The sequence below is a fragment of the Mesobacillus thioparans genome, assembly GCF_965138835.1.
Taxonomy (GTDB): Bacteria; Bacillota; Bacilli; order Bacillales; family Cytobacillaceae; genus Mesobacillus; species Mesobacillus thioparans.
The window spans coordinates 1-56,566 of sequence record NZ_CBCSFH010000012.1; the positions used below are offsets into that span (position 1 = coordinate 1).

General features: G+C 41.9%; 60 protein-coding genes and 1 riboswitch (1 of these 61 cut by a window edge). Of the genes, 19 read left to right on the forward strand and 41 right to left on the reverse strand.

All coding sequences use genetic code 11. The annotated features are described in order from the left end of the window. Positions 1-293: 293 nt before the first annotated feature. From ACNAZ4_RS17595 to ACNAZ4_RS17650, 12 genes are all read right to left on the reverse strand, one after another. The gene (locus ACNAZ4_RS17595; RefSeq protein WP_415816499.1) at positions 294-1,097 is read right to left on the reverse strand and encodes a serine hydrolase; all 804 of its coding nucleotides are present in this window, start codon (positions 1,095-1,097) and stop codon (positions 294-296) included. A 13-nt stretch (positions 1,098-1,110) separates the two neighbouring features. Continuing rightward, complete coding sequence (locus ACNAZ4_RS17600; protein WP_415816501.1) at positions 1,111-2,121, reverse strand: ABC transporter ATP-binding protein; 1,011 nt, start codon at positions 2,119-2,121, stop codon at positions 1,111-1,113. 2 nt (positions 2,122-2,123) lie between these two features. Next, a complete protein-coding gene (locus ACNAZ4_RS17605) occupies positions 2,124-3,053 on the reverse strand; it encodes a C40 family peptidase (RefSeq protein WP_415816503.1) in 930 nt (309 codons plus the stop codon). Next, positions 3,040-4,146, reverse strand: a complete 1,107-nt coding sequence (locus ACNAZ4_RS17610) for a mandelate racemase/muconate lactonizing enzyme family protein (protein WP_415816505.1) — start codon at positions 4,144-4,146, stop codon at positions 3,040-3,042. Before ACNAZ4_RS17610 ends, ACNAZ4_RS17605 begins: the two co-directional genes overlap by 14 nt. Positions 4,147-4,165: 19 nt before the next feature. Beyond that, complete coding sequence (locus tag ACNAZ4_RS17615) at positions 4,166-5,086, reverse strand: S66 peptidase family protein (protein ID WP_415816507.1); 921 nt, start codon at positions 5,084-5,086, stop codon at positions 4,166-4,168. A gap of 190 nt (positions 5,087-5,276) precedes the next feature. After that, positions 5,277-6,878, reverse strand: coding sequence for a peptide ABC transporter substrate-binding protein (locus tag ACNAZ4_RS17620; RefSeq protein ID WP_415816791.1), 1,602 nt, complete (start codon positions 6,876-6,878; stop codon positions 5,277-5,279). Between the two features lie 82 nt (positions 6,879-6,960). Beyond that, a complete protein-coding gene (locus tag ACNAZ4_RS17625; protein WP_415816509.1) occupies positions 6,961-7,956 on the reverse strand; it encodes an ABC transporter ATP-binding protein in 996 nt (331 codons plus the stop codon). A gap of 5 nt (positions 7,957-7,961) precedes the next feature. Then, complete coding sequence (locus tag ACNAZ4_RS17630; RefSeq protein WP_415816511.1) at positions 7,962-8,915, reverse strand: ABC transporter permease; 954 nt, start codon at positions 8,913-8,915, stop codon at positions 7,962-7,964. Continuing rightward, complete coding sequence (locus ACNAZ4_RS17635; RefSeq protein ID WP_415816513.1) at positions 8,915-9,847, reverse strand: ABC transporter permease; 933 nt, start codon at positions 9,845-9,847, stop codon at positions 8,915-8,917. The genes ACNAZ4_RS17630 and ACNAZ4_RS17635 overlap by 1 nt, the downstream gene beginning before the upstream one ends. A 90-nt stretch (positions 9,848-9,937) precedes the next feature. Continuing rightward, positions 9,938-10,762, reverse strand: coding sequence for a M55 family metallopeptidase (locus tag ACNAZ4_RS17640; protein ID WP_415816515.1), 825 nt, complete (start codon positions 10,760-10,762; stop codon positions 9,938-9,940). A 294-nt stretch (positions 10,763-11,056) separates the two neighbouring features. Beyond that, positions 11,057-11,686: an NUDIX hydrolase gene (locus tag ACNAZ4_RS17645; protein ID WP_415816517.1), complete on the reverse strand. Its 630-nt coding sequence runs from the start codon at positions 11,684-11,686 to the stop codon at positions 11,057-11,059. An 835-nt stretch (positions 11,687-12,521) separates the two neighbouring features. After that, the gene (locus ACNAZ4_RS17650; protein WP_415816519.1) at positions 12,522-12,674 is read right to left on the reverse strand and encodes a lmo0937 family membrane protein; all 153 of its coding nucleotides are present in this window, start codon (positions 12,672-12,674) and stop codon (positions 12,522-12,524) included. A 162-nt stretch (positions 12,675-12,836) separates the two neighbouring features. Here ACNAZ4_RS17650 and ACNAZ4_RS17655 point away from each other — a divergent pair, with 162 nt between their 5' ends. Then, positions 12,837-13,625, forward strand: a complete 789-nt coding sequence (locus ACNAZ4_RS17655) for an HAD family hydrolase (protein ID WP_415816520.1) — start codon at positions 12,837-12,839, stop codon at positions 13,623-13,625. A gap of 42 nt (positions 13,626-13,667) precedes the next feature. Here the strand turns inward: ACNAZ4_RS17655 and ACNAZ4_RS17660 are convergent, their stop codons facing one another. Further along, positions 13,668-14,504, reverse strand: coding sequence for a formate/nitrite transporter family protein (locus ACNAZ4_RS17660; protein WP_415816521.1), 837 nt, complete (start codon positions 14,502-14,504; stop codon positions 13,668-13,670). A 180-nt stretch (positions 14,505-14,684) separates the two neighbouring features. Here ACNAZ4_RS17660 and ACNAZ4_RS17665 point away from each other — a divergent pair, with 180 nt between their 5' ends. After that, entirely contained in the window at positions 14,685-15,287 is a 603-nt protein-coding gene (locus ACNAZ4_RS17665; RefSeq protein ID WP_415816522.1) for a PadR family transcriptional regulator, read from the forward strand. 12 nt (positions 15,288-15,299) lie between these two features. Then, positions 15,300-16,541 carry an MFS transporter gene (locus ACNAZ4_RS17670; RefSeq protein WP_415816524.1) on the forward strand — a complete coding sequence of 414 codons (1,242 nt, stop codon included), beginning with the start codon at positions 15,300-15,302 and terminating at the stop codon, positions 16,539-16,541. Between the two features lie 42 nt (positions 16,542-16,583). Here ACNAZ4_RS17670 and aspA read toward each other — a convergent pair whose 3' ends face one another. Beyond that, positions 16,584-18,008, reverse strand: coding sequence for an aspartate ammonia-lyase (aspA, locus tag ACNAZ4_RS17675; protein ID WP_415816526.1), 1,425 nt, complete (start codon positions 18,006-18,008; stop codon positions 16,584-16,586). A 321-nt stretch (positions 18,009-18,329) separates the two neighbouring features. Here aspA and ACNAZ4_RS17680 point away from each other — a divergent pair, with 321 nt between their 5' ends. Together ACNAZ4_RS17680 and ACNAZ4_RS17685 are read left to right on the forward strand one after the other, a co-directional pair. Next, on the forward strand, positions 18,330-19,634 hold the full coding sequence (locus ACNAZ4_RS17680) for a MerR family transcriptional regulator (RefSeq protein WP_415816528.1): 1,305 nt from the start codon (positions 18,330-18,332) through the stop codon (positions 19,632-19,634). A gap of 84 nt (positions 19,635-19,718) precedes the next feature. Then, positions 19,719-20,636 (forward strand): glycerophosphodiester phosphodiesterase, encoded by a 918-nt coding sequence (locus ACNAZ4_RS17685; RefSeq protein WP_415816530.1) that lies wholly within the window; start codon positions 19,719-19,721, stop codon positions 20,634-20,636. Positions 20,637-20,674: 38 nt separating this feature from the next. On the opposite strand, the gene ACNAZ4_RS17690 is transcribed toward ACNAZ4_RS17685, so the two are convergent. Continuing rightward, positions 20,675-21,304: a pyridoxamine 5'-phosphate oxidase family protein gene (locus ACNAZ4_RS17690; RefSeq protein WP_415816532.1), complete on the reverse strand. Its 630-nt coding sequence runs from the start codon at positions 21,302-21,304 to the stop codon at positions 20,675-20,677. A 228-nt stretch (positions 21,305-21,532) separates the two neighbouring features. On the opposite strand from ACNAZ4_RS17690, the gene ACNAZ4_RS17695 reads away from it, so the two are divergent. Then, positions 21,533-21,898: a hypothetical protein gene (locus tag ACNAZ4_RS17695; RefSeq protein WP_415816534.1), complete on the forward strand. Its 366-nt coding sequence runs from the start codon at positions 21,533-21,535 to the stop codon at positions 21,896-21,898. A gap of 70 nt (positions 21,899-21,968) precedes the next feature. Here the strand turns inward: ACNAZ4_RS17695 and ACNAZ4_RS17700 are convergent, their stop codons facing one another. Continuing rightward, a complete protein-coding gene (locus tag ACNAZ4_RS17700) occupies positions 21,969-22,976 on the reverse strand; it encodes a DUF3231 family protein (protein ID WP_415816536.1) in 1,008 nt (335 codons plus the stop codon). A gap of 305 nt (positions 22,977-23,281) precedes the next feature. Here ACNAZ4_RS17700 and ACNAZ4_RS17705 point away from each other — a divergent pair, with 305 nt between their 5' ends. The 3 genes from ACNAZ4_RS17705 (at position 23,282) to ACNAZ4_RS17715 (ending at position 25,921) form a co-directional block, all read left to right on the forward strand. Beyond that, positions 23,282-24,676: a sensor domain-containing diguanylate cyclase gene (locus ACNAZ4_RS17705; protein WP_415816538.1), complete on the forward strand. Its 1,395-nt coding sequence runs from the start codon at positions 23,282-23,284 to the stop codon at positions 24,674-24,676. Next, a complete protein-coding gene (locus ACNAZ4_RS17710) occupies positions 24,669-25,157 on the forward strand; it encodes a hypothetical protein (RefSeq protein ID WP_415816540.1) in 489 nt (162 codons plus the stop codon). The genes ACNAZ4_RS17705 and ACNAZ4_RS17710 overlap by 8 nt, the downstream gene beginning before the upstream one ends. A 569-nt stretch (positions 25,158-25,726) precedes the next feature. Further along, on the forward strand, positions 25,727-25,921 hold the full coding sequence (locus tag ACNAZ4_RS17715; protein ID WP_415816542.1) for a CsbD family protein: 195 nt from the start codon (positions 25,727-25,729) through the stop codon (positions 25,919-25,921). 51 nt (positions 25,922-25,972) lie between these two features. Here ACNAZ4_RS17715 and pssA read toward each other — a convergent pair whose 3' ends face one another. Continuing rightward, a complete protein-coding gene (gene pssA / locus ACNAZ4_RS17720) occupies positions 25,973-26,668 on the reverse strand; it encodes a CDP-diacylglycerol--serine O-phosphatidyltransferase (RefSeq protein WP_415816544.1) in 696 nt (231 codons plus the stop codon). Between the two features lie 255 nt (positions 26,669-26,923). Between pssA and ACNAZ4_RS17725 the strand changes: the two genes are divergently transcribed. Continuing rightward, entirely contained in the window at positions 26,924-27,394 is a 471-nt protein-coding gene (locus ACNAZ4_RS17725; RefSeq protein WP_415816546.1) for a DUF2062 domain-containing protein, read from the forward strand. A gap of 41 nt (positions 27,395-27,435) precedes the next feature. On the opposite strand, the gene ACNAZ4_RS17730 is transcribed toward ACNAZ4_RS17725, so the two are convergent. The 3 genes from ACNAZ4_RS17730 to ACNAZ4_RS17740 all read right to left on the reverse strand — a co-directional run bounded on the left by ACNAZ4_RS17730 (position 27,436) and on the right by ACNAZ4_RS17740 (position 29,621). Further along, positions 27,436-27,789: a VOC family protein gene (locus ACNAZ4_RS17730; RefSeq protein ID WP_415816548.1), complete on the reverse strand. Its 354-nt coding sequence runs from the start codon at positions 27,787-27,789 to the stop codon at positions 27,436-27,438. Between the two features lie 66 nt (positions 27,790-27,855). Next, positions 27,856-28,896, reverse strand: a complete 1,041-nt coding sequence (locus ACNAZ4_RS17735; protein ID WP_415816550.1) for an S-adenosylmethionine:tRNA ribosyltransferase-isomerase — start codon at positions 28,894-28,896, stop codon at positions 27,856-27,858. Continuing rightward, entirely contained in the window at positions 28,896-29,621 is a 726-nt protein-coding gene (locus ACNAZ4_RS17740) for an SDR family NAD(P)-dependent oxidoreductase (RefSeq protein ID WP_415816552.1), read from the reverse strand. Before ACNAZ4_RS17740 ends, ACNAZ4_RS17735 begins: the two co-directional genes overlap by 1 nt. Before the next feature lie 412 nt (positions 29,622-30,033). Here ACNAZ4_RS17740 and ACNAZ4_RS17745 point away from each other — a divergent pair, with 412 nt between their 5' ends. Together ACNAZ4_RS17745 and ACNAZ4_RS17750 are read left to right on the forward strand one after the other, a co-directional pair. Then, positions 30,034-30,576, forward strand: coding sequence for a histidine phosphatase family protein (locus tag ACNAZ4_RS17745; protein WP_415816554.1), 543 nt, complete (start codon positions 30,034-30,036; stop codon positions 30,574-30,576). Positions 30,577-30,660: 84 nt separating this feature from the next. Then, the gene (locus ACNAZ4_RS17750; RefSeq protein WP_415816556.1) at positions 30,661-30,786 is read left to right on the forward strand and encodes a DUF4023 domain-containing protein; all 126 of its coding nucleotides are present in this window, start codon (positions 30,661-30,663) and stop codon (positions 30,784-30,786) included. A gap of 57 nt (positions 30,787-30,843) precedes the next feature. Here the strand turns inward: ACNAZ4_RS17750 and ACNAZ4_RS17755 are convergent, their stop codons facing one another. Next, entirely contained in the window at positions 30,844-32,397 is a 1,554-nt protein-coding gene (locus ACNAZ4_RS17755; protein WP_415816558.1) for a DEAD/DEAH box helicase, read from the reverse strand. A gap of 214 nt (positions 32,398-32,611) precedes the next feature. Between ACNAZ4_RS17755 and ACNAZ4_RS17760 the strand changes: the two genes are divergently transcribed. Further along, on the forward strand, positions 32,612-32,986 hold the full coding sequence (locus ACNAZ4_RS17760) for a nucleotide excision repair endonuclease (RefSeq protein ID WP_023614140.1): 375 nt from the start codon (positions 32,612-32,614) through the stop codon (positions 32,984-32,986). Between the two features lie 179 nt (positions 32,987-33,165). Here ACNAZ4_RS17760 and ACNAZ4_RS17765 read toward each other — a convergent pair whose 3' ends face one another. From ACNAZ4_RS17765 to ACNAZ4_RS17780, 4 genes are all read right to left on the reverse strand, one after another. Next, positions 33,166-33,765: a response regulator gene (locus ACNAZ4_RS17765; RefSeq protein WP_415816560.1), complete on the reverse strand. Its 600-nt coding sequence runs from the start codon at positions 33,763-33,765 to the stop codon at positions 33,166-33,168. Then, entirely contained in the window at positions 33,762-34,901 is a 1,140-nt protein-coding gene (locus tag ACNAZ4_RS17770; protein ID WP_415816562.1) for a sensor histidine kinase, read from the reverse strand. The genes ACNAZ4_RS17765 and ACNAZ4_RS17770 overlap by 4 nt, the downstream gene beginning before the upstream one ends. 122 nt (positions 34,902-35,023) lie before the next feature. Then, positions 35,024-36,058, reverse strand: a complete 1,035-nt coding sequence (desA, locus tag ACNAZ4_RS17775) for a Delta(5) desaturase DesA (protein ID WP_415816564.1) — start codon at positions 36,056-36,058, stop codon at positions 35,024-35,026. Between the two features lie 227 nt (positions 36,059-36,285). Continuing rightward, entirely contained in the window at positions 36,286-36,540 is a 255-nt protein-coding gene (locus ACNAZ4_RS17780) for a hypothetical protein (protein WP_415816566.1), read from the reverse strand. Between the two features lie 124 nt (positions 36,541-36,664). Between ACNAZ4_RS17780 and ACNAZ4_RS17785 the strand changes: the two genes are divergently transcribed. Then, positions 36,665-37,492, forward strand: coding sequence for an SDR family oxidoreductase (locus ACNAZ4_RS17785; protein WP_415816568.1), 828 nt, complete (start codon positions 36,665-36,667; stop codon positions 37,490-37,492). Positions 37,493-37,594: 102 nt separating this feature from the next. Here the strand turns inward: ACNAZ4_RS17785 and ACNAZ4_RS17790 are convergent, their stop codons facing one another. From ACNAZ4_RS17790 to ACNAZ4_RS17810, 5 genes are all read right to left on the reverse strand, one after another. Further along, on the reverse strand, positions 37,595-38,134 hold the full coding sequence (locus ACNAZ4_RS17790; RefSeq protein WP_415816570.1) for a VUT family protein: 540 nt from the start codon (positions 38,132-38,134) through the stop codon (positions 37,595-37,597). Between the two features lie 20 nt (positions 38,135-38,154). Beyond that, complete coding sequence (queE, locus tag ACNAZ4_RS17795) at positions 38,155-38,883, reverse strand: 7-carboxy-7-deazaguanine synthase QueE (RefSeq protein ID WP_415816572.1); 729 nt, start codon at positions 38,881-38,883, stop codon at positions 38,155-38,157. Beyond that, on the reverse strand, positions 38,876-39,352 hold the full coding sequence (gene queD, locus ACNAZ4_RS17800; protein ID WP_415816793.1) for a 6-carboxytetrahydropterin synthase QueD: 477 nt from the start codon (positions 39,350-39,352) through the stop codon (positions 38,876-38,878). Before queD ends, queE begins: the two co-directional genes overlap by 8 nt. Further along, positions 39,352-40,008 (reverse strand): 7-cyano-7-deazaguanine synthase QueC, encoded by a 657-nt coding sequence (queC, locus tag ACNAZ4_RS17805; protein ID WP_415816574.1) that lies wholly within the window; start codon positions 40,006-40,008, stop codon positions 39,352-39,354. The genes queD and queC overlap by 1 nt, the downstream gene beginning before the upstream one ends. Positions 40,009-40,061: 53 nt before the next feature. Continuing rightward, a riboswitch (PreQ1 riboswitch) is annotated at positions 40,062-40,104 on the reverse strand. A 73-nt stretch (positions 40,105-40,177) separates the two neighbouring features. Next, the gene (locus ACNAZ4_RS17810; protein ID WP_415816576.1) at positions 40,178-40,552 is read right to left on the reverse strand and encodes a hypothetical protein; all 375 of its coding nucleotides are present in this window, start codon (positions 40,550-40,552) and stop codon (positions 40,178-40,180) included. A gap of 258 nt (positions 40,553-40,810) precedes the next feature. Between ACNAZ4_RS17810 and ACNAZ4_RS17815 the strand changes: the two genes are divergently transcribed. Beyond that, positions 40,811-41,110 (forward strand): hypothetical protein, encoded by a 300-nt coding sequence (locus ACNAZ4_RS17815; RefSeq protein ID WP_415816578.1) that lies wholly within the window; start codon positions 40,811-40,813, stop codon positions 41,108-41,110. 121 nt (positions 41,111-41,231) lie between these two features. Here the strand turns inward: ACNAZ4_RS17815 and ACNAZ4_RS17820 are convergent, their stop codons facing one another. Next, positions 41,232-41,903, reverse strand: a complete 672-nt coding sequence (locus tag ACNAZ4_RS17820) for a nucleotidyltransferase domain-containing protein (RefSeq protein WP_415816580.1) — start codon at positions 41,901-41,903, stop codon at positions 41,232-41,234. A 184-nt stretch (positions 41,904-42,087) separates the two neighbouring features. Between ACNAZ4_RS17820 and ACNAZ4_RS17825 the strand changes: the two genes are divergently transcribed. After that, positions 42,088-42,597 carry a hypothetical protein gene (locus ACNAZ4_RS17825; protein ID WP_415816582.1) on the forward strand — a complete coding sequence of 170 codons (510 nt, stop codon included), beginning with the start codon at positions 42,088-42,090 and terminating at the stop codon, positions 42,595-42,597. Positions 42,598-42,642: 45 nt separating this feature from the next. On the opposite strand, the gene ACNAZ4_RS17830 is transcribed toward ACNAZ4_RS17825, so the two are convergent. Both ACNAZ4_RS17830 and ACNAZ4_RS17835 read right to left on the reverse strand, forming a co-directional pair. After that, positions 42,643-43,110, reverse strand: coding sequence for a PaaI family thioesterase (locus tag ACNAZ4_RS17830; RefSeq protein WP_415816795.1), 468 nt, complete (start codon positions 43,108-43,110; stop codon positions 42,643-42,645). A 126-nt stretch (positions 43,111-43,236) separates the two neighbouring features. Next, positions 43,237-43,836 (reverse strand): class I SAM-dependent methyltransferase, encoded by a 600-nt coding sequence (locus ACNAZ4_RS17835; RefSeq protein WP_415816584.1) that lies wholly within the window; start codon positions 43,834-43,836, stop codon positions 43,237-43,239. A 1,134-nt stretch (positions 43,837-44,970) separates the two neighbouring features. Here ACNAZ4_RS17835 and ACNAZ4_RS17840 point away from each other — a divergent pair. Next, on the forward strand, positions 44,971-45,303 hold the full coding sequence (locus tag ACNAZ4_RS17840) for a cyclic-phosphate processing receiver domain-containing protein (RefSeq protein WP_415816586.1): 333 nt from the start codon (positions 44,971-44,973) through the stop codon (positions 45,301-45,303). Between the two features lie 533 nt (positions 45,304-45,836). Here ACNAZ4_RS17840 and ACNAZ4_RS17845 read toward each other — a convergent pair. The 3 genes from ACNAZ4_RS17845 to ACNAZ4_RS17855 all read right to left on the reverse strand — a co-directional run bounded on the left by ACNAZ4_RS17845 (position 45,837) and on the right by ACNAZ4_RS17855 (position 47,665). Continuing rightward, positions 45,837-46,205, reverse strand: a complete 369-nt coding sequence (locus ACNAZ4_RS17845; RefSeq protein WP_415816588.1) for a DUF454 family protein — start codon at positions 46,203-46,205, stop codon at positions 45,837-45,839. 231 nt (positions 46,206-46,436) lie between these two features. Then, on the reverse strand, positions 46,437-46,709 hold the full coding sequence (locus ACNAZ4_RS17850) for a hypothetical protein (RefSeq protein WP_415816590.1): 273 nt from the start codon (positions 46,707-46,709) through the stop codon (positions 46,437-46,439). Positions 46,710-46,969: 260 nt separating this feature from the next. Beyond that, entirely contained in the window at positions 46,970-47,665 is a 696-nt protein-coding gene (locus ACNAZ4_RS17855) for a Na-translocating system protein MpsC family protein (protein ID WP_415816592.1), read from the reverse strand. Positions 47,666-47,841: 176 nt separating this feature from the next. Here ACNAZ4_RS17855 and ACNAZ4_RS17860 point away from each other — a divergent pair, with 176 nt between their 5' ends. Next, on the forward strand, positions 47,842-48,858 hold the full coding sequence (locus tag ACNAZ4_RS17860; RefSeq protein ID WP_415816594.1) for a DUF3231 family protein: 1,017 nt from the start codon (positions 47,842-47,844) through the stop codon (positions 48,856-48,858). 141 nt (positions 48,859-48,999) lie between these two features. On the opposite strand, the gene ACNAZ4_RS17865 is transcribed toward ACNAZ4_RS17860, so the two are convergent. The 3 genes from ACNAZ4_RS17865 to ACNAZ4_RS17875 all read right to left on the reverse strand — a co-directional run bounded on the left by ACNAZ4_RS17865 (position 49,000) and on the right by ACNAZ4_RS17875 (position 50,326). Then, positions 49,000-49,320, reverse strand: a complete 321-nt coding sequence (locus ACNAZ4_RS17865; RefSeq protein ID WP_415816596.1) for an MGMT family protein — start codon at positions 49,318-49,320, stop codon at positions 49,000-49,002. 62 nt (positions 49,321-49,382) lie between these two features. Beyond that, positions 49,383-49,988 (reverse strand): CBO0543 family protein, encoded by a 606-nt coding sequence (locus ACNAZ4_RS17870; protein WP_415816598.1) that lies wholly within the window; start codon positions 49,986-49,988, stop codon positions 49,383-49,385. A 56-nt stretch (positions 49,989-50,044) separates the two neighbouring features. Continuing rightward, complete coding sequence (locus ACNAZ4_RS17875; protein ID WP_415816600.1) at positions 50,045-50,326, reverse strand: hypothetical protein; 282 nt, start codon at positions 50,324-50,326, stop codon at positions 50,045-50,047. A 118-nt stretch (positions 50,327-50,444) separates the two neighbouring features. Here ACNAZ4_RS17875 and ACNAZ4_RS17880 point away from each other — a divergent pair, with 118 nt between their 5' ends. Continuing rightward, complete coding sequence (locus tag ACNAZ4_RS17880) at positions 50,445-50,906, forward strand: hypothetical protein (protein WP_415816602.1); 462 nt, start codon at positions 50,445-50,447, stop codon at positions 50,904-50,906. 66 nt (positions 50,907-50,972) lie between these two features. Here the strand turns inward: ACNAZ4_RS17880 and ppc are convergent, their stop codons facing one another. After that, complete coding sequence (gene ppc, locus ACNAZ4_RS17885; protein ID WP_415816604.1) at positions 50,973-53,735, reverse strand: phosphoenolpyruvate carboxylase; 2,763 nt, start codon at positions 53,733-53,735, stop codon at positions 50,973-50,975. Between the two features lie 234 nt (positions 53,736-53,969). Then, a protein-coding gene (locus tag ACNAZ4_RS17890; protein ID WP_415816606.1) for a carboxypeptidase regulatory-like domain-containing protein crosses the window boundary here: on the reverse strand, positions 53,970-56,566 show its final stretch. The gene runs 6,508 nt beyond the window's last position; only the last 2,597 of its 9,105 coding nucleotides appear in the window; its start codon lies beyond the right edge, outside the window; it ends in the stop codon at positions 53,970-53,972.

A 56,566-nucleotide genomic window follows, 5' to 3' on the forward strand; every position in this document is an offset into this window, starting at 1 on the left:
AATGCCTTTATAATCTTAATTTTATCTTGGAGTGGAAAGGCCCTTTTTGACATAATAAAAACTCCCCATTAAGTAAACAGATTTTATTTTTAATCTGTCTACCTAAAGGGGAGCATATCAGTATCCTCGTTCTTTTTTCATCTGGGGAGAACTTTATAAATCTTACTTAAAACGAGTCCGGTACTTCATCTAAACAAATCTTTTTCACTTCATAACTTTTGGACACTTTAAAAGACAATCACCCTATCAAATCAGACTGCTAGCAGTCTCTATCAAGTCTATATCAAAAGCTATCAAACTGCGTAGTTTCCTGTCAAAATGCCTGAAATACTCTCATTAATCAGCTTCCCAACTTGTCGGATCATCGTTTTTCCTGTCTCATTATCCTCCAGGCCATCAATCAAGACTGCGGCAAAAGCTCTTTTATCACCATAAGTAATAACAGCACAATCATGCTCTATTCCAGTCAATTCACCAGTTTTGTTTCCAATTTTCAATAGATTTTGATTCATATAAGCAGGCAGTTTTCCCTTGAATTGCTGGTTAAGCAGCAAAGCACCGAATTGTTTCCTTGATTGTTTTTTCAACAATTTACCTTCCTCGGCTTCTTTCAAGCAAAGAACAATATCCGCAGAAGTAGTGAGATTATCGTTACCGGCTTGAGCGGCTTCGAAATCTAGCATTCTTCGTTTCAGAACCGTGTTTTTCATCCCGATTTTTGAGATTGTCGTATTGATAGTCTCCATTCCAAGCAGATCGATCAACAAATTAGTTGCCGAATTATCAGAAACGATGATCATAAGAGCCAACAGGTCGTGAACGGTTATCTGTTTCGTATCCATTGCCTGCAGAACCCCTGTATCTCCCACTTTGTCTTCTTGACTGACCGTCACCAGCATGTCTGCTTGAAGGAATCCTTCCTCTACCTGCCTAAATGCCTCAAATAAGATTGGCAGTTTAATGAGGCTGGCTGACTGGTAAACCTCGTTGCTGTTAAACTCTATGACCCTGCCTTCAATTTCCAAATACAAACTCGCCCGGCCTTTCCACCGGGCGAGTTCAATTGCCAGTTGATCCTGTAATTTGTCTATATGCATTATATCAAAACCCTTATCTGATATTTACTAGCAATTCCTTATTTCCATTATTGGGTGCATCTTCATTGTATAGATGGCAGGCGACAAAATGGTCTTTATCGATTTCCTGCCACACTGGCTTTTTCTCCGCGCAGATTTCCATTGCATGTTTGCACCTTGTCCTGAAAACACATCCGCTTGGCGGATTCATCGGGCTAGGCAGCTCACCTTCAAGAATGATGCGCTCTCTCTTGTCTTCGACATCCGGGTCGGGAATTGGGATGGCTGATAATAATGCCTGTGTATATGGGTGAAGCGGTTTATTATACAGCTGGCTGCTCGCGGTCAGCTCGACGATGTGTCCTAGATACATGACGCCGATCCTGTTGCTTATTTGTTTCACCATAGAAAGGTCATGGGCGATGAATAAATATGTCAGCCCTTTTTCCTCCTGCAAACGTTTCAGCAGGTTCACCACCTGCGCCTGCACTGATACATCCAGGGCGGAAATCGGCTCATCGGCAATGATGAAATCCGGGTCGAGCGCTAGTGCTCTTGCGATTCCTATTCTTTGACGCTGGCCGCCGCTGAACTCGTGAGGATAACGGTTGGCATGATCCCGATTAAGGCCTACATCCTCGAGTAATTGATAGATGCGTTCAAGGCGTTCCTTCTTCTTTGGAAACAATCCATGGACTTCCATTGGTTCAGCAATGATCTCTTTGACTGTCGATCGCGGGTTCAACGATGCGTAAGGATCCTGAAAGATCATTTGCATTTGCTTATGAAACTGGAATTTCTCTTTTTCAGATAAAGAATGGACATTCTTGCCGTTGAAGATGACTTCTCCGTCTGTAGAATCATACAGACCGATCATGGTCCGTCCTGCAGTGGATTTGCCACAGCCGGATTCTCCGACAAGCCCGAATGTTTCTCCCCTATAAATATCAAATGAAATACCATCCACAGCTTTCAATACTTCATTTTTCCCCATATTGAAATGCTTTTTCAAATCTCTGACACTTAATAGAACTTCATTTTTCATGATTATTCCTCCGTATTCATCCAGTAGCGTCTAGCTGCACAGAGTTCTTTTTCGTAGATTGTTCCTTCTAGCAGAATAATTTCAATGTTCTTCCCTGTATTTGGAGAATGAAGAAGTTTCCCATCTCCATAATAGATGCCTACATGATGGATTTGTCCTTTTCCTTCTTCATAAGCGAAGAAAAGCAAATCGCCTGGCAGCATATCCTTTATTTCGATATTCTTGCCGGCCTTTGCTTGTTCATGCGCATCCCTTGGGATAATGTAGCCATTGGCCCGGCACATATTGTAGCTGAATCCTGAGCAATCATATCCGTAACTGCTCATGCCACCCCACAGGTACGGGAGCCCGAGGAATTGTTCGCCAGCTGCAACGATTGCATCGCCATTTTTTTGCGGAATGTCTTTTTCAGCTGAATGGATTTCAACATCCTCAGCCCGCAAAATCCCGATGCCTGTCGGTGTCTTGACACGGATACGATCGACAATATCCTCAACGACAGGCAGCATTGTCTGATAGCTTAATTCCATCAATTTTTCATTTTTTTCCGAGTAAAGCAAGGCTTTCTTGGAAGTAACGACAGCGACTTGACCCTTCTTAATGTACCAATCAGACTGAGGAATCAGCTGAGCTTTTGGTAACCAGCCCGGATAGCCTCTGTTGTCTTTGCCTGAAGGCTGGTCCGGAATCACGACATGGGCCCAATCATCCCTTTCATCAATAATGAGAACCTCCTGGCCAAATAAAACCTGTGACTGGACCAGATTGTCATCACATAATTGAAGTCTCGGTTCATACGTAAGCTTTTTAAGCCATTCTTCCAGTTTAAGAGTAACGGATACTGCCTCTTTATCGATTTCCCTAGCAGAATCATATGAAGTCCATAGAGTCGCAACCGGGACATTGACAAGCCAAAAGTTATTGCTTTTCATTGATCATTCCTCCTTCAATAAGGACTTTTTCAATCCCGAGACCTGTTCGTTCCGGAAGTGTTATCGTTCGGCCATTGTACTTTATCCCGCCTGAAATCGATTCTTTTGCAAGCATTAATGGTGCATCAAAATCAAATCGGGTGATGTTTTTCTTGCTGGCGGCAAAATGGGCAGCTGCAGTTATTCCCAGTTCGGTTTCGATCATGCTGCCAACCATGCATTCGATCCCGGCTGTTTCAGCCATTTGATTGATGATTTGAGCCTGATAAATTCCGCCAGATTTCATTAACTTTATATTAATCAGGTCTGCACTTCTCCTTCTGATCACTTCAAATGCCTGCTTTGGTGAAAAGACACTTTCGTCGGCCATGATCAATGTATCAACTGAATCGGTGACCTGTTTAAGGCCGTCGAGATCATCCGCTTTCACCGGCTGTTCCACCAGTTCGATGTCCAGGCCTGCATCCTCGATGCTTCGGATCGCCCTGACCGCATCCTTTGGCTTCCAGCCCTGGTTCGCATCCAGACGGATTTTGATGTCTTTGCCGACTTTGTTTCGGATTTCCTTGATTCTCGAAATATCGGTTGATATCTCACCAATACCGACTTTAACCTTAAGGACATTGAATCCATCCTTCACGTATTGAACGGCATCCTCACCCATCTCTTCGGGACTGTTCACACTGACAGTAAAATCCGTCTCTAATTCGTTCCGGAAGCCGCCAAGGAGTTGATAGAGCGGAAGTCCGCAATGTTGGGCTATACAATCGTACAGCGCCATATCTACAGCTGCCTTCGCACTCGTGTTATTGACAAGGATCGCCTTTAACCCCTGAAAGATAGCTTCATAGCCAAGAAGATTCTTATTCAATAAGAATGGACGGATCACTTCATTGATTGCCGCTTCAATGCCAGCAAGGCTGTCTCCAGTAATCACAAGGGTCGGAGGTGCCTCACCCCAGCCAATGACTCCGTTATCACAGGTGATTTTAACATAAATCGCTTCAGCTACAGTAACTGTACGAAGGGCCGTCTTGAACGGCTTGTTCAGGGGGACAGCGGTACGGAATGTCTCAATCTTTTCTATAATCATTGCCTTGTCTCCTTTGTTCCTATTTAATTCCGCTCTCAACATATAAATTTTTGGTTTTGGTATCCATTTTAGCAGCAACTCCAAACGGAACTCCGATATGCGGCGAACAATGGCCCATTTTGAATCCCTTTAGTGCAGGTCTGCCCGCGAGTTTTACATAGTGTCCGATTACTTCCTCCAAGGATAAAGACAAATCCCTTTCCGGCACACAATTATTGAAGTCACCCATAAGAATTCCTGATGCCTCCTGGAGTTTCCCTGCCATATACAACTGATTTAACATCCGGTCAACAGCCCGGGGTTCCTCATTTATGTCTTCAATCAACAGTATCTTGCCTTTTGTATCAATTTCAAATGGTGTCCCCATTGAACTTGAAAGGAGTGACAGATTGCCTCCGACTAATGGGCCTTCGGCAGAACCGCCGACCAGCTCTTCAATATGCGAAAGGTCTGGATCATATTTCAAGTCAGTCGGCTGGAACAATTGCCTGAAAGTCTCTTTGGATAATGGATGAGCTCCTTCTTTGCCAATATCCGAGGCAAGCATCGGACCATGGAATGTGATAAGTCCGGTTTGCTGCCTGATGGCTGTATGTAAAAATGTGATATCACTGTAACCCCAGAAGACCTTTGGATTTTTTTTGATTACGTCATAATCTATTGATGCAGCAATTCGTGCCGTGCCATATCCGCCACCTGCACAAATAATGGCTTTAATCCCGTCATCAAGGAACATTTCATGTAAATCCTCGACTCGCGCATCATCTTCACCTGCAAGATAACCGTATTCCTCGTATAATGACTTACCTAATTTATAATTCAAACCCAGCTCGGTAAGAAAAGCCAGTCCACGCTTCAAATTTTCTTTATTGGGCGGACTTGCCGGTGCGATGACAGCAACCGTATCACCTTTTTTTAAACGTTCGGGCTTAATTGCCATGTCGATCAACTCCCTTTGATCATTGAATTATTTTGGATCTGTTCATAAAATATATGTTTCCATGAATATGGTAAAAACACTCTCTGTTTTAGGAAAAACAAAGATTCATATGTTATAGGATATTAATTAATGAGTATGTACTAGTAAAAAAAAGAGGTGTTCCAAGACGAACACCCCTTTCTTAGAATCATTACTTCTTATCGGCCCACTTCAATTCCAGGTATCCTACTGGGTGGCGCACAACATCTGTTACAGCGTCATTTTGAAGATATACCTGATTGTAGAAGTGAACAGTGAAGAATGGTGTTTCTTCAAAAAGAATCTTTTCAGCTTCGTACATTAATTCAAAACGTTTCGTTTCATCAGATTCATTCTTCGCCTTTTGAATCAGTTCATCATACTTCGGATTTCCCCAGCCTGTACGGTTCATGGAGTGGCCAGTCTGGAAGTTTTCCAGGAAGTTGATCGGATCTGCGTAGTCAGCAAGGAATGAGCTTCTTGAAAGCTGATGCTTCAATGCCTTCTGTTCTTCTGCGAATACATTCCATTCCATGTTCGCAAGCTTGACTTCTACGCCAAGGTTTTCTTTGAACATCTGCTGCAATGCTTCAGCAATTTTCTTATGCACATCACTTGTGCTGTAAGTCATGGTAACTTCCGGAAGTTCGGTATATCCTTCTTCCTCCATCCCCTTCTTTAACAGAGCTTTTGCTTCTTCTACATCCGTTTTATTGAAATCTCCATTTACTTCTCGGAAGTCCTTGCCTGATGGATCCTGGAAACCTGGAGATACAAATCCATAAGCAGCTTCTTCTTTGTTCTTTGTTACAAAGTCAACGATCTTTTGCTGGTCAACAGCAAGTGCAAACGCTTTACGGATATTCACGTTTTGGAAAGGCTCTTTCGTGACATTGAAACGGTAGAAATAGTCACCAGCCTGGTCATCAACTTTTACTTTTCCTTCTTTGAACAATTTTTCACTTAATTCAGCTGGTACATCAGAGACATCCAGGTCTCCAGCTTGATACATCTGGTACTCAGTGTTTGTGTCATCTACGATTGCCCATTCAACGCGGTCAAGCTTGACATTTCCTGCATCCCAGTATTGGTCATTCTTTTCCATGACGAATTTTGTGTCATGTTCCCAGCTTGCAAGATTGAAAGGTCCATTGCCGACAAATGAATCGGCTTCAGCGAACCATTCAGGATTTTCCTTTGCCACTTTTTCATTGATCGGGAAGAAAGCCGGATTGGCAATCACACTTAGAAAGTATGCCTGCGGACTTGTCAAAGTGACTTCGAAGGTCTTCTCGTCTACAGCCTTGACTTTTACACCCTCTGCAGAACCCTTGCCACCGTTGAAGTCCTCTCCGCCTTCGATAAAATAACCAAGGAATGCAGCAGATGATCCAGTGTCAGGATTAAGCAGACGTTTCCAGGCAAAGACAAAATCATTTGCAGTTAGATCATCACCATTAGACCACTTGGCGTTTTCACGAATATGGAAGGTATATGTCTTGCCATCCTCAGATACATCCCATTTTTCAGCAGTCGCAGCTTCAGGCTGATGGTCTTTCCCAAGGCGTGTCAAGCCTTCCATCAGGTTGTTCAAAGCATTCCATGATGCAGAATCGAATCCGATTGGCGGGTCAAAAGATGTTGGCTCCTGGCCGTTATTCAGATAAAGTACCTTTTCCCCACCTTTTTCCCCACTGTCTTTTTCATCCTTCTCTTTGCCCGCGTTACTATTCGCGGTACATGCCGCCATTGTGAACACAAGCAATGCTGCCATTAACACCGTTAAAAACTTCTTCACTCTGTTTCCCCCTTAGGTTGATCGTTTTTATATCAAAAGGCAAAAGCCTGTTTGACCATTATTTGTTTGCGAGCAGCTTTTTGGCCCGCTCATCCTGAAGCCAGCAGTCTACACCATGGGTATCCGTAAGACTTGTCTGTTCGGGATAAACCCTGTCACATACTGCCATTGCATATGGACATCTTGCTGTGAACGGGCATCCCACCGGCGGAGAAAACAAATCTGGCGGTGTGCCGCCAATTGGAATCAGTTCCCCTCCATCTGCATCCAGACGCGGGACAGAATTGAGTAACCCTTTTGTGTACGGATGCTGTGGATTATAGAAGATTTCTCTTCTGGTCCCTGTCTCGACGATTTTGCCGGCATACATGACAGCAATCCGGTCAGCCACTTGAGCAACGACACCAAGATCATGAGTAATGAGGATGATCGATACGCCTGTCTTTTTCTGAATATCCCGGAAGAGTTCCAGAATCTGCGCCTGGATGGTCACATCAAGTGCTGTTGTAGGCTCGTCCGCAATTAAAACCTCAGGCTGGCATACTAGAGCCATCGCAATAACGATCCTTTGTCTCATGCCTCCGCTGAACTGATGCGGATATTGTTTAAGCCGAACCTCAGGACTGGGGATCCCGACAAGGGAAAGCATATCAACCGATACTTTTTTTGCCTGTTCCCTAGTCAGCTTCATGTGCTCCAGGATTCCTTCAGTAAGCTGGTCTCCGATTGTCAGTGTAGGATTCAGTGCCGTCATCGGATCCTGAAAGATCATCGAAATATCCGAACCGCGGATTTTTCGCATTTCTTGATCCTTTAATTTTGTCAGGTCTTTCCCTTTGTAAAGAATCGAGCCTCCGTCAAACTTCCCTGGCGGTTCGGGGATCAGCCTCATGATGCTTTGTGAAGTCACACTTTTGCCGCAACCGGATTCTCCAACGATAGCCAGGGTTTCTCCCTTATGTAAATCAAAAGTGACACCGCGGACGGCTTTTACCTCGCCGCCATATGTCTTGAATGAAACATGAAGGTCATTTACTTCAAGTACTTTTTCCATGGTGCTTACCTCCTTAGCTTCGGATCAAGCGCATCCTGAAGCCCATCGCCTAACACATTAAATGAGAACATCGTCAAAGAGATGAAGAAAGCCGGGAAAAACAGCCTCCACCAATCACCCGATAAGATCACCGGCAAAGCATCACTCGCCATTGAACCCCAGCTCGCAAGCGGTGCCTGGATTCCAAGTCCAAGGAAGCTAAGGAATGCTTCGGCAAAAATTGCGGAAGGTACAGAGAGGGTGATTTGTACGATGATCGGTCCCATGGTATTGGGAAGAAGGTTTTTGCGGATGATCCGCCCTGCCTTTGTACCGAATGTCTTAGACGCCAAAACGTATTCATAATTCTTGATCTGCAGGACCTGTCCGCGGACAATCCTCGCCATTCCGATCCACCCTGTTATCGTCAGTGCAAATATGATCGTTGCCAGGCTTGGTCCCATCACGACGCTGATCAGGATCACCACGAGCAAATATGGAAGTCCATAAAGGACCTCAATGACCCTCATCATGTAATGGTCGGTCCTGCCGCCCTTATAGCCAGCAATACCGCCATAGATGACGCCAATGATAAAATCGATCAATGCCGCTGCAATCCCGACGAATAAGGATATCCGTGCTCCGTACCACGTACGCGTGAAAACATCGCGCCCCAGTTCATCCGTTCCAAACCAATGTTCACTCGATGGCGGGAGGTTCTGGTTGATTAAATCCTGATGGTCGACTGTATGTGGTGACATGAGTGGCCCAAAAATAGCCATGAATGTCAAACATGATAAGAAAAATAATCCCATCATTGCCAGTTTATTTTTCAGGAGGCGTCTCCAGGCATCCTGCCAATACGAAAGGCTTGGCCGGACAACAGCTTCTGCTTCTGAGTCACTCTTTTCTATAGGAACAAACCAGTCATCGGGGATCGCCGAATTCGCCTGATTTTCCTGATGTTTTCGCAGAGCCATCATTTCCCCTCCTTTTTATGAAGTTTGATTCTTGGGTCGAGTACTCCGTACGCCAGGTCAACGAGGAAAAGCATCAGAATCAACACTGTACTGTAAAAAATCGTCGTTCCCATAATGACAGGATAATCACGCTGATTGATGCTCTCGACAAAGTACTTGCCCATGCCCGGAATCGCAAAGATTTTTTCGATTACGAATGTTCCTGTCAAAATGCTTGCAGCCAGGGATCCCAGAATCGTCACTACCGGAAGCAAAGCATTCTTCAACGCGTGCTTGAACACGATTTTCACAGGGGAAAGCCCTTTTGCTTTCGCGGTCCTGATATAATCCTGCGTCAATACCTCAAGCATGCTCGCCCTCGTTAAACGGGCGATGATGGCCATTGGGCCAGTCGCAAGTGCCAAGGTAGGCAGGATCATATGCTTCGGGCTGGTCCATGTGGCGACGGGCAAGATCTGCCAGGTCACCGCAAGCTGCTGGATCAAAAGCGTGGCCATGACAAAGTTAGGAACCGAAATCCCAAACACCGCAATGGTCATTGCAAGGTAATCGATAATGCCGTTATGCCGCAGGGCTGCAATGATTCCCAACAGTATTCCTGAGAAGATGGCCACAATGAGGGTGATCATTCCCAATTCAAATGAAACCGGAAAACCTCTGCCAAGCATTTCGTTCACGGTTTGTGAAGATTTTTTAATGGATGGTCCGAAATCGAAAGTCACAACCGATTTTAAATACAAGAAATATTGGACATAAAGCGGTTCATCCAGATGGTAAAAACTTTCAAGGTTTTTTTGTACTGCCTCGCTAGTCGCCCGCTCTTCGTTAAAAGGTGAACCAGGAATGGAGTGCATCAAGAAAAATGTCAATGTAATGATGACCAATAAAGTCAACGCCATTGAGCCCAGCCGTTTGATTATGTATTGCAGCATTAACTCACTTCCTTATCATGTCTTCAAATCAGCAGATGTCCTTGACGGTCTATTTGAAAGCTCAACCATCAGGCATAGCGGAAACACTGCTTACGAAAAAGTTGTTCTCATAGCCAATTCTGTCATCACAAGCATAGCTTGATAGGCTTCTAGAATATCCTTTGCCTGGAAACGGACGATGGTCGTGCCCTCTTCAATCTCTGTTCCCGGCATCAGATTAGCCCACTCTGCCTGTCCATAGTTAGCGAATTCGATTCGCAAGACAGGATGATCCGGCGGGGTAAGCGGTTTCACTTTATCGATATTTTTGATAGCCTGTTCAGTCTTCTCGGCAAGAAGCTCCCCGGCTTTAACTGGTGTTAACGATTTTGCGGCAGATCTTGAAATCGATTCCTTGACGACAGCAGTGGTGATATTCGGAATCAAGGCTTCTGCTTCCCTTGCTGCTCCATCATCGCCAGCCACCATGATCACCGGAACTCCAAAATGACCTGCTACGTACGCATTGAATCCTAGTTCCCCAATTTGAACATCATTGATCCACATATGGCGGACTCCGAAGATCATCGAATGTGACATCACGCCGCTCATCGAAGCTCTGGCATGATAGCCAACAAATACGGCTCCTTTAAAACTGTCGTCAAGACCCTGTACCATCGAGAACGGCTTCACATCACCAGTAATCAACTGGGTTTCAGGGTGAAGATACTCAATCAACAGATTATTCATTTTTGAATGGCTGTCATTGACGATTACTTCCTTGCAACCGGTTTCAAAAGCCTTTGTGATCACATAGTTCGCTTCCTGTGTCATGATCTTCCGGCCGCGTTCGTAATTATGTTTAGATGAATCCACATGGGTATGATCAACCAATCCGGTGATTCCTTCCATGTCCACAGATATGTACAATTTCATTTTCAACCAACTTTCTATGAATAAATAATTATCTTAAAATTATAAATAATAAATCTATCAACCGCAACCTTTTCTCCTATAAATTTCTGTAATTACAAAGAAATAGTAGTTTTGTCACTTCGAGTAAGGACACGCAAAAAACTATTTTTCAATAATAATTTTGGGGCTTCCGATTAGGGAATAAAGATACAAATTGAATAATCGATTAGTATTTTATAAAGCTTTGTGTTCCGAAACAGTTTTTTCAAAATAATGGTATGAAGAAAGAAAAAGGAGCGCCAGAAATTGGCACTCCTACCCTCTAATATTTTCTTGTTCCATCAGTTCAAGGAAATGAGTCAGCACCCGTGCTGTCAATCCCCAGATCACCTTGCCATTCGTCCGATAAAAATATTCATTCATTGACCTGGTCTGCCAGTTGTAATTCTCTCCGCCAATTATCAAATCAAATGGAAAGCCATCCTCAGGTTCGACCTGGAAATTGATCTTATAAGTAGCTGGCTGATTCTTTGTAAAAAAGGCCAGAGGAACAGTGAAAACCTCACCTACTTCAGCTTCATTCGGCTTGATTGCTCCCGGGTTTTTTATCGTTCCCACAAAGGGATAAATGATTGTACCAAAAGCGGACACCATAAAATCCAATGGAATCATGTCCGTAATCTCGCTTTCTTTGATGCCAAGCTCCTCCGAAGTTTCCCTGGCAGCAGCTTTTCCAGGATCCTCCCCCTTTTCAATCCTGCCGCCGGGAAAACAAATCTCACCAGGCTGCCTTCTAAGTGTAAGTGCCCGTACTTCAAACAGGATATGGACCTCATTATTGACCTCCACCAAAGGCAGTAGCACAGCGAATTTCATAAATTGTTCATGTCCCAATATTGAGGGTGTACGCCCCAATAAAACTTCTGATATTTGTTGAATTTTCATTATTGGACATCCACTCTCCCCGAATAAGTATGTACTTTCATTGTATTATGAAAAACCAATGAAAATAAAGGAAACGCTCTTGTTATTTTGCTGAGATGGTGGAAAAATCACGATCCATTAAGTCATATCGGCGACGGCGGCTCCGAAAGCTTCATTGGGGACACGATTTTCCATATAATGGTGAAACATGTCGCCAATAAGCTCCATTGGTGCAACGAATCTCCACATACTGGAAAAATGTGCAACCAATAACCCACATTGGTGATACGAATCCCCACATACTGGTAAATCACGCAACCAATAAGCTCCTTTGGTGACTTGATTCTCCACATACTGGTAAATCATACAACCAATAAGACCCATTGGTAACACGAATCTCCACATACTGGAAAAGAGTGCAACCAATAAGCCCCATTGGTAATACAAATATCCACATACTGGAAAAGAGTGCAACCAATAAGCCCCATTGGTGATACAAATCTCCACATACTGGTAAAACGTGCAACCAATAAGACCCCTTGGTGATACGAATCTCCACCTACTGGTAAAACACGTAACCAATAAGCCCCATTGGTGTCATGAATCTCCACATACTGGTAAAACACGTAACCAATAAGCCCCATTGGTGTCATGAATCTCCACATACTGGTAAAACACGTAACCAACAACCCTCATTGGTAATCTATATCTCCACATATTAGAAAAACACGTCACCAATAACCCCCATTGGTGACCTAAAACTCCTCATATTAGAAATCAGGGCTCCAATAAACCAAATCCCCCACATCCACATACAAATTAAAAGACAGCGGCATTTTGCCGCTGTCCCTCAAGTCTATGGTCTGCCTGTTGCCCGTCCCTTGATTGCCTTGTAAGCAATCAAGATGATTCCAATTACGAGGAGAATGTGAATGATTCCTCCGGCGACCTTGAAAATCAGTCCCAGCACCCAGAGTACAAGTAAAATTCCTGCTAATGTCCATAACATTGGCTAACATCTCCTTTCCTCTTGTTGTCTTGGTTAAAGTTTACCCCACTGCTATTTTTATTAAACAAGTTGCTCTCCAACTGGAGGGGAAGCAAATATTTGATAACTTTGATGTCGTTGTGTAACACTTAAAATATCCCTTTCAAGACAGGAGCAGTTCATATGAATCAATACAAAATCTTATTTTTGGATATAGATGGCACTATTTTAAGACCTGATGATACAATCGAGGATTCCACCAGGACGGCCATCAAGGAAATGAAGACGCAGAATATTGAAGTCGTATTGGCTACCGGACGCCCGCTCCATGAGATAGAGGATCTTGCCGAGGAGCTTCAGATCACTTCTTTTATCGGTTATAACGGGGCACTCGGAATCTATGAAGACGAAACCATTTTTGCTGAATCAATGAAACCTAAGGATGTAAAGTACATCCTTGACGTTGCCAAAGCTAATGGCCATGAGGTTGTCTGCTATACAAATTCAAAAAATTACTTTACCAGCCTGGAACCGGATGCGGTCCAAGCCTTTCAAAAGCAATTTCATTTGAGCCAGAATGAGATTTTTGCTGATGATGTCATCGAAGATATTCTTGGTATGACGATCATCACTTCCGGTGCTAAAGGTGACACCTTCTATCAGTTCAAGGATGGAATCCATTTATCGCAAGTAAACGTCGAAGGTATGCAGCATTGTTTCGATGTTATTCGTGATCATGTCAATAAAGGAGTTGGCGTGAGATTCCTCCTTGAAAAACTGGGTATTATACGTGAAGAATCGATTGCTTTTGGGGATGGAATGAATGATAAGGAAATGCTGGCCTATGCCGGAGAAGGCTTTGCGATGGGAAATGCACATCCTGACCTGTTTCAGCATGCTAAGCATGAAACCACATCAGTCACCAACTCGGGAATATATAATGGTTTAAAATCACTTGGGTTGATCGAATAAGACCAACAAAAAGGAACCTCAAATATCGAGGTTCCTTTTTGTTTACCTAATCGCCCTTTTCTTCGCGCTTGCTTTTGAGAATTGGTCTTCGGGCTGTTCAGCTTGCTTTTTGATCGCGTCTTTATAGCTCATCCAATAAATCAACGCAACAAACACCCCACCGCCTACTGCATTGCCTAAGTATACCGGGACAAAGTTGGTGAAGTATTCACCCCAGCTAAAATGTCCTGCGAAAATCGCTGCAGGGATGACGAACATGTTTGCCACAACGTGCTGGAATCCGATTGCGACGAAGCCCATGATAGGGAACCAGATTGCCAGAACTTTTCCGGTCATGTCAGATGCACCATACGATAGCCAAACTGCCAAACCAACAAGCCAGTTACAGCCAATCCCTGAAAAAAATGCTGCCCAAAAGCCATCGTCGAGTTTTGCCCCTGCTACAGCGACCGTTTTTTCAAGATAAGGACCGGTCTCGGTCAAACCAACGATATGGCCAAAAAAATAGGCTACAAACAGAGCACCTACAAAGTTACTTAAAGTAATCCAGAACCAATTTTTCAATAGCTTATTCACTGTTACTTTTTTCGCGAGACTGGCCATCGAAATGGCTGTCATATTCCCCGTAAGCAGTTCTCCTCCGGCAAGAAGGATCAAGATCAGTCCTAAAGGGAAAACCGAGGCACCCAGGAATGTTCCGAAGGTCCCCCATTCATGCGGCAAGTTCGCGATCACCCTGATGTCCAAAAGATAGCCGATGGCGATAAAAGCTCCACCAAGAAAACCTAGTGCAAGCATATTCTTCATGGGCATGGCAGCCTTGTATGTGCCAGAGTCAATAGTCACTTGTGCGATTTCCTGGGGTTTACGAAATGCCAATTTATTTTCCTCCTGTCCTTAGTTGCATTCATCTCTATGTGAATTGAACATTTCATTAATGGATTAATTCCCTTTTGGCCAGCAAAAAAACAGTGATATATAATTTTTTGACATTTTTCATAAACAAACATATCATATTGATATATCAAATTGATATATATTTAAAAAGGAGAGTTGAACATGTCAATTGAACATTCCATCCTTGCAGTCATCAGTTTCCGTCCAAGTACCGGTTATGATATTAAATCCGAATTTGAGCATAAAGCAGCCGGCCTATTCTGGGGCATGAGTTACGGCAGTCTTTATCCCAAGCTAAAAAAACTTGAAGAACAGGGTTTCATCACTACCATTGAATCGGAGACAGACGGCCGCAGGAAAAAGCTTTATGAGCTTACAGGGAAAGGCTGGACTGAATTGGAAAGCTGGCTTTCCAGAAAGCCTGAACCTCCTGCCATTAAGGATGAGTTATTCATAAAGATGGCTGCCTGGCATGATGAGATGGATCAAAGCATCCTTGCACAGCATCTAAAAGAAAGAGCCAGAGATTCACAGGAAATATTAAATTTCGTTAAAGAATGGAAACAGAATAATACCTCATATATTAACAGTGTGGGAATGCTGGCAATGAGATATGCCGAGTTGAAACTAGAGGCTGAGCTAACTTGGATAAAAGAATCGCTGACCTCCCTGGAGAATGATGAGCTGCCTGCGGGTCAGGATCCAAAGAACTTAGGCGTAAAACAAAGGGAAAGACGAAAAAATGCATTGAAAAACGAACTTTAGGAGGCAGGGAAAATGGATGCTGGCATCTTCAAACCACTGAAGAATAAAGCTTATCGCTCACTTTTTGGGGCACAGGTATTTTCTGATTTGGGAAACTGGCTGGATTTTATCGCAATACAGGTCATTGTTGCCTATCATTGGGGACTTGGTGAAGCAGCTATTGCTTCTGTCATCATTATCATGGGAATTCCATGGGTGATCATCGGTCCGCTTGCCAGCGTTTTTGTTGACAGACTTCCTCAGAAGACGCTGATGATTACATGCTTATTGTTTAGAGTCCTGTTTGTAGCAGGTATGTTTTTCGCGCCAAATCTTTATGTCATGCTGCTGTTTGTATTTCTTAAGGCAACGGTCGCTGCCCTGTATGACCCTGCTAGACAGAGCGCAATCAGGCATACGGTCTCTGAGGAAGAATTGCCCGAGGCTGTGACCTTAAGTCAGCTCTCAGTCAATACAATGAAAATTGTTGGTCCTGCGCTTGGTGGCGGATTGATTGCCCTTTACGGGGTCAGGAGTCCCTTTGTTTTTGAAGCTGTAGGCTTTCTGATCGCGGTTGTGATATTAATGTCCTTGCCAAAAATCGAAACGGAATCTTCTTCCAAAAAACAACAGGGGAATTCTTATCTGGAAGATCTTACAGAAGGAATCAAACACATCTTCTCTGCCAGGATTCTAAAGGCGGCAATCATTCTCTCCTCCATTGCTTTCTTCATTATTTTTCTTTATGATGGTTTGTTTGTCTTTGTTGCACAGAATCTTGGTTTTGGCGAAGAGGAATTCGGTTTGCTCGTCAGTTCTGTTGGCTTTGGCAGCGTAGTCGGAGCACTTCTTCTCGGACGATTTACAAGCTGGAAAACAAAGCCTATTCATCTAATGGCTTCAGCATCTGTAATGAGTGGCATCTTGATCCTTTTTATCGGTTTGGGTGTATATGGGCTATTTGAACTTCCTAAGTTTTTATGGTTGGCAGGTGCTTTCCTATTGGGAATCATGGCGTCTGCAGAGGCGGTTCCTTATGGATATGTTCTTCAGTCGGAAACGCCCAAGAATATCATGGGCAGGGTTTCATCAGCAGCCGCTTCCCTGCAGACATTCTCGATGCTCGTCGCTCCGGCAGCAGGAGCGATGCTGGCTAAATGGATTGGTGTATCAGGGGTGCTTACAGGAGCTGGGATAGCAACCTTTTTCCTTGGCACAATTGCTTTAGCAATCAATTTGAGGAAAAACGTTGAAGCAACAAGTATTGGAGCATAGACATAACGAGCCGTTGTCAGCATGACGACGGCTCGTTATAAATTAATCTTTATTCAGTAATTCTTCTCCGGCTATCCCCGGATTTGTCATTTCATATGGATTGAGGATCAGGTCAAGTTCTTCCTCTGTCAGAACATCGTATGCAAGACATAGCTCCCTAACCGATTTCCCGGTAAGGATGGCTTCTCGGGCGATCCTTGAGACCGCTTCATACCCGAGGTGAGGATTAACAGCGGTGATGATGCCTACGCTTCTTTCCACATCCTTTTCCAGCTTTTCCTTATTTGCTTCAATTCCTACAAGACAATGATCTGTAAATACCTTAAAGCCATTGTTCATAATGCTGATTGACTGGATGAGGTTGAATACGAGAACCGGCTCCATGACATTCAGCTCCAGCTGGCCTGCTTCCGAAGCAAGGCAGATGGTATGGTCATTGCCAATGACCTGGAAAGCCACCTGGTTGATGACCTCAGGCATGACCGGATTCACCTTACCTGGCATGATTGAAGAACCAGGCTGCCTGGATGGCAAGAAGATTTCATTAAAGCCGACTCTTGGTCCTGAAGCCATCAATCTTAAATCATTGGCGATCTTGGACATATTCATCATACAAACCTTCAATGCCGCTGATACTGTTGTATATGCGTCTGTATTTTGAGTGGCATCGACCAGATGATCGGCATTTTGCAATGGATATCCGCTAATCTCAGAAAGATGGCGGACAACATTCTTGATGTACTTCGGATTGGCATTAAGCCCGGTCCCAACCGCAGTTGCCCCCATATTCACCTCGAATAAGTGGCCGCGTGTATGCTTGATTCTCTCAATATCGCGATCCACTACCCTGGTATAGGCTTCGAATTCCTGCCCAAGACGAATTGGCACAGCATCCTGCAAGTGGGTCCTGCCCATCTTGATCACACTATCAAATTCCCTTGCTTTCTGTGAAAAAACATCACGCATGATGTTCATGGTTTCCAGGAGCTTGTCCAGCAGCGACAATACAGATAAGTGGATTGCTGTAGGGAAAGCATCATTCGTTGATTGTGCCATGTTAACATGAGAGTTCGGACTAAGTGTAAAATAGTCACCCTTATTCTCTCCCAGCAATTCCAGCGCACGGTTGGCAATAACCTCATTGGTGTTCATGTTGATGGAGGTCCCTGCACCCCCCTGGATCGGATCGACGATGAATTGGTCATGCCACTGTCCCTGGATGATTTCATCAGCCGCTTTTACGATCACCTCACCAAGTCCGCCATACAGTCTGCCTGTTTCCATATTGGCTAATGCCGCCGCTTTCTTCACCATTGCCATTGCCTTTATTAATTCACTATGTATTCTGTATCCAGTAATCGGGAAATTTTCCACTGCTCTTAATGTCTGGATGCCATAATATGCATCTGCCAATACTTCCTTCGTACCCAGGAAGTCTTTTTCTATCCTGACTTTCACTTCAGTCATTTCCTACCCCTCCAAAAAGCTTCAGTTTTAGATTAAGTATTGAGGGCAACCAACTTCCGACAATTTCTTTAATACTTTTATCCCCCTCAGCCAAAATATTGCGCTTACATGACTATTGTAAATCAAAATCATGAATTCATCACGACAAATCAAACTTTTTTCTTGGGAATACAAATGCAAACTTTGTACCTTTATTGGGTGTTATGCAGAAATCCCACTAGTTTTGATAGCTTTTGTCATCATGCAGGAAAACAGGAATATACTTGCTGAATTGTATTAAGACATCGATATTTCCACAAAACAATACAGAAAGGAATGTGCATGATGACTGACACTCAATTCATGAAGGCATATACGATTAAAGAGGTGTCCAAAAAGATTAATGTACCGTCAGGAACCATCAGACAATGGGAAAAGGACCTGTCCGGCCTAATGATTGTGCCCAGAACAAAGCAGGGAGCAAGATTTTACACGGACATTGAAATAGATCAATTGATGAAAATAAAACAAATGCGAGATAAGAATCTAAGCAAAGATATGATCAGGGATCTTTTGCAGCGTCATTTGGAAACAAACGAGGTTCCAGGCCAGGAATACAGTCCAAACAGCCTTACAGTTAAGTCTGAATCACCTGATACTACTCTATTTGACAGCAAAAATGAATATGAGGCCTTCATGAAGGCAATGGAGCTGTATAAAGATTCGTTGATTGAAGAAGTCAAGATAGAGATCAGGAATGGTATCAGAAAGGAAGTCCTAGAAGAGGTGAAGAAGGAAATCTCCAAAGGGACTCTAACAACGGTAAAATCACTGTCCGATTCGATTTATAAAACAGGAGAAAGGACTAATGAACATATAATGGTGCTTTCGGAAACAGTGAACAAGACTTCGGAAGAGAATTCCGAAGTGCTCGGAACCATCTCGTCAGAGCTTACGAATGTTTCGAAAGGCACTTCCGAAATCAATACCAATCTTGTGAAGGTTTCCAAGGGTACAAACGAAATGTTCAGCAAGTTATCAGAAAGGGTCGCCAAAGCTTCCCAGGGAACTTCCGAAAAAATAACCCAGTTATCTGATACAATCCAGAAGAATTCAAAAGGAACTACTGATAAAATCACCAAACTGACCGAGAGTGTTGCGAAAGTTTCAAAGGGTACTTCCGAGAAAATCACCTTACTTACCGGGAGCATTACGAATGTCTCAAAAGGTACTTCTGAACGAATTGCTTCACTGACATCGAGTATGACTAAAACGTCCAAAGGAACAAATGAGAAAATCACAAAATTGGCAAATACAGTGGATCAACTATCCTCCGGCACAAACAAGGAATTATCAATACTGGCAAAACGCCTGAATGAGACAACGGAAACAGTTTCTGAAGAATTCAAGATTCTTGCTGATTATGTTTCCAACAGCCGGGAGACTACAAATCAGGAATTAGCAAATCTTAATCAAGTCATCAATCAAGAACGTGATTATTTCGTCCGTACCCTTCAAAACGAGCGGGATGAACTAAGGCGGGAAATAAGGCAGCGGGATGAGATGTTCAAGGATATGGTTGACAGTTTCAGGGAAACTGCTGCCTCCAAGCAGGAAAGACGAAATTGGTGGAAAATCTGGAAATAGGATCAGCATATAACCAGCTAGGATGTAAATAATAGGTACACTAGAACAAGATTCAAGCAAAAGAAATTATGGCAGCATATTTGAATGAATCTGGAGGGAATCCTAGTGGTCCGTATAAATCGCTGGCTGGCAATCATTGCTTTTGTCATTTACACACCGTTGGGACTGTCAGCGCAGGCAGCCAGTCCCTCTTTTATGGAAATGAAGTTCATAAATATCTCCCACCGTGGAGCTTCCGGCCATGCCCCTGAACATACCTTCACTTCCTATGAGTTAGGGAAGGCTATGAATGGTGATTACATTGAAATAGATCTACAAATGACTGAGGACGGGGAATTGATTGCCCTGCATGATGAAACGATTGACAGGACTACAGGCAAAAAGGGGCTAGTTAAAGATTTAACTAGGGAGGAAATCAAGCAGCTTGATGCAGGCAGCTGGTTCAATGAGGCTTTTCCCGAAAAAGCGAACCCTGAATATAAGGGGCTTCAGATTCCGACGCTGCGAGAAGTTTTTGATCAGTTCGGCAATGATTCAAAATTCTTTATTGAAACAAAATCTCCAGATGTCTATCCGGAAATGGAAGAAAAGCTGATCAACCTTCTGTATGAGTATAATCTCATCGGTGGCGTTAATGATTCCGGCAATGTGATCATCCAGTCCTTCAGTGCTGAAAGCCTGAGGAAAATCCATGCCATGGAAGAATCGATTCCTTTGATCCAATTACTATCCTATTATGCTCCAGCCAGTATGACGGACAGTGAAATCGAGAAACTGAAAGAGTATGCAGTAGGTGTAGGAATGCATTTCACTGCAGCAAATCCAGCATATGTTAAGAAGGTGAAAGATTCTGGATTACTGATCCTGCCTTATACAGTCAATGAAAAAGAAGATATGGAGATGCTTCTCGATTGGGGGGTGAACGGCATGTTCACGAATTATCCTGACCGGCTTGATGAGGTCATCCGAAAAAGAATCGAAAGAAACATGATCCATCCATGATTTTCAAAAAAAGCTGCCAAATGGCAGCCTTTTTATTACTAGTACAATCTATTTCGATACCCATCTTCCAATCTATCTTTAATATCATCTGCACTCGTGCCGGGCAATTTAGAGTGGACAGCCAGTATTTCAGCCCCTGATGGCAGTGTAGAGGGATCTGACCAACTTTCGGGATTCCATAAGCCAGACCTCATTAATGCTTTTCCGCACTGAATGAAACATTCCTCTACTTCTATGACTATTCCTAACAGTGGATTTTTCCCTCCTGCTTTCATCCGGCCAAGCAATTCCGGATCAAGAGTAAGGCTTGCCTTTCCATTGACTCTTAAAGTTTCCGACATACCCGGGATGAGAAATAATAAGCCTGCTTGAGGATTCGATAAAATATTTTTCAGCGAATCCATCCGTTTGTTTCCAGGACGGTCTGGTATTACGATTCTTTTTTCATCCAGGACAAGGACAAAACCTGGAGAGTCCCCTCTTGGTGACGCATCACTGTACCCGCCTTTGTCAGATGTGGACAGAATTAAAAATGGTGATTTTGCTATGTAGTTTCGACAATGCTCGTCAACAAAAGAAATGACCTTGCGCTTTGCAAGTTCACTTGGTTCCCCAAACCGTTTTCTTAATTCATCGAAGCTTTTTATCGTATAATCCAATCCCCTCATCCTCCGGTTTTCAATTTATGTATATCCTTACATGATAACTAAATCATAACAGATTGTTTTCAACAGAATCATTAGAATGATGCAGATTGTTCCCGCTGAAGACTTACCGTTGCCTATGCATCCATACTCCCTCCCACTTTCTGGTTCAGATTTAAACCAGTATATGGATTCCACATTAAACTCAAGGGTATATTAAATAACATCTTGAATAGAGATGGAGGCACGAAAATGAACAAAACAGTTAACCATTTCCTTGAAAAAGCAAAAAACACTTTGAACCAGGCGTATAGCAATGCAAAGGAAACCTTCTATTCCATCACCTCTACACCATCAGCTTCGGTCCAGGAGATTGCAAATTACGTTATGAATCATCCTGATACTAATGTAATCAGGAAGCATTATTTAGGGCTCACTTTATCATTCCATGAGCTTACGCAGGGACCGATCAAGTATTATTTAGAAACGAATGGTCATAAGCTTTTGCAGCTTGATGTCCGTTCGGACCAACACAGTGTCATCACTTACCGTTCTTACCGGGATCATCTTTCTTTGAATACACCAGTCAGGTTCCCGAATTTGAATGATCCTGAATGAACAAAAATAAAAAGGCTCCTTGCCAATACCTTTGGCAGGAGCCTTTACAATAGATATATAAAATCGAGCCTTATTTCTGGCCGGAAAGCACGTCCCGATCGTCGGCCATCGGGGGTTCCTCCAACCAGGAGTTCTTAATCATGATGTTTGCCCCGTCCTCCGCATACAAGGCAATTTCCGGGATCAAAGAAGCATACTGTATCCCAATATCCTTTCTCGGACTGGCCGCCATTGCTGCACCATAATTGCCGATACCTGCGGCAATCATAGCCGAAACATGGAACATAATCAACTTATCCGAGAAGATTTGTGTGGTCGTATCTGTAACTGCGGAATCCCAGAACATCGGTGCTGGAATATCATTATTTTTCAGGATATCACTGAATAAATCGACATGCTTTTGGGCGATTTTCTTTCCTCGTTGTAAATAGCCCTTTACTTCCTTATCCTGAGCGACTTGGATAAAACCCATAATCAATGCCTTGCCAATTTGATTTGTCTGGATGTTCATGAATAAATGAGTTATTTCCACTGAAGTCAAGGCTCGTCTTCTGTTTTTAAATCCAGAAAGAAATTTTTGTTTTTCGACAAAATCCACTTTATCTGGAACTGATATAAACGGAGGCCTTATGTAGGTACCCTGTTCAAGCATCAACTCCCTGGTCATATCCTGGAGCTGGATTGCCGATTTTAATACGCTTTTATGCAGGACGATGACATCAGGCCGTGTACCGAGACCGATTGCCGCTGCGTTTGCAGCCATGCCAAGAATGGACATATGCCTGATGTACATCATTTCAAATGTATCAGAGAATAGCCTTGGAGAATGGACATTCACATCTTTATCCGTAAAACCGATCGGATAGGGAAATCCTTCCCCTTTGAAAATCTCCTGTGTAAGTGAGATGTTTTTTTGAGAAGCATTTAGGGCAAATTCGACAATTTCATTTACTCTTTTATCGTCTGTATGATTCAAAAAATAGCTTAATACACAGATTGAAACCGTATCGTTCATATACTGTGTCCAAAGACTGGACATCTCTGCAGCTGTTAAGCGGATTTTCGTCTTATCTTCCATCCTTTCACCCCAAAGCTTCGATGATATAATTATTATTTCTGATTCAGTCGATTTTATTAGTTTAACGGCAGAATTTAGTTGAAAACCTTAATGATTGAAAAAACGATGTCGATTTATGAAATAAATAGTAAAATGGACTTATGATGACCTATATAGGAGTGAGCACGCTGATTGAACTTTTTTTTATCATCCTTATTTCCGGAGGATTAGCTGGATTAGCAAATATCATCAGATTTCATGTAAGCGCTTTTCTGAATCGACTTATCCTGATTCTCGCCTCTCTTGTCCTCTTAGAAGTCTCGGGTTTGCTTCTGGGAACACATCATATAGTATGGATGACTCTCTTTTTTATTGTGTTAGCAGGCTACACCTTCAAACTGTCTGGAGGATTAACATCCGCCGCAATCGGCATTTCACTTGTGTTCTTACATACTGAAGTTTTTCCATTGCTAATCATTCCGGTTTACTTTGCAATTGGTGCAGCAGCTGGTTATGTATCTCAGTCCATAGATAATAAGGGGACAAATCATCAACAGTGGACAGAAATGCTCATGAACCAATCAAAGCATTTACAAGTATTCCGGGAAGTAAGTACGACCATGCAGCGTACTCTACAGCAGGAGATGCTATTGAAAGTAATCCTGACTTCGGTCACTGCGGGTCATGGGCTAGGCTTCAACCGGGCAATGATTTTCCTCTCATCGAATGAGACACAATCATTAAAAGGAGTAGTCGGCGTTGGTCCGATGGATGTAAAAAAAGGCTATGAAGTCTGGGAAAAGATTTCCGAGGATAAATTAAGGCTGCGAGATCTGATTGAACATAACTTTGACAGCAACTTCACGGACCCCGAATTGAATGCCATTCTTCGTTCACTGGATATTCCGCTTGATGGCAAAAACGTATTCAGCCGGTCATTAACTCGACAGCAGCCTGTGATTGTTAATGAAATCGATGAATCAGATTTATCGCAAACACTGATTAACAGACTATTTGAAACAGAAGAATTTGCGGTTGTACCTCTGATCAACCAGGGTAAGAACATTGGCATCCTGCTAATAGACAATATTGTCAACAAGCGTGGAATTACACTGATGGATACTGAGAATATCCTGCCGCTTGCCAACCAGGCTGCCATCGCACTGGACCATGCCAGCCTTTATCAACAGATTGAGGAAATGGCTCTGAGAGATGGACTTACGGGACTTTTCAACCAGCGAGCATTCCAGACTATACTTGACGATTACTTCCCTTCTGAAGTAAAAGATCCCGGCCCATTGTCATTGATCATTTTTGACATTGACTTTTTCAAGGTTTTTAATGATAAGAATGGACACTTGCTTGGCAATGAGGTGTTGATGAAACTGGCTAAAGTCATTGAGGGTTCATTAGCACCAGGTGATTTTTCATTCAGGTTCGGTGGTGAAGAATTTGTTGTACTTTTACCAGGGACCTCTCTTCCGAAAGCAGAAGCCATGGCGGAGGTCATCCGGCAAAATGTAGAAGCAGCATCCTTTCCGGGGGAGGAAACACAACCTCATGGCACCTTGACAGTAAGCATTGGCACAGCATGTACAGATCACCCTGCCATCACCAGTAAAAATGAACTGATTGAAGCAGCCGATCAAGCCCTTTATCAAGCAAAAAGATCCGGAAAAAATACGGTGGTCACATTTAAGGAGTTCGTTTGCATTGATTGAACTGACAATTATCATCGCTGCTTTGGTATTCATTTTTACAGCTGTATTGACTAGCAGGCCGATGTACACCTTTTCGATGGAAAATTACTCTAAGCGGGTCACAACCCAATATGGCTTCAGAGTTGCTGATTTGCATTACTCTTATGACCAGATGATCTATTTCATCTCCCTTCCCACAACTCTTCCATATATTAAAGAGGCTGTGAAAGAGGAGTTGATCATTGAGCAGGATTACTCATCCTTTTTATATCCTGAGCTAAAGGGAATAAAAATTACTTTGGAGCATGATGGAGAAAAACTATATCTTGCATATTTGCCAATCGGTAATTTCCGTCTTCCCCATCTGGATAAACTACAGCAGGAAGGAAAAATCGATGAGGCAGCTTATTTAAAAATCAGTACCACAAAGCTGCTCCATCCTGACACCCTGCAGGAGGTCCGGGACGAAGTATTCAAGCAGCTGCAGGTAGGCCGTTACTGATGGGATCATAGACAAAATTCAATTGGAGAAAAAACGAAAGAGCCGGTTTTTTATAAATTGCCGGCTCTTTCCATTTCCTTTGAATTTTTGACTAAGCTTACCTAGTTACTATTAACTACGCTTGAAAGTAATTTTTTCACTCAAAGGCTCTTTTAAAGCCTAATGTTGTTATTGCACCTGTTGATTGTAGTGGAAGGCGCGAAGACTCCTCCGAAAATGCTACCGCATTTCCATCGTGCGTGGGCAGGTTCGAGGAAGCTAATCAATGTCCTGCGGGCGCAGCTGGTCAGGTGAGACCCCGCAGGAGCAACGCGACGAGGAGGCTCAGCGCCAGCAAAGGAGAATTTGGTCTTTGAAAAAGCTGGCACTTGAGCTTTTTCATAATTCTTCCCCCGCGGAAAGCGAAGCGCCTGGAATGAAAATCAACAGCATTGTTTAACATAGCCTACCCAAAATAAAATACGCATACACTTCCTTCCATGCATAACTACTTACAATAAACTGCAAAGTTTGTCCGGTTCTAAATTGGGTATAAATGAATAGACACAATTTCTAAGGAGGCCAAAACCATGAATGACGAACAAACAAAAGGTGCTTTTGATCAGGTAAAAGGTGAAACCAAGAAACAATTTGGCAAAATGACAGACAATGAATCCATGGAAGCGGAAGGCCGTCTTGATAAAGGAAAAGGCAAATTAAAAGAATCCGCGGGGGACTTAAAAGAAAACGTATCTCGTGCCTTTAACGATTCTTCTAGAGATTAATATCCATAAACATGAAAAAGCCTTCGCAACTAGCGAAGGCTTTTTCATGTTCTAATCTACATTGTGCTTATTTTTGCCCCTTACAAACCGGTATGCAAGATACGCAATATATAACGGTGTGGCAATATAAATAAGGTATGGGAATTGTCCATATGTCCCTTTCCAGATGACGAAAAGCAAAGAACCGAGAAAAATGGTTACAATGGTTCCGTATTTTGGAAGCGGGACTTCTTTAAAGCTAGGGATCCTCACCCTGCTGACCATCAGGAAGCTCAGGGCTGTAAAAACAACTGTTGTCACGATATTCGGGATCATGTGACCAAATAACGTTAGGATGGCCATGATTCCCCCTGCAGCAGTTATCGGGACCCCAATAAAGTAATTAAGGGATGATTTATCGGTGCTGATATTGAACCTCGCCAGGCGATAAGCACCGAATAGCGGGAAGAGTCCTGCTACCATCAGCCCCCACAAACCAAACTGGTAGAAGTATGTATAATACACAAGGAAAGACGGTGCGACTCCGAAAGTAACAATATCCGCAAGTGAGTCAAGCTCCTTGCCAAGCTGGCTATCCGCCTTAAGCATCCTCGCAAGTCTTCCATCCATGCTATCAAGCATCATTCCAATCAATATTAGAATGGCCGCATTGTTAAATTGACCATTAGCCGCAAATCCAATCGATAGAAAACCGCAATACAGATTCCCCAGTGTGAACATATTGGGTATCATCTTTGTAAACCGCATCAGTTGTCATCACTCTCCGAACTTATTTTAAAGCTGCCCATGCCTATTATTACCCCTGCAGCCTAGTAAACATGTTTATTTTATCATTATATCGCCGAAAATATAGTATAACTATATCATTAATTCTCATCCTGAGTAGAATATAATCATAAAATTTCATAAAAGATTTGAGGGAGAAGTCCTGGAGGAAATTTGCAAAAAAAATGCTTTAAAAATTTTTCTTCTAATTGTATACTTATCTGGGGTTGGTGAATTATGATCAACAAATATTTGCGTAGAATAAAATTTCTTCTTATTAGATTATTAAGAATTAAGGAAAACGCACACAATGTTTCAATTGGGTTTACTATGGGTTTTTTAATCCATTTCATTCCATCTTTCGGCATGGGGCCCATCCTGTCTACCGTAAGCGCAAAGATGTTCAAAGGTAATGCGGTAGCTGGATTCATTAGCGGTGTGGCACTAATCTGGCTTTTCCCATTTTTATTCTACCTTAACGTTGTTGTCGGTGAGACTGTATATCCGTCAGGAAACTATCATTCTCCAATTGGGATGACAATACATGGCATGGATGCCGGAATGCATTTAGGTGCCGTTTTCTTCATTGGCATGATCATTAATATCATACTCTTCGGTTTGATTGTATATTATGTAGTTTATACCGTTATGAGAAAGTATCGTTTAAGCTTTCTGAATATAGTAAAGAAATGGGATATAAAAAAATAAGGAGTGGGAGTTCTACGATGGTAGTCCCGCTCCTTTTTTCTTCATAAAACTTCAAGAAATTCGATTAATTCCCGGCCCATCCCCTGGTAAAATATAATCCTCCAGTTCTCCAAAATAAACGGACCTTCGACTGGAACAATATTGCGATTACTGAATGCCTCTATGATTGCATCCAAATGTTCCACCTCAAAACAAAAATGGCTACATTCCCCACCACTGTCTGTTTTGGATTTATTCTCGATCAGTTCAATTCTGATGCCGTCCTTTTCCAAAAAACAAATCTCCTCTTCACCAAAATGGAATCTGCCATTTTCTGCAAAACCGAGGATATTCTCATAAAATGTTTTGCAGGCATTTATGTCACTCACTTCAATTCCCACATGATGGAACCTCAATATTCCTGTTCTCCTTTCAGATGGTTTTGTGATTTCCATCCAAATATTCACTTCCTCTGGTATCTGTTAAATAATCAGGTTGATATCCCCAAATTCGTGCCATAAATAGTGCTTTTCAATTGCTGCGGTATATGCCTTAAAGAGTGCTGCTTCATTCACAAATGCTGACAGCATATCCAGATGGCTGGCTTTCGGTTCATGAAATCCAGTTATGATCCCGTCCACAAGCTGCAGTTGATATTCAGATGTTACATATAGATTTGTCCAACCATTCAGCAGTGATGTTGCAGCCGCGGTTTCCAGCGCCCGGACTGCGGTTGTTCCACCAGCGATAATCTTCCCGCCCTCCGCTTTTGCTTTCCATATTTCATCCATTGCTTCCTGGCTTATAGAGTATTCTTCATAAAGTTCTTCCGGCGAATGAGGGTTTTGGTCATCCAGCAAGTAACTAAGTCCGGTGTGGAGTTGAAGGTAGACCAATTTTACCCCTTTTTCCTGAAGCTTCATTAAGATCTCCCAGCTGAACGCCCTGCCTGCTGATGGCATCTCTATTGAACCTGGCTGGCTTGCAAAGACGGTCTGGTAATAATCAAGCTGCCATGGAATTTTTATATATTCATATCTTACTGGATAGCCCACTGTGTAGATGGCATCATAAAATTCCTCACCTTGCAGAGAGAATTGCATAATTACCAATGGGGATTTGAACACTTCCCCTACCACCTTCGCTTCCAATGACTCTGAAATTTTAAAGAAGTCTCCCGGCTTTACATTTGCTTGTGTTGACAGGACTTCCCAAACAGCACCAGTCCTTTTTCTCGCAAGTCGCAATTCTACATCAGTTCCTATCACCTTTCCGCTACGCACCCAATCTGCCTTGAATGCAGCTGGAAGGGTTCTGCTGTTATTCAGTACTAGAACATCCCCAGAGTTTAAGTAGTTTTCCAGTTGGAAAAATATATCATGACTTACATGCCCAGTTTCTCTTTCTAATACCATCATTCGAACCTGATCGCGGCGAAGGCCACGTCTTTCCGGAGGATGGGAAGCATTTAGGTAGTCCGGCAGGAAAAAATCATGTGAATCCCTCGTTCTTTTTGTCTGCATTACAAACCCTCCCGCTCAAATCCCTGCGCTTCAAACCGCTGCCCCTTGATCCCTTTTGAGTCATTTGAAGCAAGGTAGAGAAAAATATCAACGACTTCATCAGGCTGTGCTAATTCATAATCGCACCCTGGAACTGCAAGTGCATGCATCTCGGTATCCATTTCTCCCGGGTCAACCATGTTTATTCTGATGTTTGTGGATTTTAGTTCATCTGCCCACGTCTGTGTCATACCCTCTACGGCAAACTTTGAAATTCCATATGCTCCCCAGCCTGCATACCCAACATGACCTGCTTCTGATGTGACATTTATAATTGTACCGTCATTATTCGCCAGCATGGAAGGCAGGACCCTTCGAGTTACCAGAAAGGGGCTGATGCTGTTAACTTTTAGCACTTCAGTAAAATCCTCCTCAGGAAAATCAAGTAAAAGGGGGATTGGACTTGGCCCAAGAATGGAAGCGTTATTGATCAGCACATCAATCTTTCCAAATGTCTCAAGTGCAAGCGCTACAAATCTTTCTGCTTCCCTCGGAACCGAAACATCAGCCGTAACGGCAAGTACCTCGGCTCCATAAGCCTCCGCTACCTTCCTGACCTTGTTCAACTCTCCTGTCCTTCGAGCACAGACTGCCAGTTTCGCGCCCTCCTTAGCAAACCTTAACGTCAATGCTCTTCCGAGTCCCTGTGTGACACCTGTAATCATCACTACTTTGTTTTTTACCATCTTCAAGTTCCTCCTTGTTTTTCCTTCTTGTCTTTATCATAAGATTTCTAAGAAAAGGAGTCCTCGTAGAGAAGCTTGAAGTTTACTGCGACTTTTGTCTGAACTTTCAAAAGTGTACAGTAATTATTCGTGTTTCTTTAACAAAAAAAGGGTGCACAATGGCAGGCCTTAATATATAGTCGCAGTTGAGACTTTCGCTTGTTTAGCTACATCTTTAAAGAATAACTCATTAACAAACAAAACTTTACGTAAATGTTTACGTTCCCGTATTGATTCCAATATGGTTCCAATACAATTTCAGATACTAATTCCTGCCTGTGGACCATGCCCTTAATTGCTCTCGCTTATTTTTGCAGGTATTCAGAGTTATTTGTTGAATTAATTATCATCATGGAATTAATAGGTGGTTATTATGAAAATCGGGTTATTAAGACATTTTAAAGTGACATTAGGTTATCCAGGCAAGTTTGTGACTTCAAAGGAGCTTCTTACATGGCAAGAAGAGTATAATCAATCAAGCATCGAGGAAGCAGACATTGATCATCAAGGTCAAAAGTGGAGTAAGTGTTACTCAAGTGATTTACCAAGAGCTAAAACTACCGCTTACAAAGCGTTTGATGGAGACATTATTTTTTTAGAGGAACTGAGGGAAATCTCGTTATATCCAGTCATCTCCTCCGGCATGCGTCTCCCGCTTTGGCTTCATGTTTTCTTAATAAGAATAGCTTGGTTATTCGGACACAATTCCCAGAAGGAAAGTAAAAATGAAGTCCTTAAAAGGATTAACAGGGTTCTCGATCAGGCAATTGCCCACGGGGAAGATGTACTGATCGTTGGACACGGCGGGATCATGATGTTTTTGAGGAAGGAAATGTTAAAAAGAGGGTTTAAAGGCCCAAAGTTTAACAGGCCTGAAAACGCCATCGTTTATATTTATGAAAACAAGACGCTCTGATCAGGCGTCTTTTTTATTTTTTGCTTATGAATGAAGTCGAACCTTATTGGAAAAAGTAACGACGAGCCAGTCATTAGAGGAGGTATGGATTTGGAGAACACACACGAGTTTGTGGAAAAACTGCATGATAAGCAACGGAAAGATGAACAGAATAGAAAGCGCCAGGGAAAAGACAACCCTAGTGACAAACTTCCAAACAAACAACATTAATGTGTATAGTAATACCTAAAAATAGACCGCCATTAGGCGGTCTATTCAAGTTTAATGCTATCTTTTCCGACGGTTTCTGATACTGCCCCTGAGTCCCATTCGGTCTTCCGATGAACTGGAATTTGTCCTGCTTCTGCGATCCCTTCGAGGCTGTTCTTCTATATTGTTCTTTGTCCGGTCATTCCGTGAAGGTTTTCCAGCCTGGGCGCCTCTTCTCTCATCGAGACGATTTGCTCTGGTTCCCCGTTCTTCTGGATTCCGTCTTTGTTCACGCCTTGATGAGGGCTGCTCCCTGTCAACGCGGCGTTGGCCTTCTGACCTTGACGGACGATTTCCATTTCGCGTGGTAGGCTTATCTGTGATTTTTTCACCACGATGATCTCTTTCTGGTTTGCCGTCATCCCTTCGCCTTGAGATGGTGCGCTTCCCTTTATAATCACCTGTTCTATGTCTTTTCGAGACTGGCTTACCTTCTGTACTGGTTTCATCTCTTTTGGCGTTCCCTAAATTTTTCTTTTCAATCCTAATGTTGAGTTCTGATTCAATCTGGTCTAATAACGGTCGATCTTTGGCTGAATAAAAGGTTACCGCGAGTCCTTCATTGCCTGCTCTGCCCGTACGTCCAATACGGTGGATATAACTTTCAGTATCCAAAGGGATGTCATAGTTAAAAACATGGGTGACTCCTTCTACATCCAATCCCCTTGCGGCAACATCAGTTGCGATAAGATACTGGATTTTCGCTTCGCGGAACTTCTTCATTACCTGTTCCCTTTTCGCCTGGGAAATGTCACCGTGCAGCTCGTCACAATTGAAATGGTTCGCTTTCAATATATCATTCAGCTTGCTGACCCTTCTTTTCGTCCGGCAAAAAATCACCGCGAGAAAAGGCTGATAGGATCGGAGGGATTCAATCAAATCACCTTGCTTGGACCGGTCTGTGGAACTGATCGCAATTTGTTTGATGTTTTCCAGCGGAGCCTGGGTTTTCTCTACCTGGATATATTCTGGCTTGTACATATGCTGTTTAGCGAGCCTTTTGATTTCATCCGGCATCGTAGCAGAAAACAGCAATGTTTGCCTGGTTTTTGGCGTCTGCTTGATGATTTCTTCAACTTCGTTCAAAAAACCGATATGAAGCATTTGATCCGCTTCATCAAGTACAAGAAACGAAGCTTTGGAAAAGTCGACCGTCTTCCTGCGGATATGGTCAAGCAATCTCCCAGGAGTACCAATGACAATATGGATGTTTTTTTTGAGTTTCTTCAGTTGTGATTCGACATCCTGTCCGCCATAAACAGCAAGAACATTTATTCCTTCAATGTCTTCGGTCAGTTTTTTGATTTCATGGGTGATTTGTAATGCCAGCTCTCTCGTCGGTGTTACAATCAATGCCTGTATATTCGGATTCTGAATATCAATTCTTTCTATTATTGGCAGCACAAAAGCGAAAGTCTTACCAGTACCAGTCTGGGACTGGGCAATCACATCCTTGCCATCGAGCAATAATGGTATTGCTTTCTCCTGAATGGAAGTTGGCTTCGATATTCCATGCTGGTTTAGTGTTTCTGCAAGTGATTCTGATATTCCTAAAGATTTAAATTGATTCAAATTCAATCCCTGCTTTCTTTAATAGGCCGGGTGAACCCAACCATCCTTCTCATTATTGCTGTTTATGTGTATAAATATCAAGGTTATGTTGCAAATCATTTTTCAATATCAACTGACTAGTCAAGGTTCATTTATTGGGTAAAATAATAATATGTGGATTTTAGGTATTGCCTGTGGTACGATTTATTAATTGAAGAATAGGAAGTGATTATAAGTGATTAAAATTGAGCTGCCAGCTCCAGACGTAGTCATTACACGAAGCAAACAATTAGGAGAAAAGGTTGAAGCGGTTATCAGCAGTGAATATGGCTTTACTGATTACCACCGGATCCCAAGGGATAAAGGCGGAATCATCATGTTCTTCGACGCTGACGATGAATTAATGTTTGTCGGAAAAGCACGTAAGCTTAGACCACGCGTAAAAAAACATTTCGAAGATAATGTTTCCCCTATCAAAAACCATCGACATGAAGTAAACAAGATTGCTGTCATTACTGTGGTTGATCCGATCGACAGGGAAATTTACGAAACATATGCAATCAACGTCCTAAAAGCTAAGTACAATATCGATAAGGTATTTTATAAATAAGAAGAGCCTGCCTGCAGGCTCTTCTTATTATTTGGCTATTTTCGTAACGATTCTTGTTAACGTGTTAATAAGCCGTTTTGCAGCTCGAAATTAAGTGTACAGGCTCTTTTCTCTTAATTAGCTTTAATTTTTTCAACCAATTTTGTAGCCAAAACAACAAAGTTTATGAAAAGAGCTTATTACTTAAACCAGCCTTTTTCCTTTGACTGTGTTATGGCTTCTATCCTGTTTGTAACCTGGAGCTTATCCAGGATCGTGGAAATGTAGTTTCTGACCGTTCCTGCTGTAATGCTGAGCTGTCCGGCAATTTCCTTCGTGTTTTTGCCATCGGCAACAAGTTCTAGGACCTCCATCTCGCGCTCTGTAAGCGGATTTTCCTCGCTGTACACATCGTCCATGAGTTCAGGAGCATATACTCGTCTTCCTCCTATCACACTCCTGATTGTGCCTGCTAATTCCTCTGATGGGCTATCCTTCAGTAAATACGCGCTGACACCTGCTTTCAATGCACGCTGAAAATATCCTGAACGGGCAAATGTGGTTAAAATGATCACTTTGCAGCCCAGTCCTTTCAATTCTTCCGCTGCTTCGAGCCCGGTTTTTCCTGGCATCTCAATGTCCATCACACAAACATCTGGCTTCAGCTCCTTTGCAAGAGCGACTGCCTCTTCCCCGTTGCTGGCTTTGCCAACGACTTCCATATCATCTTCAAGACTCAAAAGAGAACCCAGTGCCCCCAATAGCATGCGCTGGTCCTCGGCAATGACAATACGTATCATAACTGGCCCTCCCTGTCGGTTTGCTTTAATACTTTTGGTATTTTAATCATAAGGGTCGTACCGTTTATAGATAAAATATCAAGTGTGCCATTCACGAATTCCAGTCGCTCCCTCATGCCCTGAAGACCGCTGCCCTTGTAGAGATCTTCTTCCGTAATATTGCCTACACCATTATCGCTTACTTCAGCTACAAGTTCACTTTCATTATGCTGGATGGAAACGCTGCATTCTGTTGCTGAACTATGTTTGACAACATTTGTAACTGCTTCCTTGAGGCACATGCTAAGTATATTTTCTGACAGCAAGGATACATTGGTGAGGTTGAAATCCTCTTCATTCCCGACAAACTTGATTTCCGCTGCTTTTAAAATCTGCTTGATGTGGATCAGCTCATCCCTGACTCGGATTCCCCTCATCTCTGCCACCATTTTTCTTACTTCATTCAAAGCAGTCCTTGCTGTCTGTTGGACATCCTTTAATTCTTCTTTTGCCAATTCGGCGTCTTTATTGATCAATTTACGTGCCAGGTCACTTTTTAAGCCAATGAGTGATAATTTTTGGCCAAGAGTATCATGCAAATCGCGGGCGATCCTCTGCCTCTCCTCGAGCTTCACAAGTTCCGAAATCCGCTTATTCGCATCTTCGAGTTTTTCTTCCAGTTCACCACGTTCATTTTTGTTATGGATGCTGAACGGAAGCAGGATCACACTGATCCACACAATCACAATGATGGGAAGCTGTTTTATGAAAAACTCGTCCTTAAGAACGATTTCATAGTTTATGACAATCGAAGTCCCCACAAGATGGATGAAATATAAAACAAGAAAAGGGATACGGTCTTTTATATTCCCGATAAAATAGGCTATGAAAAAAGCGAAGTATACATAACTGAACAAACTTGCCGATGCGATGGAAATACCGATCAGAATAGAAGTCCAGATGTATACTGTCCATCCCCTTGAGACAAAGGCCAGCCAGTATACGAGGAAAAACAGAAGTGTCAGGATGATTCCTGCCGCTTTCCCGCCTATAGTAGGCATCTGCCATATGAAGTAAAAAGGAAGGATCCCGAGAATTGTCCATATGTACGGTGAGATGCCAGTACTTCTGAGTGAATTGAAAAATCTTTTGAACATATAAAAACCTCTGCTTTATGATTGCTGATTCTATTCTAACATAATGGAAATGGATATAATTACAAAAAATTACTCCCCTAACCCCAGATGTTGGTATACATCCAGAATAAGGAGAGCAATCATTAGAGCTCCGGTTTCGTTTGAGCCGTCAATTTATTGGTTCGCTGCATTGCTTTCAATTCCCTGAAACTAATGAATTGCTTTTTCCTTTCGTCCCAAAGACGGAAGCGCAAAGAAGTCAAACTGGTTGAAAGAGTTATGGTTGGCACATTTTGCAGAGGCTTCGTATTATTATGAACTTCCTCCAGCTTATAGTTTGGAACTCTCGGGCTTAAGTGATGAACGTGGTGGTAACCGATGTTCCCAGTAATCCACTGCAGCAGTTTTGGCAACTTGTAATACGAGCTTCCTTCGACAGCAGCTTTTACATATTCCCAGTCTTTATCCTCTTCAAAATAAGAATCTTCGAACGTGTGCTGGACATAGAACAGCCAGATGCCAAACATTCCGGCGATGAAGAAAATCGGGCCTTCTACCATGAAGAATGCTTTCCAGCCAATCATCCATATCAGAAGACCTGAGATCCCAAAAATCAATACATTGGTCAAATAAGTGTTAAGGCGTTCCTTCGTTCTGGCACCTTTGCGGTTGAAACGGTTCTTGAGCAGAACGACGTAAATCGGTCCCAAGACAAACATCACGAGTGGATTGCGGTACAGTCTGTAGGCAAGCTTCTGCCACATAGGAGCAGCCATATATTCATCGACTGTAAGGACCCAGATGTCGCCGGTTCCGCGTTTGTCCAGATTGCTGCTGGTTGCGTGGTGGACAGAATGATCATGTCCCCATTGGCTATAAGGGAACATTGTCAGGACCCCGGTTAAGGTTCCCACCACTTTGTTTGCGGTGCGGTTTTTGAAAAACGAATGATGCGTGCAGTCATGGAAAATAATGAAGATCCTGACCATGAAACCAGCTGCAACAGCAGCAAGTACAAGTGTCAATCCATAGGAAATCGACAAGCTTTGATAGGCAAGGTACCATAATGCCAAAAATGGAATGACGGTGTTGACTATTTGGATGATACTCATTTTCGTGTTTGAATTTTCATAAGGGGCTACCTGTTTTCTAAGTTCTTTTGCGTTGTGATTTGCCATCTTGTTTAATAATTCCCCTTTCGGTTTTCTTAGTTACTCAAATTATAAATAAGGGAAATGATTTTGTGCAGTAGCAGGTGTCATATATTACACATGATAAATGTCATGTTTCCATGAATTTTCCCTATAAATGGTTGATACAACAAGGGTTTGAACAATTGTTACCTGGTCTTAATATTTACTGATATTTTTTTATGTATCATTAAAAATTGAATGGATCGAATTTGCTATTGATTTCTAATCGAATATTCCACCATCCAGTCAAGACTTTTTCTATCATTTCCCGTGCTACCAATGACTTGTGCCAATGTTGGCGGATATGGATTTTGCCTTTTGTGCTTAAACAGGTTCTCAAAAGTAAGATTGAATTCCAGGGAAACACAATGTGACATCCAAATTAAAATAGTCTCGCTGTTCACTGTTACCACAGGATATAAGCGTTCAATCAACGCCAAAATTTTTAATGTCTCTTCTTTCGTCATATTTCTCTCCACCATTCCTGAGTATCACAGTAAATCATTTTTTCCATGCTGGCCGTAAAGATACATAGTAACTTGCCCTTTATCAATGTAGAATGAGATAAAAGATGACTTGGCGGGTGAAGAGATGAAGCATGCAATCATTACAGGATCCTCGAGCGGATTTGGAAAATTGAGCGCAATTGAACTGGCCAAATCAGGCTATCACGTAATTGCCACCATGAGGAACCTTAAAAAGCAGGATCGTTTGGTGGAGCTTGCAGCTGCTGAAAAAGTGAGAGATCATATTCATGTTTTTCAAATGGATGTGACAAACAAAGAATCTATTGAAGAATTAAAGATGTACGTGCAGTCATTGAATTCAGTAGATGTCCTGGTCAATAATGCCGGCTATGCACAGGGAGGCTTTGCGGAAGAACTAGAGGTGGATACATATCGAAAGCAATTTGAAACGAATGTTTTTGGAGTGATCGCTGTCACTCAGGCCGTCCTTCCTTTCATGCGTCAGCAAAGGTATGGAAAAATCATAAATATGAGCAGCATCAGCGGAAGGTTTGGATTCCCGGGCCTGTCTGCCTATTCAGCATCGAAACACGCTCTGGAAGGGTACAGTGAAAGCTTAAGGCTGGAGGTAAAGCCTTTCGGAATTGATGTGGCCCTGATTGAACCAGGTTCCTACAAAACAGATATATGGAAAAGCATTGAAAAAGTATCTATAAGCGACCAATCACCATATGAATCGTCTATGGAAGCGATTATGAATGAATTGAAAAATGCTGAGTCCGGTTATGGGAATCCTCAGGATGTTGCCAGGCTTGTTGCAGGGATTGCATCCGCAAACTCCCCGAAATTGAGATATCCCATTGGTAAAGGCATCAAGAATACCTTACTATTAAAAAATCTTCTTCCGTGGAAAACAATTGAAAAAATCGTAATGAAAAAATTGAAACTATAAAACAAACGCGTGACAGAGTCTTCTCACTGGAGCAAACAAAACCTCTATTGCTTTAGACCAGTACAAAAAAGGTGCTCGATCAAGATCGGGCACCTTTTTTGTCTAGTTAGACATTGCTTTTTTGTTGAAAAAATGATTTATCGGGTTAAGCAGCATGGCACCTATTCCCTGAATGATGGTTTTTACGATGACTTGGCCTAAAATCGCAGCAGGGACGGCTTCCCATGGAAGGAAGTTTGCTCCCAACGGACTCAACCCCAGCACGACGAATATGATCGAATCCAGAAGTCCGCCGACCAATCCGCTGTAGAAGATTCTCCAGCTCATTGGCAGTTTCAGTCTTGTATAAATTTCAGTGTCGGTCGTTTCAGCAACAGCAAAACTCAAAGCCGATGCGAATACAATCCATAGCGTGTCACCAAGAATAGAAGAAACAATTGCGGATAATACAAGAGCCAGAGCAATGAACATGTATGTTTTCGTCCGGCCATGCTTATTTTGGACAAGGTCACGAAAAATGAATGTGGCTCCTATCAATAAAGTCCCCATCGGCACAATGAACATACCAAACTGAAGTGGTGCAAGTGCAGCTGTTATCACGTTGGCCGTTACAATTGAAATCAAATATAGAAAGATTCTCATAGTGATACCCCCCTGTTTTTTTAAACCCCTCTTTTATTTCCCCAAATATACACATGAAGCTGCGGAAGAACTCTTACATTCTTCATTTCGTTATCAATCATCACTTTTTCAACCAGCGATTCATACTTATCAACCAAGGAAACCATGAGCTTCTGACGGTTTTCGGTAACAATATCGTCATTCCCAACCTGTAGAAAAAAAGTCAGTGCAGGATATCGTTTATGGACCATTTTGGCGTATTCATAATCACTATCATCAAAAATAACAATCTTCAGGCTTCCATTCTGTATTGCGCCTGCTTCAGCCAATCGATCGACAATTTTATCCAGGACTTGAAAATCAGTTTCCATCCCTGAACTAGGCGGTTTTGGCGACAGGGTCAGCGCATGAATATCCAGGAACCAATCCTGCCACTTGCTACCCTGGGTTTCCAGGCATATCTTGATATTTTTTTCCTTAAGCAAATGAACAAGACTCGACATGTTTTTCAGTAATGCTGGATTACCTCCTGAAATCGTAATATATGAAAACCCCACTCCTCCTAATGATGTCAGCTCATTCCAAATTTCCGTTGCATCCATTTGCCTGATTAAATCTTTTCCGGACCCATCCCATGTAAATGCTGAATCACACCAGGCACATGAATAGTCACACCCTGCGGTACGAACAAACATTGTCTTTTGGCCAACAACCATTCCCTCACCCTGGATGGTCGGCCCGAAAATTTCCATTACGGGAATCTTACTCAATCTCCATCCACTCCCGTCTTGCTTCTGCATAGCTTGTAGAAGTTTCATAGAGTCTGACGAATTCAACTCTTACTCCGTCATATAAGTGTTTTCTGTTTGCAACGGCTTCAGCCATATGTTCATAAATCCAGACAACCATATTTTCAGCCGTCGTATTCATCGGTGGCAACGTTTCATTCAAATATCTGTGGTCAAGGTATATCTCTATTTCTGACTTCCAAATATCCTTTATATCTCCGAAATCAATCATAAGGCCACGGGCATCAACAAAACCACTCAGACCGAAAATGACTCTATACGTATGTCCGTGCAGATTTTTGCATTTCCCTTCATATTCATGAAGATGATGGGCGGCATCAAAGGTGAATTCCTTGCTGACAAGGACACGTTTTGAGTGATATTTTAACTGCTCTCTCTTAATATCTTCATCTATTTTTTGAAGCTGGTCGACAATACGGAAATCGTACATCATGACTCAGCTCCTTCCAGGAACTCGTCAAGACCTTTTTTGCGTAACTTGCAGGCTGGGCAAATGCCACAACCGTCCGCTATGATGCCGTTATAGCATGTCAATGTCTTCGTCCTCACAAATTCTAAGGCATCTAGCTCATCGGCCAGCTTCCAGGTTTCTGCTTTATTCAGCCACATAAGAGGGGTATGGATGACAAAGTTTTCGTCCATTGAAAGATTAAGAGTAACGTTCAAGGATTTTATGAAAACATCCCGGCAATCAGGGTAGCCGCTGAAGTCCGTTTCACAAACACCGGTTACGATGTGTTTTGCGTTGACTTGTCTCGCCAGAACTCCAGCAAATGATAAAAACAATAAGTTCCTTCCTGGAACAAACGTGGATGGCAACTCCCCGTCCTCTCCATCTTTCACTTCAATTTCGTTCCGGGTCAATGCGTTTGGTGCTAATTGGTTCAGCAGGCCCATATCGAGGATATGATGCTTGATTCCAAGCTCAGCTGCAATGTCCTTTGCACAGTCGATTTCTGTCCTGTGACGCTGGTTGTAATCAAATGTTACTGCTTCAACTTCTTTAAATTCCTTTAGAGCCCAAAACAGGCATGTTGTACTATCCTGCCCGCCACTGAAAACGACAACAGCTTTCTCGTTTTTCATGAAAAATTCTCCTTTACAACGAAAAAACAGTACCACTAAGACAGCAGTACTGTTTTCCCTTAGTTTTTTTGAGAGGGTAGCTAGAACCTCTTCCGTAAAGACGGAATATGTAATTTTGACTTATTCATTTTATCACACATTTTATAAAAGGAAAGCTTAATTTATTCCATCATTTTTTCGTTTTTACCAGGTGCTCTTGCCGGAATCGGAGAGCTGACCACTTTTGATCGATGGAAACATTGCTGACTGCTCTATAGTTAGATCGTTCACTTACGAGCGCAAAAAGTGAGTCACGGTTGATATCAGTTTGAACTTTCGAACTCTTCTTCGGGAAGGCAATCCAGAAAACTGCATCTTCCTTCAAAGCTTCCAATGCTTTTGGCAACCAGCTTCTTATTTCATCACTATTGTTCACAAATAATAGTAAGAACTCATTTTTATCATTCTGCTGTTCCCCTTCCACCCCTAAGCGGAATCCATCAGGTGCATTCAATACTAATGCATTGCCTTCTTTAAATCGCAGTTTTTTAACTATTTCATCCATAAAGAACATCCTTTCAGTTTCAACTGATCATTGCCTTAATGATAATTTTTTATAGTGTTAAGAACAATCGACTTGGCATCATTCTAATTGTTAGCACCTCCTCTCCGTACATGAATACAGTGAATGTAGAGGTGATGAATCTTGCCGGAGTGGATTGTGATTTTTTACCCATTAAATTTTTTATCTGCATATGTTCTATATATTTATTTGTACAATCGAAGAACGCGTATTGATTTTCACCTGGCCAGGAATATTACAATGGGGGCACCCGCCGGATTAGCGCTGGGAACAGGGCTGATTTTTATCAATTTATATCCGTCACTCTTCCTTGAGGCCGCTTTGCTTTCGGTGATTATTGGAGGTTTATCAGGGATTCTGTTTGGCAATCTATTTAACTACAAAACAATATTGACCGGATATCTAATCGGTGTGATCATGGGAATCATGGCGCCAATGGCAGGTATTGCCGCTTCTGAAGAGATTTTGTTCCTTCTCATGATTGAGATCGTCATCATCAGCTGTTTTTGCCTGGCAGCCTTCAGGATTTACAAAGCTTAAATTCCAGGTTTTCGAAAAGCTTGTTCTTTAATAACGATGGATTCTGAACAGCTTTTCTATTTACTCCTTTAATAAGGCTGAGAATTAGCAATCAACAGCAGCCAATTTCTTGGCTGCTGTTTCATTTAATAGAAAAACCGTCAAACAATCTGCCACCATATTCCTCTAAAACTTCCTCCGCCAATTTTATGACCGTTTGCTTGGTTCCCGTTTTGTAATAGGCTTCGAACGCTCCAATAAATCTACCAGCAAATTCAGGATCAAATCTCGTTAATTCCCTCACGACCCATTTTGATTTGCCAATCCATCGTTTGTTGGTCCTTAAAACAAATTCATGAAGCTGGTCAGCCAATTCATTGGCAATGAAGATTTCCTCCGCCTTATTATTTGATCCGATGAAATCATCCAGAGTATCAGTGATGAAATATCTTTTGAACTCGATCTCTTTTTGCGTCCATTCAGCAGGACCTTCTTCAATGATACTTTTCGCTTCATCCATTATATCTGCCAGGAAATCACTATTCCTGATGACCACCCCCTCAGCAACCATTCTTGGCAAACTGGGTCTCGCTCTGCCAACATCGCTTTTGAAAAACTGTCTGCAAGTATGTAGATTGTGGACAAATACTTCAACCGGCCATCCACAAAATATCAGTGACTCTCTATAAGCAGAGGGAATGTCTTTCTTAAAGACCACTATATCCAAATCGGAGGTTTCAGTTGCTTCCCCCCTGATTACACTCCCTGCCAGAAGCGCTGCGTCACAATCAGGAAAACGTTCCTCAACAAACATCTTCGCTGCAGCAACCGGAGAAGGTTCCTTTTTCCCTTTGATAACAATCCCCCCCTCGTAAAATAAAGTATAACGGTATTATATCTAAAATTCGGAATTCGTCGACACTTTTATGAATGTTTTAACTAGTTAACCCAGTGGTATCCTACAATATATTAATAGTGGGATCAGGAGGATTTTAATTATGGCTATTTCATTAACAAAATGGATGCTGCCTGCTGGATTAGCAGTTATCCTGATTTCAGGATGCAGCAATGATGATGCAAAACAGGGAGCGAAACAATTAGAAGAAGAAACAAAAAATGCCACGGAAGCAACCGAGGAAAAGTCAAAAGAAGTCGTAGAAAAAGTAAAAGAAGCAACACCTGGCATCATCCAGAACATGAAGGATACCTACAAGGAAAGTGAACAGGAAGTGAAGGATAACACCCTGCAACCCGGTGATACGGCCACTGTCCAAAAAGATGCCTATTTAGCCCTTTCTGAAGAAGCTTATGATGAACTTTATAATTTGATTGAAATGAATGATGCAGAAGGAGTGGACAAGATCGTAAAAGAAGAAGATGTCAAGGAAATCCAGCAAGGCAGTGAAGCAGAAATCATGGAGAGAGAAATCAGGAGAATCAAGGTAAAAATGAAGGATTCAGGTGAAGAGGGTTATCTGCCGACAAATTTGCTTGAACCAGTAAAATAATAAATTTAAGACCCTGGATATTTCAGGGTCTTAATTTTTTCATTGTTATTTTCCTAAAAATGTATCAGGCATGACAACAGCCACTACTTCTCCTCTTGCGCAAAGTGTTTCCCCAGCATATACTTCGGTTTCAACACGATATTTCTTAGGGTGGATCTCATGAACAGTTCCAATTGCTTTCAGTTCAATCCCATGGGGAGTCGGCTTAAGGAAATCCACATGCAGTGAAGCCGTTACAAACCTTGGAGGTTCTGCCCCATCTCCTGGTTCGTGTCCGTTTTTCCGATGTAAATAAAGCGCGGCTGAACCTGTTCCATGGCAATCCACTAGTGAACCTACTAACCCGCCATATACGAAACCTGGCAATGCCGTATGTTCTTTTTTAGGTTTGTACAATGTGATTGTTTGTTCATCACTCCAACCTGTCCTGAAGTGATGGCCATGTTCGTTCATCCTTCCGCAGCCATAACACCATGCGAAATCCTCTGGGTATTCATCCTGAATCGCGTTCATCAGTTTGTCTTCCAATTTGCTTCCTCCTTCTCAATCCCTAGTCAGTTATACTTTCTCTATTTAATGTAAAATCCCTTTAAAAATTAAGGATTCAGCCAAAAGCAATCATTTTGCCAAACACTTGGTTTAAGGGTTCAACCTGTACACTAAAATTCTCTCGTTTGGGTTCGGATCAGGCAATTTATATTCCTCTACAAGTTCAAATGGTGTTTGCGATTCCAAATAAAAAATATAATCTTCTGATGGAAAATATAGAATCAAATCCATTTCCCTTGGTTTACTTTCAAATGAAAACAAGATATTATTGACCACCTTCATCATGATCTGCACGGTAAAGGGATTAAAGAAATAAAATTTATTTTCATCCGGTCGTATTTCATACTCCTCTGCCAGAATGCAGTGAAAATGGATGGAGTCCGCTCTGTTCCGATGTTTCTTCAGATAGTCTTGTTTATTTTCAAGCGCTTCGAAATAGAAGATTTCATTCATTTCGATTCCAGTGACATTTGTATTGAAATGATGATTTAGATAAAAATTCAAACGTCCCTTTCCACAGCCAAAGTCGACTAACCTATCATTACGGCTCAAAACATACTCCTGAAAAAATAATTCAAGCGCCCTGTATGGTGTTGGCTCATACCTGTGGTAATGCAAGGATGGCATGAACCCTTTCTGCTGACCGGCTGTTTTAACATTCAGCATTCTATCAAACTGCTGCTCATTCATATGCTTGTTCTCCTATCTACTTGGCAATGCACATTCATTAAGGATGTTTTCACTTTGATTGTTGTTTTTCGAACACCACATTTTTCAGCAATCATATTACAACTCTTTCATTTCCCTGACTCTTTAGGTAAAATTACCATATTGTGCAATCATATTCAGATACATACAGTTTAACTTAAAGAACATGAATCAACATTATTTTTCTTCATATATAGCTGGAGGCAACGAATGTATAAAAAAAGAATCAGTAAATCGAGCAGTGGTTGTCGGGAATGGCATTGCAGGCAAACTGACTGCCAGAGTTCTATCGGAGTTTTTTGACGAAGTCATTGTAATCAAAAAAGATAAGGACTGTGAGGATTCATCCATCATCAAGCGATTTTGAGTATCGCAGAAAAGATTCTCTGTCAGCAGGAACTTCTTCCGAACCATAACCGATCAGAGTTACGAGCATTTGATTTCCCTCCAATGACGAAATCGTCCCTCCGCGGTTTTGTAACGGCTTATTGGTTGTTGGTGATGCCTTTTGCCGTGTAGATCCAGTCTTCGCTCAGGGAATGAGCCTCGCTGCAATGGAGGCTATAGCATTACGGGGATTATTATCTAAACGCCTTTCAAAAAAAGACCTAACAAAGAAGTTTCATAGAAAGATAAGCAGGATTAACGATATGCCCTGGCTGATCACCTTAACAGAAGATTTTCGTTTCAGCACAACGAGCGGCCCAAAACCTGCTGGCCTCCGTTTATTGCAATGGTTTGTCAAAAAGGTCTCCCTGGCTTGTTCCCATGATGAAAAAGTTTACGCACAGTTCATCAGGGTGCTGCACCTAACCTCTCATCCTTTCAGCTTGGCAAATCCAAGTCTGCTCGCAAGGATTTTTCGTTCCGCAGGATTTAAACCCAGACAATAGCGATATTCGGGGTTTAATTTTTAAAATTCATTTGTTTTTCACATGAATATTACGGATAACAAATAAAATGAAATAAGAACAATTATTTTTTTAAATATAGCAGGATTTCCCAAGCCCCCAATGTCCATTTGTGTCGCAATCTGTGTTATGCTTTATATTAGAAAGAATTTTGGGCTATCCGACTTTTCTTAGTCACCCCCCCTTTAAGGAAGGAGTGCTAGAAATGGAACAAATAAGTGTTTTCATGGATGACTATCGTAAAGCACCAGAGGGTTATGTTTTGGCGGAAACAATTGATGAATGTCTGTATCTACTTAAGAATTATGATATTGACCATCTTTCCCTGGACCATGACCTGACAAGCAAAATAAGAAACGGTACAATGCTTGTGGAAATTATGATTCAAAAACAGCTGTATGCCAATCGAATCACGATTCATTCCGCAAACTCATATTTCGGAAAGGCCATGTACCGTAATTTAAAGCAAGCTCAATTAGATTGTCTGATGCCCCAGGCAGTAAATATTTATTTACGTCCTATGCCCCTGCATTATTAATGCATATCACTTGATATTACATTCCCATTCCTTAAGTGCAGAATCCCTGACACCTCTTGCTTACAACCAAATCAGCCACTTTTGTTTTTATGCTGGCTCTTTTCTCATTTATTATAGATTCTATTATCCTAGTACTTGGAGATTCCGGGTTATGCTCGAATATGCGGAAATATTCGCGTGTACCCTTGATCGTTTTTTTACTCTCGGTGAAAAAGCACCAAGTGGAACAAAAGTTACCATGTACCCTGCATTTGTTTTGTGCCTCAATCCAAGATCTCTATCCTGAACCCTGATTGAGAGCAATTGCCTGCTGGTGGAGCTTAAACATGAGCTGCAAAAATAACCAAAGAGCAAGGTGTACATATTGCTCTTTGGTTATTTGTTATAAAAATTTGCATTCGCAATTCACTTCATCATATGTTCATTGATACCAAATTGCTTGTCCTTAATATATCTCGAACTCAAGATGTTTTTATTTTATATATGTAGGAAGCTGCATAGGAATAACCATCATGGATTTTGATTGGCACCAATTAAAGCGTATCGAACGACAGGATATAAGCACTTACCGTTGCCGCAATGATAATCAGTATAGCTGCAAACCAAAAACGAAGATCTATTGTTAATAATGTTATAGTTATCGATAGCCACATCAGGCTTATGCTTAATATTTTGTTCTTCAGTGTGATTCCGTTTTTCTCTCGGAAATCCTTAATATACCCGCCCAGCCATTTATTCGCAATCAATTTTTGGTATAGTTTATCAGACGCTTTTACATAACAGGCTGCACCTAACAGAATCAGCGGTGTGGTAGGCAAAAGAGGAACCACGATTCCAATCACTCCCAATACAATAGAGAGCGACCCAATGATGATCAAAATGACTTTTACTGCGATGTTCATCGTTCTTCCTCCTTTCAGTCAGCCGCTACTCGAACTGGCTGACATGAATGCCTGCTTCTATGTAACTGATGATTACCTTCCAGCCTTGTTATGCAAAAAAGCAATTAAATGACTCTTCCATTTCCCTACCCCCAATAACCAATGACAAAATTATCCTCTATCATCCTGTTTAATTCAATACCTATCAAGGCAATAACTAAATAAAAAGCTGCTCCAATTGGAACAGCTTGATTATTTCAGAGTTATAGAATGTCTGGTGTAATACTGGCCGTATCTATAGTAAAACTCCACGTGTGCTTCCTGGCCTTCGATCGTGAAGAAATAAATGGTATTGGTCGGCTCTGCCTTTTTTTCATAGCCAATGCCCTGATCGGCCGCAAATTCTTCCAAAAAGGTTTCCAGCTCTTTTTTCTTTATGGTTGTTGGTGTCTCAGAAACAATCATTTTCTTATCTGTTATAAATTTCTCAATACATGAGATTAATTCTTTTTTACTCATTTTCATTATGTTGAAAAATCATCCCTTTTCGATCGAATTTTATCCAATATATGACAATAAAAAAAGTCAGAAAAGGAGTAATCATATTAATCCTTTTCTGACTTATGTTCTGGTTCAATGCCCATTCATTACAATCAGAAGTAATTCCATTTTATTTTTTCATTTTCAATAATAAAAGTATACATTTAAGTAAGATTAAGAGTTTTAATCATTACCCTAATGAGTATAGTAACATTTTATCTGTCATAATTCAAGGTATTCTTTAATTATGGCTTCAGAATAAATAATGTATAGCTCTTATCCTGATCGAAATTCCAGTCTACAAAATAATCGGTAATCCTTGCATTGAGATATTTCTCATAAGAATCCCGATGTTCATTGATTGCCTTCTTTTCAAGATTCCGCTTTGCGATTTTCAAGGTTTCCGAAAAGCCTAATTGAATGAATTCTTTTTCAAGATTGATGAGAATTCCGTGGCGAACAATGATCAAAGTGCGTTCATTTAACAATTTGCAGTGCGTTTCTTCTGGCGTCTTTTGTATTTCCTTGCTGAGTTCGACCGTCTCATTTTCGACCAGGTCTTTATTTTTAAAGCATCCGAACTTATAAGGGCGTTCATTTTTAAAAATGAACAGGAACATTCCCGACTTTTCTTCCAAATTCCAGTCATAATAAAATTCTTTTATCTCGTCTTTCGTATTCATCTCGATGTATGACTTTATTTGTTCTTCTAGCGTTTCCATCATTAAGTCTCTTGTTTTTTGAACATAGAGACTTTGTTGATTTGAAATAAGTGTGTCTTCCATTGGGGATAGAAAATTGGTGATATAAATGGATACAAATGGACTGGAAATTGTGCAAAAAACATTGCCAGGTCCGCGCCCGAAATTTTCACGCAATAACCGTCCAATATATCCGCTGATTTCTTTTTCTAATTCTGCAAAATCCATAATCTTCCTCACTATGTAATTTACTCCTCTTTGTTTTTTCCCTGTTCAAGGAGCAATAAAACCAGGAATGAAATCGTTTTTAAATTTAGGATTTAACCGTTGTATTATGTATCTTTTAATTGGTATCCATCGTTATATTTATGAATGGTAATGGGAATAGTATTTCTTGAATGAGAGGGGGTCAAAGCTTGGAAACCATTCATAATCCCATAAAAATGTCAGCAGCGGAGTTATCATTTCTGTGGGCCACTTACTTAAACGATACAATGTCGGTTTGTGTCCTGCATTATTTCTTACAAAATGCTGAAGACCCAGAGATCAAACTATTAACGGAGCATGCTCTTGAACTTTCGCAACAGCATGTAAGCATTATAAAAAGAATGTTCATCAATGAGAATATAACTGTTCCACAAGGTTTTACTGAACATGACGTCAATCTAAAAGCCGAAAGATTGTTCTCTGATATTTTTTATCTGAAGTACATAAAAAACATGGCTGGCGGAGGACTTGCCGGATACAGCAGGATGCTGCCAAACATTTATCGTGAAGATATTAAAAATTTTTACTCCAAAGCACTGACCTCTGCATTGGAACTAGAACGGAAGGCCACTCAAGTTGCCCTTGAAAAAGGATTGGCAATACGGCCGCCATCCATTCCATACCCCCAGAAGGTGGAATTTGTCCATAAACAATCCTTCTTTCTTGAAGGTCTGGGGCGCAGGGGCTCATTATCTGGAACAGAGATTTCCCACCTTCATTTCAATATTGAAACGAACCAATTAGGTGCAAGTATCTCGACAGCCTTTAGCCAAGCTGCGAAAACAAAAAAAGTTAAAAACTATTTCCTAAGGGGAAAGGAAATTGCCATCAAGCACCAGAGGGTTTTCAAGGATTACTTGGAAAAAAACTCGCTCCCTGTTCCGCCCGGATTCGAACAGGAGGTAACATCGTCAGTTGATTCACCATTCTCCGATAAACTGATGATGTTCCATTTTAGCCTTATGATTTATGCCGGAATCGGAAACTATGGAATCGCAATATCAGAGAGCCAAAGGAGTGACCTTGTCATCGATTATTCGCGATTGAATGCTGAAGTCCTTAAATATTCAGAAGACGGAATTAATATAATGGTTGCAAACGAATGGCTTGAGCAGCCTCCGTTATCAGTCGACAGAAAGAACCTGACGAAAAGGCAATCGTTATAACACCCAATTGGGTGTTTTTTCTTTTGGATTGGCTCTTTTTGCAAACTTTGTTGCTATCACCAAATTAATAATTTTTAGGTTTGAAAGTGCCCTTGCATGCACGGAGTAACCCCACTCATCTAAGGGTGTACATTAAATTAATCAGGACTGTTCATATTCAATATCCCATAAATAAATCAGAAGTGATATGGCTCTATTAGAACTGAATTCCACGCCTTCAGAAATAAGCAGTGACTTTTGGGTATGAAACATCTCCTCATCCTGAAAACCAATTTCCCCCTTGGAATTAATGACCCTATGCCACGGCAGCTCATACTTTTCTGACATGGAATGCAGGATGCGGACTACCTGCCTTGCTGCTCCGGGACTTCCAGCAGCTTTTGCTATTTGGCCGTATGTCATTACCTTTCCGCATGGGATATTTTTAATGATTTCAATCACATTCTTTGTAAACTGTGTCATGCTTCACACATCCTTCACCACCACTATACCATTAAAAACCCTGGCATAGGGCCAGGGTTCACTTAAACGGAATATGATTTGAATTTTTTGATGATTGCCCAGCACATCAGTCCCAATAACCAGTAGATCGGGAAGGAATATATGTGTTTCCACGTAAATTCCTTATAAATCCCAAGATGGACCATAAAAGGCTCTGCCAAAAAAGCAAGGAATGCAGATAACAGACCTGTGGCGATGAAGAACTGTTTAAATGAAGTGCTGAACCTTTGATAAACAAGCATGAAAGGAATGATGACAACCCCGACATCGTATGGATACAACTGCGGGTTTAAATATGGAGTCAGCCTGACAGGATAGGTCCACACCATGGCATTACTGCCGATCGAATCCAGAAAGATGGCGGTGACTCCATAAAAAAGGCCAAAAGCAGTATTTTCGATCAGCTTTGTTTTATCCACCTTAAGCCACCAGATTATAGCTGGAACGATGGAAAGAATCACAAGGAACCACCATTCATATGTTAAAAAATTATTTTCGTGCCAATAGGTCCTTAATATCTTATGATATTTTGCTTCGGCATCCAATAATTGCTGCAGCGAGATGGAGCCTAGTACAGTAAGATATTGATGCAATTGGTCACCTGCAGCATAAATAATGGAAGAAAGCATAAAATCACACCCTTTGTAGATAGAGTGTGATTTTATCCCCTATTATATGTAAGCAGTTACCCTCGTTGCTTAATTTCTTTATAGACCTTGATCAACCTGTCGGGATTTGCATGGGTAAAAAAGGAATATACGCCACTGGTTGTATGGAGATAAAGGAATCCTTTCATTCCTGACATATTCTTAAAAGTAATATCCAGTACATCCCGTAGATGGAAAACATCAGAAGCTGTTGTAATCCGATCATGATACATTGTGATGAATTGTTCATCTTCTTCATAAATTTGCTCATTATCCTCTATTCTTCTATTCACTTTCAGGTATCCATGTGAACAAAGCATCTACAGCTTCCTCCTTTCAAGTTTCCTTTCCCTGCCTATTTATTTTACGCATGTTGATTAAGAATGACTAATATATTTAACAATATTAACAAGGCTTCATAGAAAAGGGAGGATTTTTTTGAAGTGCATTGGCGAATTTTTGGAACACGATAAGTACAATGCCTATGGGAGAATCGCAATCATCGAAAATAAGGAGGCCATTTTGAATGTATTTGGCTTCAAAAATGGTAAGTGGCTTGATTTATGGGATATTGACCCCCGGGTTTTGACCCTCTTTTATCGATCTTATGAAGAGGAGTTGGATTGGTTCATCGTTGTATATGACTATCCCGCTTTCTGCATTGACAATGACGTAAAAGAAGCCATCATTTGGCATGAAATCGGACATATAGACCATCCCGTCCCGCAACAGCAAATCAGCATCGATAGTGAAATCCATTGCGACAGCCTTGCAATCAAAAACGGCCACAAAGAAGGCATCCGAAAAATCCTGAATCTTACGATGAAGATGGCAAAGACCCTTAATCATGAAATTTTAACGCAAATGACCCTTGAAAGGCAAATGAAATTGCCAGTTTGACTCCTTGCGCCATTATTGACGTCCTTAAATAAACAGAAGAGACCCGCCTGCCGGCGGGTCTTCTTGTCAACCAGTATTCCTTAAACCAGCTGCAACACCGCTGATTGTCAGTAAAACCTGGGTCAATAATTCATCATCAGGATCTTCATCTTTACGAAGCTCCTTAATCAATTCCACTTGAATGAAGTTCAGCGGATCAACATAAGGGTTTCGCCTATGCACGGAGTCTTTGATATTCGGTGTATTGTCAAGCAGTTCTTCATCCTCTGAGATTTGCAGAAGGATGTTCCTTGTCCGTTCATATTCCTCAAGGATATTGCTGAAGATACGGTCGGCAATGGCTTTGTCCTCCACCAGGGATGTATATTCCTGGGCCGTGGTGATATCTGCTTTCATTAAAGCCATTTGCAGATTATCAACAGTACTGCGGAAGAATGGCCATTCCGCGTACATTTCCTGCAACAGCTTAAGATTTTCCGGACTTTCCTGTGCAAAGCTCTGCAAGCCTGATCCAGCTGCATACCATGCCGGGAAGAGTTGTCTGCTCTGAGTCCAGGCAAATACCCATGGAATAGCACGCAAGTTTTCGAACTTGCTGCTGTTCTTACGGCTCATTGGCCGTGATCCAATGTTAAGCTCTGCAAGTTCTTTAAGCGGGGTCGCCTGATTGAAGTACGCCAGGAAGTCTGGATCCTCAAATACCAGGGTTTGATATTTCTTTAACGAAACAGCAGAAATTTGTTCAATCGCATCTACCCATCTGTTATCGCGGAGATGCCCCTGTTCCGATTCCTTCAACACATTGGCTGCAGCTTTCATCATTGTCGATGTGGCCTGCTCAAGACTTCTATATGCGATATCCTTCAGAAGGTAACGGGATGAAAGAACTTCACCTTGTTCGGTGATCTTTACGCCCTGGCCAAGTGTTTCGACTGGCTGTGACAGAAGGCTTCTGTGCAAAGGGCCACCTCCTCGGCCTAGTGATCCGCCTCTACCATGGAAAAACTTGAGTGAGATTTGGTATCTTTTAGCCATTTCATTGATTTCCAGCTGGGCTTTGTAAAGTTTCCAGTTTGCCGTCAAAGTTCCGCCATCCTTGCTTCCATCTGAGTATCCCAGCATGATTTCCTGCTGTTCGCCCATTTTCTTTAAGTGGTTGCGATATAATGGCAGATTGAATAATGTTTCCATTATCTCTGGACCGGCTGTCAAATCATCGATTGTTTCAAGAAGCGGAGCGACATTGAGATCCGATTCCAAAGTTCCGTCAGCATGAAGCCTGTAAATACCAGCTTCTTTTGCCAGTAACAGTACTTCAAGCAAATCACTTGCAGATTGCGTCATACTAACAAGATAAACGGAAATCGAACGTTTGCCGAATTCCTTATGTGCCCGCTTGATCATCTGGAATACCTCAATCATTTGCTGTGTATCTTTTGAGTAATCCTCGTGAAGCAGCAGCAATGGCCTTGGATTTTCCAGAAGCTTCACAAGCAGTTCCTGCTTTTCATCTTCAGACAAAGCTGGATAATCCGAAGAGATTCCTACCTTTTTCAATATCTCGGCGATGGCCGCTTCATGTTCCCCACTGTGGTTTCGAATATCAAGCGTTGCAAGGTGGAATCCGAAAAGTTGTACTTGCCTAATCAATTTTTGTAAAGATTTCAGTTCATGATGAACAGGATGATGCTGATAAATGCTTCGTTTTATGACAAGAAGATCCTCGAGCATTTCCTCAGAGGCCTTGTATCCGATATCTGATTTCCCTGCTTCCTTCAGCCTTTGGATAATGACCGCGAACTTCCGGCGGTACACCTCACCTTCAACATTCCACTTTTGATCGTCAGCCAGGTATTTTTCTTCATCCTGCTTTACAGATTCCAGCAGTTCTTCACTAACAGCTGCCCGTGTAGTTGAATGGCTGAATCGTTTCATTAAATCAACCAATACAGCTTTATATTTTTTTAAGACGAGACGTCTTTGCCTTTGCAATGTTTCCCATGTAACTTCCGGTGTGACATTTGGATTTCCATCCCTGTCTCCGCCAATCCAAGATCCAAAGCGGAGGAAATGTGGTACTTTCCAGTCATGATCGGGATAATGGCCTTTTAGGCTTGATTCTACCTCTTGATGGATTTCAGGCAGGACATCGAACAATGTCTGATCAAAATAATAAAGTCCATTCCTGACTTCATCAATGACTGTCGGTTTGCGGTCCCTTAGTTCATCTGTCTGCCACAGGACAGAAACCTCATTGAATAAGCTCTCCTCTACCTTTTCACGCTCCTTTTTGGATAACAGCGGATTATCAAGGCTTTTTAGGATATCTGCAATCCTCTTTTGAATTTCAAGGATTGAACGCTTTGTAGCTTCTGTAGGGTGGGCTGTGATGATCAATTCCAGCGAAATGGTATTGATGACATCTTGAATAATATCTGAGGATATATAATTGTCTTTTAGTGAAAGGATAGCGGCTTCAATTGAACCTGGCTGTGCACTGATTTCTGATTTGAGCAGATAGTCGCGGCGTCTGCGGATCCGGTGATTTTGCTCAGCCGCATTGATTAAATGGAAATACACAGAAAAAGCGCGGATAATATTCTTTCTCATCGGGACAGATAATCCTGCAATTTCTGCCTTTAAGGCAGAGTATGTTTCAGAGTCATTTTGATTTCTGAGTGTTTTGCACATTGCCCTGATCTTCTCTACTTTTTCAAACAATTCCACTCCGCCATGATAGACAAGTATGTCCCCAAGGATGTTCCCAAGCATTTTCACATCCCGGCGCAATGGCAAACTGCTGTCGTTTACTTCAATTCCTGATGTCATTTTGTCACCTTCCTAAAACTTGTGAGAATATTTTAAATATTAATATATCACAAAAGCACCTGCTTTGTGAAATGATAAGCATATTCACATTTACCTGCCAGTTACTTGATGAATCATATTTTTAGATTTAACACTACTATATCATAGCATCCGTAAATTCTATTATCACAAAGAAAAGGCTACCCAAAACGGGAAGCCAGTATGATTATTCATCTTTCTATATTACGTATGGTGTCAGCTCGCTTTATCTTTTTTCTCAGGTTTCCCGGTCACGATCAATTTCATGGTCTTTATTGCCTTCGTTTTGCCTCCGAAGTTCTCAGCCTCTGCAATTAAAGTATGGGTACCATTAGCCAATTTCAGTTCTGCCTGGAAGGTACCGTCTCGACCGGTTTTCACTGAATCCACAAGGACGATTCCGTTTCCGCGCTTTTCGTAAATATTCACAGAGGTTCCATTCGCTGCTGTGCCTTTTACCAAGGCAGGTTCTCCTTTCACCAACATTTCTTCTTGTTCCCATAATGGCACTTTAGGGACTTCCTGCTCTGCATCCTTTGACCAGCGCAGCGCATTCACGAATAAATTCCGACCATCCTTCGTCCATCCATAATCAGGTCCAATCATATTGGTGACCGCAAATGAAGACATCAGTAAATGCATATGTTCCTTGCTTCTGAATTCAAACTCAATCGAATTCCCTTTGTTCTCACTGTCGATATATAAGCTCGAGAGCGGTACACCTGAGTAATTTTTGAAAGTTGAGTATGGACTCTTTGCGGCATGTATTTTGACCATACCGTTCTCATTAAAACGGATGCCATCAAATATTGGATGTCCATCCAATCCATCGATATAAACAGCGCCCTCATTATACCCCTGCTTATCGATTTCCGGACTTCCCACTAACTCATTCAGTACCGGAATGGAGCCTTCATCGACACCCCATGTCCCTGTGAACACTAAGCTGGTTTTATGTTCATCGCTTTCCTCTATCAATTGTTGGAACTGTTCCCTTGTGCCTTTGTTCGTATTGACAAGGATGACCTCATATTTCCCAACATTTCTTAGGATGTCCCAGCCTTTTTCTTCTGCATATAAGTTTTGTTCATTCAGGAGCTGTGACAGTGCGCCGTTTACGTCTCCAAGCACGGCTGCCTCAAATGGATTCAACTCCAGGTTGAATTCTAAATCATCTGAGCCTATTTTTAATTCGAAACTTTCCTGGAGGTAACCATCTGCAACTACCTGCAGTGTATAGTCTCCCGGCAATAAATTCTTGATGAGATAGGTTCCATCATCATTGGTGGAACTTTCGGCCTTAAAGTCGGGCTCATCTTTTGGAATCAATATCAATTCCGCATCAGCCACCGGATCCTGGCTTTTCTTTGATGTAATGGCCCCCTTCAAATCTGATCCATCAATTGCATCGAGGGTAAAATGCAGCTCTACACTGCTTCCCACATCTTCAACTTTCACTTCCTTAGTCTGTTCTTCAAAGCCTCTTGCCTGGACTTTCAAGTTATACTCACCAACACCAATGCCGAATTTATACTGGCCAGCTTTATTGGTCGTGGTTTTGTGGTTGGTTCCTTCAATGGTGACAAAAGCTCCTCCAATCGGCTTTCCTTGACTATCCTTGACTTCCCCGGAGATTTCTCCCTGGCTTGCTGTCAACGCATAATCAATCGCATTCAAGTATACTTTCTTAGCATTATCCGTCCAGCGATCGTTCGGATGGCCATATCCACCTATTTGAAGTGCAGAAAGCAGGATATGGACGCTATTTGATGAACTGAACTTATAGCCAATCGTGCTTCCCAGTTGCCCTTTGTCAGGGTTCGTCAGCGATGCAAGTGTTGTTCCGCTATAATTGGAATACACCGAGTACTGTACCACTCCTTTAGGATTGACAAGGAGTTGGACCTCATCCCCTTTTTTGAAACCTTTTAAAATAGGATGATCTTCTGCCACTTTAATGCTGATTTCTTTATCAGCATAACTTCTTTCGAGGCTTTCTGGATCACCGTAAGCGTTGCTAAGATCACCAATTGTCCCTCCATAATTCGCAGTGAAAATCATGCTGACTTCATTCTCATTCGCCTTTTCAACCATGGCCTTGAAGCGATCTTCATTCATGTAAGTGTCATTGACAATGACTGCTTTATAATTTTGCATATTCTCTATCAACCGTTCGTATTCCTTATATGGATAGAGTTCAATATCATAACCATTTGCCTCAAGGAATGGCATGATCCTATCCTTCTGAGTAGGATTGGCAAGAATGGCTATCTTCTCGGAATCAATGAGAGAAGCGTTAAAATCAGTTTGCTGTCCTGCTGTAATTTCGACTGATTGGTAAACTGGTTTATAGCCTGCCGCAATTACTCTTACTTCATAAGTTCCGGCTGGCAGTGTCAGCTGATACTTCCCTTCCTCATTTGTCTTTGCTGTCACTGGTGTGCCAATCACCTCGACAGTCGCACCGGCAACCTCTTCTTTTGTGGAGGCATCTACCATTTTGCCTGTCAGGATTCCTGAATTGACGGATTTGATGATGAAAGCTTCAGATACAGCTTTACCATTCGCAATCGTAACGGTGAAATCCTTTGGATCATGGCCAAAAGCTTCCACAGTCAGCGAATACGATCCTTCCTCAAATGCGGCGAAGAAATTCCCTAGATCATCTGTCTGATAGGTTTTGCCCGTTTCTTTTACTTTGATCGACGCCATGACTGGCCCATTATCATTCTTGACTGTACCATGGAGTTCTCCGACAAGGGCATCTTTCTCATCGAGTGCCCAGTTCAGGGCATTATTCAAAAGACGCTCTC

What these genes read in the sequence shown, in the direction of transcription:
- ACNAZ4_RS17595 (WP_415816499.1), bottom strand. Translation starts at nt 1,097, where the DNA reads ATGCATATAGACAAATTACAGGATCAACTGGCAATTGAACTCGCCCGG.
- ACNAZ4_RS17600 (WP_415816501.1), bottom strand. Translation starts at nt 2,121, where the DNA reads ATGAAAAATGAAGTTCTATTAAGTGTCAGAGATTTGAAAAAGCATTTC.
- ACNAZ4_RS17605 (WP_415816503.1), bottom strand. Translation starts at nt 3,053, where the DNA reads ATGAAAAGCAATAACTTTTGGCTTGTCAATGTCCCGGTTGCGACTCTA.
- ACNAZ4_RS17610 (WP_415816505.1), bottom strand. Translation starts at nt 4,146, where the DNA reads ATGATTATAGAAAAGATTGAGACATTCCGTACCGCTGTCCCCCTGAAC.
- ACNAZ4_RS17615 (WP_415816507.1), bottom strand. Translation starts at nt 5,086, where the DNA reads ATGGCAATTAAGCCCGAACGTTTAAAAAAAGGTGATACGGTTGCTGTC.
- ACNAZ4_RS17620 (WP_415816791.1), bottom strand. Translation starts at nt 6,878, where the DNA reads ATGGCAGCATTGCTTGTGTTCACAATGGCGGCATGTACCGCGAATAGT.
- ACNAZ4_RS17625 (WP_415816509.1), bottom strand. Translation starts at nt 7,956, where the DNA reads ATGGAAAAAGTACTTGAAGTAAATGACCTTCATGTTTCATTCAAGACA.
- ACNAZ4_RS17630 (WP_415816511.1), bottom strand. Translation starts at nt 8,915, where the DNA reads ATGGCTCTGCGAAAACATCAGGAAAATCAGGCGAATTCGGCGATCCCC.
- ACNAZ4_RS17635 (WP_415816513.1), bottom strand. Translation starts at nt 9,847, where the DNA reads ATGCTGCAATACATAATCAAACGGCTGGGCTCAATGGCGTTGACTTTA.
- ACNAZ4_RS17640 (WP_415816515.1), bottom strand. Translation starts at nt 10,762, where the DNA reads ATGAAATTGTACATATCTGTGGACATGGAAGGAATCACCGGATTGGTT.
- ACNAZ4_RS17645 (WP_415816517.1), bottom strand. Translation starts at nt 11,686, where the DNA reads ATGAAAATTCAACAAATATCAGAAGTTTTATTGGGGCGTACACCCTCA.
- ACNAZ4_RS17650 (WP_415816519.1), bottom strand. Translation starts at nt 12,674, where the DNA reads ATGTTATGGACATTAGCAGGAATTTTACTTGTACTCTGGGTGCTGGGA.
- ACNAZ4_RS17655 (WP_415816520.1), top strand. Translation starts at nt 12,837, where the DNA reads ATGAATCAATACAAAATCTTATTTTTGGATATAGATGGCACTATTTTA.
- ACNAZ4_RS17665 (WP_415816522.1), top strand. Translation starts at nt 14,685, where the DNA reads ATGTCAATTGAACATTCCATCCTTGCAGTCATCAGTTTCCGTCCAAGT.
- ACNAZ4_RS17670 (WP_415816524.1), top strand. Translation starts at nt 15,300, where the DNA reads ATGGATGCTGGCATCTTCAAACCACTGAAGAATAAAGCTTATCGCTCA.
- aspA (WP_415816526.1), bottom strand. Translation starts at nt 18,008, where the DNA reads ATGACTGAAGTGAAAGTCAGGATAGAAAAAGACTTCCTGGGTACGAAG.
- ACNAZ4_RS17680 (WP_415816528.1), top strand. Translation starts at nt 18,330, where the DNA reads ATGATGACTGACACTCAATTCATGAAGGCATATACGATTAAAGAGGTG.
- ACNAZ4_RS17685 (WP_415816530.1), top strand. Translation starts at nt 19,719, where the DNA reads ATGAATCTGGAGGGAATCCTAGTGGTCCGTATAAATCGCTGGCTGGCA.
- ACNAZ4_RS17690 (WP_415816532.1), bottom strand. Translation starts at nt 21,304, where the DNA reads ATGAGGGGATTGGATTATACGATAAAAAGCTTCGATGAATTAAGAAAA.
- ACNAZ4_RS17695 (WP_415816534.1), top strand. Translation starts at nt 21,533, where the DNA reads ATGAACAAAACAGTTAACCATTTCCTTGAAAAAGCAAAAAACACTTTG.
- ACNAZ4_RS17700 (WP_415816536.1), bottom strand. Translation starts at nt 22,976, where the DNA reads ATGGAAGATAAGACGAAAATCCGCTTAACAGCTGCAGAGATGTCCAGT.
- ACNAZ4_RS17715 (WP_415816542.1), top strand. Translation starts at nt 25,727, where the DNA reads ATGAATGACGAACAAACAAAAGGTGCTTTTGATCAGGTAAAAGGTGAA.
- pssA (WP_415816544.1), bottom strand. Translation starts at nt 26,668, where the DNA reads ATGCGGTTTACAAAGATGATACCCAATATGTTCACACTGGGGAATCTG.
- ACNAZ4_RS17725 (WP_415816546.1), top strand. Translation starts at nt 26,924, where the DNA reads ATGATCAACAAATATTTGCGTAGAATAAAATTTCTTCTTATTAGATTA.
- ACNAZ4_RS17735 (WP_415816550.1), bottom strand. Translation starts at nt 28,896, where the DNA reads ATGCAGACAAAAAGAACGAGGGATTCACATGATTTTTTCCTGCCGGAC.
- ACNAZ4_RS17740 (WP_415816552.1), bottom strand. Translation starts at nt 29,621, where the DNA reads ATGGTAAAAAACAAAGTAGTGATGATTACAGGTGTCACACAGGGACTC.
- ACNAZ4_RS17745 (WP_415816554.1), top strand. Translation starts at nt 30,034, where the DNA reads ATGAAAATCGGGTTATTAAGACATTTTAAAGTGACATTAGGTTATCCA.
- ACNAZ4_RS17750 (WP_415816556.1), top strand. Translation starts at nt 30,661, where the DNA reads ATGGATTTGGAGAACACACACGAGTTTGTGGAAAAACTGCATGATAAG.
- ACNAZ4_RS17765 (WP_415816560.1), bottom strand. Translation starts at nt 33,765, where the DNA reads ATGATACGTATTGTCATTGCCGAGGACCAGCGCATGCTATTGGGGGCA.
- ACNAZ4_RS17770 (WP_415816562.1), bottom strand. Translation starts at nt 34,901, where the DNA reads ATGTTCAAAAGATTTTTCAATTCACTCAGAAGTACTGGCATCTCACCG.
- desA (WP_415816564.1), bottom strand. Translation starts at nt 36,058, where the DNA reads ATGGCAAATCACAACGCAAAAGAACTTAGAAAACAGGTAGCCCCTTAT.
- ACNAZ4_RS17780 (WP_415816566.1), bottom strand. Translation starts at nt 36,540, where the DNA reads ATGACGAAAGAAGAGACATTAAAAATTTTGGCGTTGATTGAACGCTTA.
- ACNAZ4_RS17785 (WP_415816568.1), top strand. Translation starts at nt 36,665, where the DNA reads ATGAAGCATGCAATCATTACAGGATCCTCGAGCGGATTTGGAAAATTG.
- ACNAZ4_RS17790 (WP_415816570.1), bottom strand. Translation starts at nt 38,134, where the DNA reads ATGAGAATCTTTCTATATTTGATTTCAATTGTAACGGCCAACGTGATA.
- queD (WP_415816793.1), bottom strand. Translation starts at nt 39,352, where the DNA reads ATGTACGATTTCCGTATTGTCGACCAGCTTCAAAAAATAGATGAAGAT.
- queC (WP_415816574.1), bottom strand. Translation starts at nt 40,008, where the DNA reads ATGAAAAACGAGAAAGCTGTTGTCGTTTTCAGTGGCGGGCAGGATAGT.
- ACNAZ4_RS17810 (WP_415816576.1), bottom strand. Translation starts at nt 40,552, where the DNA reads ATGGATGAAATAGTTAAAAAACTGCGATTTAAAGAAGGCAATGCATTA.
- ACNAZ4_RS17815 (WP_415816578.1), top strand. Translation starts at nt 40,811, where the DNA reads ATGGGGGCACCCGCCGGATTAGCGCTGGGAACAGGGCTGATTTTTATC.
- ACNAZ4_RS17820 (WP_415816580.1), bottom strand. Translation starts at nt 41,903, where the DNA reads ATGTTTGTTGAGGAACGTTTTCCTGATTGTGACGCAGCGCTTCTGGCA.
- ACNAZ4_RS17825 (WP_415816582.1), top strand. Translation starts at nt 42,088, where the DNA reads ATGGCTATTTCATTAACAAAATGGATGCTGCCTGCTGGATTAGCAGTT.
- ACNAZ4_RS17830 (WP_415816795.1), bottom strand. Translation starts at nt 43,110, where the DNA reads ATGAACGCGATTCAGGATGAATACCCAGAGGATTTCGCATGGTGTTAT.
- ACNAZ4_RS17835 (WP_415816584.1), bottom strand. Translation starts at nt 43,836, where the DNA reads ATGAATGAGCAGCAGTTTGATAGAATGCTGAATGTTAAAACAGCCGGT.
- ACNAZ4_RS17840 (WP_415816586.1), top strand. Translation starts at nt 44,971, where the DNA reads ATGGAACAAATAAGTGTTTTCATGGATGACTATCGTAAAGCACCAGAG.
- ACNAZ4_RS17845 (WP_415816588.1), bottom strand. Translation starts at nt 46,205, where the DNA reads ATGAACATCGCAGTAAAAGTCATTTTGATCATCATTGGGTCGCTCTCT.
- ACNAZ4_RS17850 (WP_415816590.1), bottom strand. Translation starts at nt 46,709, where the DNA reads ATGAAAATGAGTAAAAAAGAATTAATCTCATGTATTGAGAAATTTATA.
- ACNAZ4_RS17865 (WP_415816596.1), bottom strand. Translation starts at nt 49,320, where the DNA reads ATGACACAGTTTACAAAGAATGTGATTGAAATCATTAAAAATATCCCA.
- ACNAZ4_RS17870 (WP_415816598.1), bottom strand. Translation starts at nt 49,988, where the DNA reads ATGCTTTCTTCCATTATTTATGCTGCAGGTGACCAATTGCATCAATAT.
- ACNAZ4_RS17875 (WP_415816600.1), bottom strand. Translation starts at nt 50,326, where the DNA reads ATGCTTTGTTCACATGGATACCTGAAAGTGAATAGAAGAATAGAGGAT.
- ppc (WP_415816604.1), bottom strand. Translation starts at nt 53,735, where the DNA reads ATGACATCAGGAATTGAAGTAAACGACAGCAGTTTGCCATTGCGCCGG.